The sequence below is a fragment of the Pseudarthrobacter sp. C4D7 genome, from assembly GCF_013359725.1.
GTDB lineage: Bacteria > Actinomycetota > Actinomycetes > Actinomycetales > Micrococcaceae > Arthrobacter.
In genome coordinates this window covers 1-55716 of sequence record NZ_JABFMW010000020.1, presented here as the reverse complement: position 1 = coordinate 55716, position 55716 = coordinate 1, and the positions used below count along the sequence as shown (strand labels likewise).

The following is a 55716-nucleotide window of genomic DNA, read 5'->3' as shown; positions in this document are numbered from 1 at the left end:
CTCCACCTCTGAACGGGGAACCTTTTCCAGCGCGTAGCCGGTCCGCGAGTCCACTGAGAGGGCGTCCCCTACCCTGAGTTTTTCGGACAGGAGGGCACCGGAGAGCCGCACCACGCGTTCCTCGTCTGCGCGGCCGACCACCAGGGCACGGTCACGTCCCAGCATTTCCTTCAGGGTGGCGAGCTCACCGGCCCGTTCGTAGCCCAATCCCGCCACGATCAGGAGCGCCTCGTTGAGCAGCACTTCCTGGCCCACGGCCAACTGGTTGATGTTCACCAGCGGACTGATGCCCACGCGCATCTTCCGGCCGGCGTTGAAGATGTCCACCGATTCCTCGGTGGCGGCCTGGCCGCTGCTGCCCGGAGCAGGCTGCCTTTTGGGGTTGATCTGGAGGATGGTGCCGAAGCTGTAGGGCGGCTGGCCTTCCTGGTCCAGGGCATTTTTCAGCCGGAGGATTTCCGCCTTCGCGGTTTCCAGCATGCTGACCAGCTTGGTGTTGTTCTGCGTTGCCGCAGCCAACTGGCGGTCGATGTGCCTGAGCTTGTCCCGAAGTATGTTGACCTGGCGGTCAGCAACCGAGAGGTCGTTGGCGGCAGACTGCTCTGCCGGTGTACGTCCGGAGTCCTGGTTTGGTGTCTCCATGATGTATCAGCCCCTTCCTGCGCTTCTCTTAAGACATTAGTCCCAAGAGGGCTGGTAGGGATGGAGACTCCCGAAATGTGGACTACTTCGTAACCTCGGGGTTTTCCACAACATTGGTCCCCGCGATGGCGTCGCGGGCTGCGCGCCGGAGCTTCTTGTCCGACACGGCGCGCTCCCCCACTGCGCCAGGGGTCCAGGCGTTGACGTCTTCTTCGTTGAACTCCGTCTTGGACGGGCGGCGCTTGACCGAGATGCCGGTGACGCCGTCCGCAAGCCGCCGGGTGACCAGCAGGAACCCGGTGTGGGCCACCATGCGGTGGTCCGGCCGTACGGCTAGTCCTTCCAGGTGCCACCCGCGGACCATCGACTCCCAGGCATCAGGTTCGGTGAAGCGGCCGTCCGCCCGGATAGCTTCCGCGGTGCGTGAAAGCTGGGTGACCGTGGCAACGTAGTTAATCCAGACGCCGCCGGGAGCCAGGACGGTGGCAACGGCATCGAGGCATTCCCAAGGTGCGAGCATGTCCAGGACCACGCGGTCCACGGAGCCTGGCTCCTCGGCCTTGACCACTTCCTCCTGGAAGTCGCCCAGGGAAATCTGCCAGGCGGGGTGCGGTCCGCCAAAGATGGTTTCAACGTTGCCGCGGGCGATGTCGGCGAACTCCTCGCGCCGCTCAAACGAGTGCAGGTAGCCGTTGTCCCCTACCGCGCGGAGCAGGGAGATGGAGAGTGCGCCTGAGCCCACGCCGGCTTCCACGACGCGTGCCCCGGGGAAAATGTCCGCCATGGTGACGATCTGGCCGGCATCTTTGGGATACACGACGGCGGCGCCGCGCGGCATGGACAGCACGAAGTCGGACAGAAGGGGCCGGAGGGTCTGGTACTGCTGGCCCACGTTGTTCACCACCACCGAGCCGTCGGCCTTGCCGATGATTTCGTCGTGGTTCAGGAAGCCGCGGTGGGTGTGGAAGGCGCCCCCGCGTTCCAGCGTAACGGTGTTCATACGGCCACGTTCGTCGGTCAACTGGACACGTTCGCCCTCACGGAAAGGGCCGCGGCGACGGGCAGCGCCCACCGGCTGCGAGCCGCTGGCGTCAGCACCGGCTTGCGCTGCTCCGTTGGCGTCGTTGACGGCAGTTTCGCTGCTCATGATTCTTCCTTACTCCTGTAATACCTGTTGCGCCGCGGCCTTCTGGCCCCCGGGGACACAGTGGCTTCCGCGGCAATGCACGACCGGCAGGTAACTCTACCGGTTCTGGCCCTGCGGGCGCCTATCGTTGCGCTGGCGCTTGCCGGTGATGGCTGAGAGGACGGCCTCCTGGGTCAACAGGCCGGTGACTGTTCCGTTGTGGTCAACCACCGCGTAGTGCCGCCCCTCCACCTGGGACAGGAACTGGAGCAACTCCTGTCCTTTGGACCACTCCGGAACATAGGCTCCGGAGGCCAGCGGGAATGAGATGGCGGTAACGGGTGTGGTGTCTGCGGAAGCACCTGGTACGGAGGCCAGGGCCCGGGGGTCGACCACGCCCTGCGGCCGGCCGTCCGGGCCGCAAACCACCACTGACTTTGTGCCCGCCGCGCCGAGGCGGAGCGCGTCCCCGACCGTGCCGGTGGAAGGGACCCCGGCCGCCGGCGTGGCCAGTGCTGCGGCGCTGACGAGTGGAAGCCGGCCCCGGAGTGTGCCCTGCTGGATGGAGGCCGAGGCTCCCATCCACAGGAAACCACCCACCAGGATGGTGATCATGAGGAGGCTGAAATCCGGCTGGTCACCGGCGAGGAAGGGCCGCAGGAGGAACCAGTAGGCAATGGCGAGGACGATGATCCGCCCGCCCCATCCCGCCGCGACGGTTCCTTTCGCCTGGCTGCCGGTGGCTTTCCAGACAATTGATTCAACCAGCCGTCCGCCGTCCAGCGGCAGGCCCGGCAGGACGTTGAAGACGCCGATCAGGAAGTTCGCCCACATGAAGATGTTGGTCAGGATTTCGGCAACGCTCCCCAGGCTGTTGTTTCCCAGGAGCAGCCAGGCGCCGCCGGCCAGGACGAAGTTGGCAGCGGGTCCGGCCAACGCAACGAGCACAGACCGGCCTGGCGAGGCCGTGAAGTTCTCAAACTGGGTGTGGCCGCCCCACAGGTTGAGGACGATCTTCTGGGTGGGCCAACCGTAGATCCTGGCCGTCAACGCGTGGGCGAGTTCGTGGACGAGGACCGAGATGAGGAGCAGAACGGCGTAGGCGAACGCCACGAAGTAGGCGCTGATGCCCAGCCTCGGGTTGTTTGTGGCCAATACCGGCCCGTAGACGATCACCGTGAACGCCGCGATGATGAACCACGAGTAGGCGAGCACTACGGGGACGCCGGCGATGCGCCCCAGCGGGATGCCTTCCCGGCGTGCCGTGTTGCCCTGGGCGGCGGCTGGTTCAGCCACGTGGACCACCTGGGAAACCGGCGGGGGCCGCCGTCGGAAGCAGGGCTGCCAGCTCTCCGATGCTTCGCCCGGAAAGCGTGTCCCAGAGCTCGTAGCTGTGGTGCTCAGGCAGCGGAACGATGTGAGGGACGGCAACGGTGGTGACGCCGGAAGCCACGGCCGCTGCGACGCCCGGTACGGAGTCCTCGAGCGCTACGCAGTGGTGGATCCCCAGGTCCGGGTCGCTCTCCTGCAGGAGTTCGACGGCGGTCAGGTACGCATCCGGATGCGGCTTTCCCTGGGTCACTGTGTCACCCGTGACCAGCACTTCGAAGTATGGCCGCGGAAGGCTGGCCACCACCTCGCGGGCCATCGGGCCTTCGGACATGGTGACCAGTGCGCAGCGGACCCCGGCCAGGTGCAGCTCCTCCAGGAGTTCACGGGCGCCTGGGCGCCACGGCACCTCCTGGCGGACACTGTTGATGACCTGGTCGGTCAGGGTATCGATGATGTCCCGGATTTCCAGTTCGACGCCGGCCTGCTGGAGGAGGCCCGCAGAAAATGTCAGCGACTGGCCCACCAACTGCATGGCCTGGTCGTGGCTCCACGTTCCCCCGTGCGCCTCCACCAACGCGTGCTCAGCCGCGATCCAGTACGGCTCCGTGTCCACGATGGTGCCGTCCATGTCCCAGAGGACGGCTTTGAGCGGGGAACTGGCGGCAGGATTCGGCATAACGCCAGTCTACGGGGCATGGCTGGGCGGAGGCTGTGGGCTACGCCCTTGGCGAATATGGCCGGGCCGGTGCCCGGCTGGACGGCATTTCCGGGGATTTGCGGCGCTTCATTCCCTGCACAGCCCAGCACCTTGGACGTAGGGTGAAGAAATGAATAGCTTCGAGGGTGACACCGCCGAACAGGGTGCCGGACCCGAGCGGGAACGGTTCCTGCAGCCAGTGGCCGACGGACAGCGGGTCACTGTGATGCTTGCCGCTTTTGAAGGCTGGAACGACGCCGGAGAAGCGGCGAGCGATTCGCTGCGGTACCTGAATAAATTGTGGGGCGGCAAGAAAGTGGCATCCATCGATGCCGACGAGTACTACGACTTCCAGTTCACGCGGCCAACGGTGCGCCGGAATGCTGCCGGTGAGCGCAAAATCAAATGGCCGTCCACCCGCATCTATAAGGCCAGTGCGCCCAACTCGAATGTCGATGTCATTTTTGTCCAGGGGACTGAACCGTCCTATAAATGGCGGGCCTACACCGCCGAGCTGCTGGTCCATGCCGAGGCGCTGAACGTTGACTATGTGGTGCTGGTGGGGGCGTTGCTTGCGGATGTTCCGCACAGCCGGCCGATCCCGGTGAGCACGTCCTCTGATGACGCTCCGCTCCGGGAGCGCATGAACCTGGAGGCATCCCAGTACGAAGGACCCGTTGGCATTGTGGGCGTCCTGTCAGAGGTGGCCCTCCTGGCGGGAATCCCCACCGTCTCCCTGTGGGCTGCCGTGCCTCATTATGTGGCCCAGGCGCCCTCCCCCAAGGCCCAGCTCGCCCTCCTGCACCGGATTGAGGAGCTGCTGCAGGTCCCGCTGGATACCCACGAGCTGGCCGAGGAGGCAGACGCATGGGAGCGGGGTGTTGACGAGCTCGCTACCGAGGACCCGGAGATTGCCGCCTATGTCCGGCAGCTGGAGGAGGCCAAGGACACAGCAGACCTTCCCGAGGCCAGCGGTGAGTCCATCGCCCGCGAATTTGAGCGGTACCTGAAGCGGCGGGGCCAGGACCGCCCCTGAGGCTGAGGGCTTAACGCGAAGGGATTAACGCGAAGGGCTTGGCCGGGATGAGTTCCGGCCAGGCCCTTCGCGTGTGTTCGTTAAGTGGGAACCACCTAGAGCCGGACGCCCAGGAGGGCCTCCACCGCGTCTTTGACCAGGACCCTGTCAGCAGGGCTGGCGGCAGCACCGCCGTCGTTCGCCGTCCTTGCCCAGCGCGATACAGCCGCAACCGCTGCAGGCGCATTCAGGTCCGCTGCCAGTGCTTCACGCATCTCTGTCAACAGCGCCGGGGCCGAGCCCTCGGGTGCGTGGCTGAGGGCGGTGCGCCATGCCGCGAGGTCTGCCTTGGCGGCGGCAAAACCTTCGTCCGTCCAGGACCAGTCGGACCGGTAGTGGTGGGCCAGGATGGCCAGCCGGATGGCCGCCGGATCTTCACCGGCTGCGCGGAGCTTGGAAACGAGCACCAGGTTGCCCTTGGATTTGCTCATTTTCTCTCCGTCCAGGCCCACCATGCCTGCGTGGGCGTAGTGCTTGGCCAACGGAACGCCTGCCAGGGAGTACGCGTGGCCGGCCCCCATTTCGTGGTGCGGAAAGATCAGGTCCGATCCACCACCCTGCACGGTGAAGGGCGCCGGAAGGTACTTCTGTGCGATCACGGTGCACTCGATATGCCAGCCGGGCCGTCCGGGCCCCAGGCTTCCACCGGGCCAGCTCGGCTCCCCCTCGCGTGCCACGCGCCACAGCAGCGGGTCCAAGGCCTGCCGCTTTCCTGCGCGACCGGGATCGCCGCCGCGCTCGGCGAAGAGTTCCAGCATGGCGCTTTCGCCAAGGTGGGAAACGGCTCCCAGCGACCAGGCGTCCGCAGCCGTTGACTGCTTGCCGGCCGCTTCGACGTCGTAATAGACATCCCCGTCAGGTTCGCCGTTCGTGCCGGCCACCCGGTACGCCAGCCCCATGCTGACCAGGCGTTCCACTTCAGGAACGATCAGGCTGATGGATTCGACGGCGCCCACGTAGTGGTCCGGCGCCAGGACATTCAGCGCCTCCATGTCGGTCTGGAAGAGTTCCACCTGCTCCGCGGCGAGGTCGCGCCAGTCCACGCCGGTGGCGGTGGCGCGTTCCAGCAGGGGATCGTCCACGTCCGTGACGTTCTGCACGTACGAGACGTCGGTGCCGGCGTCGCGCCAGGCGCGGTTCAGCAGGTCAAAGGCCACGTAGCTGGCCGCATGCCCCATGTGGGTTGCGTCGTAGGGAGTGATGCCGCAGACGTACATGGACGGCCTGGCCTCGGGCTCCAGCGCCACTTCGCGGCCCGCCGCGGTATCGAACAACCGGATGGCGGGCATGTTTCCGGGCAGGGCAGGTACAGGGCGGGAAGTCCAGGATTTCACATGCCAAGCCTAGTCCTAGGCGCTGATGACGCCGAAACCGAGGAGGAGGTACAGGGCGAGACCCAGGAAGATCCGGTACCAGACAAAGAGCCGGTAGCTGCGTGTCGAGACGAACTTCAGGAACCAGCCGATAATGACGTAGCCCACCACCAGGGCGATCACGGTGGCAAGGGCGGTTTCCGGGAGTCCGAACGGCCCCGAGATTCCCTCCTTGGTCACTACCTTGTAGAGCTGGTAAAGGCCGCTGCCAAAAACTGCGGGGATGGCCAGCAGGAAGGAATAGCGTGCGGCCGCCTCACGGGTGTAGCCCATCAGCAGGCCCGCGGTGATGGTCCCGCCGGAGCGGGATACGCCGGGAATGAGAGCCAGGGCCTGCGCCAGCCCGAACAGTATGCCGTGTTTATAGGTCAGGTGGGTCAGGTCCCGCTGTTGGGTGCCGATTGCGTCAGCCACCGCCAGGATGAGGCCGAAGACGATCAGCATGGTGGCCACAATCCACATGCTGCGGAGCACCGACTCGATCTGGTCCTGGAAAAGCAGCCCCAGCACGATGATGGGAAGGCTTCCGAGGATTACCAGCCAGCCCATCCGGGCATCAGGGTCCTGCCGGGACACCCGGCCGGTAAGGGAACCGGCCCATGCCTTGACGATGCGGACGATGTCCCGCCAGAAGAAAATCAGGACGGCAGTCTCGGTGCCAAGCTGGGTGATGGCCGTGAAGGCTGCCCCGGGGTCCTCTGCGTTGGGGAGGAGCTCCCCCACGATCCGCAGATGCGCGCTTGATGAAATCGGTAGAAATTCGGTCAGTCCCTGCACTAGGCCCAGCAGGGCCGCTTCAAACCAGTTCACGCTAAGACCCTACGGCATGGCGGCGGGGCTCCTGCCCGTAAGCTTGCTGCTATGCAGCAGCGTTACGTCGGCAACAGTGGATTGCGAGTCTCAGCCCTTTCCCTTGGCACCCGCTCCTGGGGTGGCGACACTGACGAGCAGGACGCCTCGGAGTTGCTGCGCACGTTTCTCGACGCCGGCGGCCGGCACGTGGACACATCGGCGTCGTATGCGGGCGGCGGCTCGGAGGCAATCCTCGGGTCACTGCTGGGCGATCTGGTGTCCCGTACGGAGATTTCCATCTCCACAAAGGCCGGGATGACGACGCCGGAGGGCCGGCGCGCGGTGGACACGTCACGCAATGCGATGCTCACGGGACTGGACGCCAGCCTTGCCAGGCTCGGCACCGACTACGTGGACCTGTGGTTCGCTGAAGCCTGGGACGGAAATGTTCCGCTCGATGAGACCTTGGCCGCATTGGAGTTCGCCGTCCGCACCGGCAGGGCCAGGTACGCGGGAGTCTCGAACTACAGGGGCTGGCAAACGTCAAAGGCTGCAGCCACCAGCGTTGTCCCCCTGGTGGCTGTCCAGGCTGAGTACTCGTTCCTTAACCGGACGGCAGAAGTTGAGCTGATGCCGGCAGCTGAGGATGCGGGCCTTGGCCTGATGGCGTGGGCTCCGCTGGGCCGCGGGGTTCTCACCGGGAAATACAGGGGCAGCATCCCCACCGGTTCACGGGGAGCGTCGGTGGGCGAAGCTGCGTACGTGGAGCCGTACCTGGCGGAGAAGCCATCTCGGATCGTGGATGCGGTGTGCATGGCTGCCAACGGGCTGGGCCGGACCCCGCAGGATGTCTCGCTGTCCTGGCTGCTGTCACAGCGCGGAGTTGCCTCCGCGGTGGTGGGCGCCCGGACGCCGGTGCAGTTGAAGGAAATCCTCGACGCCCAACTGGCGCCCCTGCCGCCGCAGATTGCACGCGCTCTGGAGGATGTTTCCGCGGTGTCCTAGGCGGTTTCCCTGGACCGTCCGCTGGGGCGGTTCAGGCCACCCTGCTATTCCTCGACGATCTCCAGGTCCTCGTCATCCACGTCGGCTTCTTCGTCCTCGTCATCTTCATCATCAAAGACCTGCAGGGGTGTCACTTCGTTGTACGCCTCGTAGAGGGCGTCCTCGTAGACTTCGAAAGCATCGGCAACTGCGAAAAACGCTGCCTCAACGGAGGGATCACCGTCCCCGCGGCGGTTGGATGCTGCTATAAGGTGTTCTTCCAAAGCGGTGGTCAGGGACGAAAGCGCGACACGCGGATCGATGCTCATGACTTCACGTTAGCCGGAAAAGGACGAAAATGGAGAGCAAATGAAGGAACAATTTCTCACCAGCTCGGTCCAGCGGGAACGGGATTATTTGCGGCAATACGAGTACCTCGTACTGACCGTGAGCCCTGATGATTCCCTGCCGGAGGCGCGGCGCCGGCTCGTTGAACACTCCGAGTACGGCAAGTGGGAGCTGGAACGCAGCAAGCTTTACGTGGGTGGCGGCAGGCGGTTCTGGCTGCGCCGGCGAGTGATGCAGGTCCAACGGACCGTTTGAGTAAGCAGGTCCAACGGACCGTCTAGTTCTCCAGCGGCCCCAGCCACGCATTGGCAACAGTGTTATGGGCTGACTCGTCGTCGGAGGGGTGGAACATTCCGGCCAGCACGTCCCGGTAAAGCCGTTCGAGTTCTGAGCCCCGGAAGTAGCTTGATCCCCCGCTGACCCGGATGGCCAGGTCCACCACCCGGCGCGCGGTCTCAGTGGCGTTGACTTTCAGGCCCACCAGTTTGGGGAACCACTGGGCTCCGTGGTCTGCCAGGGCGTCGACGTCGGCCGTGACGGACGTGAGCTGCGGGTACAGGACGTCCATGGCCATGGCGGCGTCTGCGACTTTCCAGCGGATGTCGGGGTCCTGCGCGTAGCTGCGCCCACCGTTCTTGAAGGACGTTCGCCGCTTCACGTTCTCCACCCCCAGGAACAGGGCGCGCTCGCCGAGGCCTGTGTAGACAGCGGCCAGGAGACTTTCGAAGCAGGCAAAAATCGCAAAGATCAACGGGTCGGCGTTGGGGCCGACCGGCAGCTTGCGGAAGATGCGGTCGGCGGGGGCCGTCGCGCCCTCCAGGACGGTGGTGGCCGACTGGCTGGCCCGCATGCCAAGGGTGTCCCAGTCGTCCAGGATCCGGTAGCCGGGAGTTTCCCGGGTGATGAACCCGTGAACCAACTCCCCGGCACCGTCGCGCGCATCCGGGTCCTTGCCGAAGATGCCCAGGCGGGTCCAGGCCGGCGAGAGGCTGGTGAAGATTTTGGTTCCGGTGAAGGAATAGCCGCCATCCTGGTGCGGCACGGCCATGGTGCGGGAGTCGAAAAGGACCGAATCGTTGCCGGCTTCCGAGTTGCCGAAGGCGAACACCTCACCTTGCGCGGCTTCCTTGAGGACGAAGGCCAGAGAATGGTCTCCACGGGCTGCCAGGACGTGCGCGACGCCGGTCCAGACCAGGTGCATGTTGACGGCCAAAGCAGTGGCAGAGGCGGCCGTTGCCAGCCTGCGCTGGCACCGCGCCGCCGCTTCGAGCCCGAGGCCCTTGCCGCCGTCGGCCGCTGGTACGAAAAGCTTCAGGTAGCCCGCGGCTGCCAAGTCCTCCAGGTCCTCGTGAAAGAAGGCGTTGTCCCGGTCGTATCCTGCGGCGCGGCTGCGGATGCGCTCCAGGAGCGCATCCGGCAACAGTTCCTCTGGGCTCATGGCCGGCTCCTCTCAGTAGTTGGTGAGCAGGGTGTTCAGCACCCGGGCGCCGAACTTGAGGGAGTCCGCCGGGACGCGTTCGTCCACACCGTGGAACATCCCGGTGAAGTCCAGCTCGTCCGGCAGCATGAGGGGCGCAAACCCGTAGCCGGTAATGCCGAGCCGGCTGAGCGACTTGTTGTCCGTGCCGCCGGAGAGCGTGTACGGCAGAACTTTGGCGCCGGGGTCCTCCTTGTGGAGCGCATCGATCATGGAGTCCACCAGGTTGCCGGCAAACGGGACCTCCAGCGAGACGTCGTTGTGGACGTAGCTGACATCCACGCCGCTGCCAGCCAGGTCGCGCACAATTTCGAGGACCTGCTGTTCCTGGCCCGGAAGTGTGCGGCAGTCCACCAGGGCCTCGGCGGACTCCGGGATGACGTTGTGCTTGTAGCCGCCCTTGAGCAGGGTGGGGTTGGTGGTGTTCTGCAGGGTGGCTCCCACGAACCGGGCCACCGTACCCAGCTGGTTGAGCAGGAGGTCGGGATTGTCGGGGTCGAACTCCACGCCGGTGAGTTCGGTCACGCCGTCAAGGAACTGGCGGGTGGTGGGCGTGAGCTCGATGGGCCATTTGTATTCGCCGATCCGGGTGACGGCGGCCGCCAGGCGTGTCACGGCATTGTCGGTGTTGATCTGTGAACCGTGGCCGGCGCGCCCGTGCGCTACGAGCCGGAGCCAGGAGATGCCTTTTTCCGCCGTCTGCAGCAGGTAGGTCCGCTGTCCGCCAATGGTGGCCGAGAAGCCGCCCACCTCGGAAATGGCTTCGGTGGCTCCCTCGAACAACTCAGGCCTGTTATCCACGGCATAACGGGCGCCGTAGACGCCGCCGGCCTCCTCGTCCGCGAAGAACGCAAAGACGATGTCCCGCTTGGGCTTCCTGCCCTCCCTGGCAAAATTCCTCAGCACGGAAAGGATCATGGCGTCCATGTCCTTCATGTCGACGGCGCCGCGACCCCAAATGAGGCCATCCTTCAGTTCAGCGCCGAAGGGGTCCACGGACCACTGGTCCCGGAGCGCTGGAACGACGTCGAGGTGGCCATGGACCACCAGCGCACTGGCCGAGGGGTCCTCCCCCGCCATGCGGGTGACAACGTTCGCGCGGCCGGGCGCTGACTCGAAGATCTCGGCGTCCAGTCCTACTTCCTCGATAAGCCCGGCAACGTACTCTGCCGCCGCCCGCTCGCCCGGCCCCGATCCGTCACCGTAGTTGGAAGTGTCAATCCGGATGAGGTCCTGGCAGATCCGGACAACTTCATCCTCGGGCAGGACATCAGGCATTGGTGGCTCCTTGGTAGGGAATGACTGGGTGGCGTTGGACTCAAACCACTCTCCTCAGCCTACCCATTCGCCCCGATTCGTTGTTCCCGGAAAGTCATGTTAGAGTTTTTCTCGCTGCTTCGGAGAGGCGCGAAACGCTGAAAGGCGGGACGGCTTCCCGAAATACCACCTGCGCGGGTGGCGGAATGGCAGACGCGCTAGCTTGAGGTGCTAGTCCTCGAAAGGGGGTGGGGGTTCAAGTCCCCCTCCGCGCACAATCGGAAGCCCCGGAACATCACTGATGTTCCGGGGCTTTTTTGTGTCACCAACCACGTGGGCTGCTTTCCTAGCGTGCGAACTATGTGCGGGGCCTCAAGCCGGCGAAGGCACATGGCAGTTCGCGTGGCCCGTATCGACGGACACCCCCCCCGCAAAAATGGTTCTATTACCGCGCCAACATACTTGGGCCTCGGCATCACTCAACAGAGTCTTTAGCGCATGCAGACGATCCACCATGGAAGGAGGCAGCTAGCTGATCAGGTGTAAGACTTGAGGAGGCTCGACCAGTGCGTCTGTGGCGTCCATGACTGATCCGGAGCCGACGTTATATTTCTCCTGAGCAGCGCGCTGACACTCCACGATTCGCATACAGAATCGAACCTCATCACGACCGTACACACTCGTTAAGATTTGCGTCGGATCAAGTACTCAAAGCCTGTTGCCCTGTCACTCAGATATGTGGGTCGAAGTTCAGCAGCCCAGAAAAGGACAAGATGCTCGATCGCCTGCGATACGGCGACGAGGTCGTGGATTTTGCAGCTGGACCGTCCGGGGGCAATACCAAAAGCCTATTGGCCCTTCGTGAGACTGCCAGCGCATTCCGGACGGCTGATATCCCCCTGGACCCGGGGTAGCCCTAGGACATAACACGTATCGGCGCTCGTGTCCGTACGTAGAAGTACTTACAGAAACACCTTCTCCATTTTCCTATTCTGGAAACAGCAGGCAGTCGAACCACCCGAAGTTCACGCACGGTCCTGTATTCGCTGACCACGAACCAGCCTATCCGTAGGCCACGCTTCTGGTCCGGTTGCGCGGGGGCGTTCCCGTCACCGCAGATGCACTTCCTTCTTGGAAGTCAACTCTAATCAGCCAGAAATCTTGAAGAGAGCATCATGAGAAGCAAAGCTTTGCCCATTGTGTCCGCCGTCACCTTTATGGCCGCCTCGCTTGTCGTAGCCCAGCCAGTCCAGGCAGCTGACCCAGTTATCCTGGATCCCGGACTGGGTTGCGGCTTCGAACTGCAGATCTACAGCTCTGGAGGCAACCTGCACACTAAGGAGTTCTACGACAGGGAGGGGCACTTGGTCCGGATGATCTCAGCCGGCAAGGGCGTCCTTCTGACCTACACAAACCTGGAGAACGGCAAGTCCATTTCCTTCAATACGAGCGGTTCAGTTTCCAATACGACTCGCAACCCGGACGGCACATACACCGCTAGAGCAAGTGGCCATAACGGGCTGATTTTCTTCCCCTCCGATATGCCGGCAGGCCCGAGTACTACTCAATACACCGGGACAGTTGTCTACAACATTGAAAAAGACGGGACGTGGACATTGGTGAGCACCTCTGGACCGGCAGTGAACGTTTGCGCCGCACTGACCTAGAAATGCAGATCGGAGAGACCCTAGCTGCCCTGCGCAGAGCATGGGCCGCTCCTCTGGACGCGATTAATGCCGCAACCATCTGTCCACTGGCTGGTCTTCGGTGTGGCGAGGACTGCCTACCCAATGTCTGCTTTGGGTAGGCAGTCCAGTGTCCTCGTGACACGTGCTCGCCTAAGATTCACGCGTGGAGCGTAATGATACGCAGTACCGTAAGTGGCTGGAGTTCATTGGAGATGTCCTCCACCAGCCGGCCCGCTCCCCGCACTTCGAGGAGCAACTTCTATCCCTTTTAACTGAGTCATTTTTCGGTGCCTGCTGTACCCGCAACCAGGTGCAACATCACTGGGACAATCGCATCATTAACTGCTGGCCGGCCGGATACATCCCGGAAAAACCGCCTGGAGACTTCGACTTCAGGAATCAGCCCCTCTTGCGCTGGCATGCGGTCACCCGGATAACGGACCCCCAATCCATTGGACGGGTTCCTGCCGCCATTGCCAACGCCGGCATCAAGCGGGAATGGGACGAGCTCGCGCGGCCCTGGAATGTAAACCACCAACTTTCCATTCCGTTGCAGCTTGGGAGTGAAGACCTGCACTCGTACTTGGTCCAACGACCGGACGACTTCAGCGAGCAAGAGTTCGATCTGGCCAGGTTGCTGCAACCAGTGCTCACGGGATTAACTCGGTACCTCGCTCTCGCGCTCATAAGTGCGGCGGCCTCCCGGCAAAATGCAGAGCAGGAATTGACGCTTCGTGAGATGGCAATTTTGACTCTGCTTAGCAAGGGACTCACGGCGGAAAGTCTGGCAAGACGACTGGGCATCTCATCACGCACAGCCGAAAAACACTTGGAACACATCTACCGCAAGTTGGATGTGCGCGATCGCCTTATGGCTGTCCAGCGGGCATATCAGTTCGGATTGCTGGAGCCTCCTGAGGACGCCGTGGGTGGCTGGCACGATTCAATGCGGTTAGAGTCCTGAACCACTGCCCCCAACTGCGTAGCATCCGGTTCATCGAGTCGGCGGCGGGTAGATGGCTTCGGTGAGCATAGACGCGGACCGGTCAGGGCGAACGCGGCCACCTTCAGGGCTGCAACGGACATGTTGGAACCCTGAAGCGGAGCCCTACCAAGGCCGGTAGCGGAGCGCTTCCCACGACTGTCACCCGCGACACCCATGTGGCCCTAGCTAGGCCGAGCGCTTACCGCCCAGCAGGGCCGGTCGTTCGGAAGCTTTGCTCACCGTCGAACCTCGTTAGAGTACCGTCGCCGGTTCGTGCTCGCTCAGGGCGAGTATCTTTCCATAGTGATTCTCCGTGGCTTCACCCAAGCCCCAAAACAGCGCCCAGTCAGATGAACCCGCCGCCACATCCGCCTGCAGACGCCTACGGGGTGCGGGGCCTGGCCAGGGGCGGATGGATATGCCTGTCTGTGGCGCGGAACAGGGTGGCCGGCGCTCCCCCACCGGCGGTGCGGGTCTTCTGCCCGGTGTCCTCAAGCTGGGGTGTCATTTTGCGCGTGAAGTTACCGGGTGCCATCGGCGAATTCCATACCGCCTCGTAGACGGTGCGCAGCTGTGTCAGGGTGAATTCCCCGGGCAGAAGCTGGGTGGCAACGGTGGTGTATTCCATCTTTCCTGCTAGCCGGTTCAGGCCGTCCAGCAGGATGACGGAGTGGTCAAAGGCCAACTGCCCTCCGGGTTTTCCAGCGAGGATCTCATGGGCCGGGTACCAGCCGGCGTCCGCTGCATCGCCCGCTCCGGCCAGCGCGGGCAGGGTGCTGCCGTTGGTGGCCAGCAGGACCAGATGGGCAGTGGAGACAACCCGCATACGGGGATCCCGAAGCGGGGCACTGTAGGTGGCAAGCTGCTCAATGTGGACCAGAAGGCCGCCAAGGTCCAGGCCGGTTTCCTCGGCCAGTTCACGGCGGGCGGCATCCTCGGCAGACTCCCGTGGCCCTACGAACCCTCCCGGAAGGGCGAGCCTGTCCCTGAACGGGTGGGTACCCCGGCGCACGAGGGCCACGTGAAGGACGCTGCCCGCGACGGCGAAAACCACCAGGTCAGCAGCCAGTGCAACCGGGGGGTAGTCCCCGGGGTTGTAGGACTCCAGGTAGTTTTCCTCCGTCTGCGGGCCGTTCATAAACTCGCTCCTTCCATGACAGTGCGGGTTGCCCAGGGCGGAGAGGTGAAGCCGTTGCGCTGGGAAAGGAGCAAGTCAATGATTTCAGTCGCGGTCTTCATGCGCCGATCATGGTCACCGGTGAGCAGGATCCAGGAGTGTCCCTCCTCCGTCAGGGTCTCCTTGAACCATTCAGTCATCTCGGCCCGGCGGTGTTCGCCTTCGCGCCAGCCGTCGTCTTCGAATTCCACCCCCTCATGGTCGGTGATGAGGTACAGGTCACGGCGCGGCAGGTTGTCCATGGCGCGGTAGGAGCCATAACTGCGCTCCCCCAGGTAGAACCGTTCCCACAGCGTGGTGGCCAGGGCGTCTGTGTCGGCAATGACCAGCGGGCAGGTGTCCGCGGCGGCGTTCTCCAGTTCGTTCTGGCGGGTGGCGATGACGCTGAAGTCCTGCGCTGTCCAGACCATGTCCGCCAGCTCGGCATTGGGGCGCCCGGCCCGGAGGGCATCGAATTTTTCGTAGGTGTAGTCCCGGCCGTACTCGGGCACATCCGCGATCCGGGGGAAACGGGGGCGGTAGTGCTCCATCAGGGCCTTGGTGAGAGTCGTGGTGCCGGTGGATTCGGCACCGACGATGATGATCCGGGTGGCGAGTGCCTGCCGGGCCGGGGCGATCACGTAGGGCCACGCTGCGGCCAGGTCGTCGCGGCAGAGCGTGCCGCTGACCGGGTAGGTAGCCCGGGTCAGGTCAACGAGCACGTGTTCCGCCCCGAAGTAGCCGGCGAGCTGGGCACCGTATTCCTCGGACGAGAAGACGGCGTCAATGGTCTTGATCCCCTGCGATTTCAGGGCCAGGCGCATCAGCTCGTTCTGCGCCTTCCAGATTTCCTCTGAGTTGTAGTCTTCGGGGCAGTCGTTCGGCATGGCGATCACCTGGACGTTGGTGTCCCTGAATTCGGCAGCCAGCCACGTGGCCCGCTCGGTGACGGTGATGGATTCGAACCGGGTGCCCAGAACGAGGACGGCGACCTTAGTGGACTGCGCGGCGGCAGCAGCTATCAGGTGGGCGTGGCCAGCGTGCGGCGGGTAGAACTTGCCGATGACCATGGACTGGGTGAACATGTCAGGCTCCTGCGGGGACGGTGGTGGCGGTGATGGTTTCGGTGGTGCGGGTGCGCTTCCAGTCGACGAGGCCGTAGATGCACAGGGCCAGGAAGCCGATGTAGAGGATGCCGGTCAGCGCCAGTCCGCGGCTGAAGTACAGCGGAATGGAGACGAGGTCGATGAGGATCCAGACGTACCAGTGCTGGAAGATTTTCCTGGCCTGGCCGTAGGTGGCCAGCAGGGATGCGGTCAGGACGAAGGCGTCAGGCCATGGCACCTGGGAGTTGGTGCCGTGGGTGAGGGCCAGGGCGACGGCGGCCGTGCCGGCCACGGTGGCGGCGATGCCCAGGAGGGCTTCCTTGCCGCCGGCGTCCCGTATGGGCAGGTCGTCCTTGGTGGCGGTGTCTGCGCTTCCGCGGACCCAGTTGATCCAGCCGTACACGGAGACGGCGGCGAAAATCACCTGTAGGGCAGTTTCGCCGTAGAGGCCGGCACCGAGGAACAGCATGATGAAGGCGATGTTGTTCAGGATGCCAACGGGCCAGTTCCACAGCTTCTGGCGGGCCACGCCGTAGACGCAGGCTGCGCCGGTGACGAACCCGATGACTTCGATCCAGCTCACAGGGGCACCGAGGAGGTTGGGAATTGCCGGGGAGTTAATCCAGTCGAGCAGCGTCGTCATCGCCATCGCCTTTCCTAATTATCAATCTGATAATTAAAAGCTACCAGGTAATTATCAGACTGACAACAACCTCGGCGGTGGGCACCGGAAACACCCCGTCGGATCCCCCTTCGGGCAGGGTGTCGCGCACCGGGCTTACCGCTCGGCGTCGGTATCCGGACTGCATGCTTACTCGGCAGTCAGGCCAAACGGGCCTTGACCATCTCGCTGACGGCCTTTCCATCGAAGCGTCCGCCGATCTTGGGGGTGACGGATTTCATCACCGCGCCCATGGAACGGACTGACAGCTCAGCGCCGTCAGCCTGCAGCCCGGCGATTACTCCGTCCACGATGGCTTCGGCCTCTTCACGGGTCAGGGCCGTGGGCAGATAGGCCTCGATGACCTTCGCTTCGGCAATTTCCGCCTGCGCGCGGTCATCGTGACCGGCAGCGGCATAGGTGGCAGCCGTTTCCCGACGCTTGGCAGCCTCTTTCTGCAGCAACGCGGTGACCTGGCGGTCGTCCAGCTCAACCGGAGCTTTCCCGGACTTCTCGCGCGTTTCAATCTCACCGAGGACGTTGCGCACAGTGGTGAGCGCGACCTTGTCCCCCGCCTTCATGTGGGCAATTACGTCGCCCTTCAACTGTTCCTTCAATGACATGCCGAGCCTCATTCTCTTGGGGGCTGGAAGCGGCCCGGGACAAGCCTATTCCCACGCGGCCGGACCGCAGCTGCGCCATCACGGGTTGTCCACCCCAGGAAACAGCCCGTGTGTGCGCAGCCATAGGCTAGTTTGGATTCCGCGACGGCCTGGTCCCCAGGCCCCGGAAGGAGCGCCAAGTGGACAGCACGGCACGCAAGTGGTTCCTGGGTCGAAACGAGCACGGAAATCCCGCCTCAAGCATCCATCGGGATGGCACGGACTCTGCTCCGTGGTCGGAAGGCAACCTCGTGACGCCCTTGGTGCATGGTGCAGCCTACTTTTCCAGGCTGCACGAAGAACTGTCCTCCCTGGAGGCTGGAGACCGGGTCTGGTTCACCGACTGGCGCGGTGACGGTGATGAGCAGTTGGAACCGGGTGGTACGACGATTGGCGGGCTGCTCGCGGAACTGGCCCGGTCCGGCGTCGAAGTACGCGGCCTTGTCTGGAGGTCACACGGCGAACGGGTGTCCGCCCCCATCAGCGGACGGTCAAACGAGCTCCTCAGCCGCCAAATTAACGACGCCGGCGGGGAGGCGCTGCTGGACCAGCGCGTCCGTCTTTTCGGTTCCCACCATCAGAAACTGGTAGTCATCCGACGTCGCGACGACCCCTCCCGCGACGTCGCTTTTGTAGGGGGAATCGACCTTTCACACAGCCGCCGCGACGATGCCCGCCATACGGGAGACCCGCAAGCGGTAAAGATGGATCCACGCTACGGGCAGCGGCCGCCGTGGCACGATGCCGCGCTTGAACTGCGCGGCCCTGCCGTAGCCGATGTGTTGGCCGTGTTCGCCGAACGGTGGAACGACCCCCACCCGCTGGACCGGAGAACACCCTACCGGATGCTGCTGCAGCGACTTGCCCGCATGCCGCGGCACCCCAAACCGTTGCCGGAAGCCGCGCCGCCTCCGCCACCGGCCGGCCCACACGCCGTCCAGCTGCTGCGAACCTATGGTGTGAAGCACCCTCCGTTCCCTTTCGCTCCCAACGGAGAACGGAGCATAGCCAGGGCGTACGCGAAGGCTTTCGCCCAGGCCCGCTCACTCATCTACATCGAGGACCAGTACCTGTGGTCAACCGAGGTGGCAGCCGGCATTGCAGACGCCCTCAAGCGCAACCCCAGCCTGCAAGTCATCATCGTGGTGCCCCGGTACCCGGACTCTGACGGTGCCCTTGGCGGACCCCCCAAGCGCCTGGGTCAACTGCGTGCCCTCAGCATGCTGCGCCGGGCCGCGCCGGACAGGGTGGGAGTGTTCGACCTGGAGAACACCGAGGGAACCCCCATCTACGTTCATGCCAAAATCTGCATCATCGACGACACCTGGTTCACCTGCGGGTCAGACAACTTCAACCGCCGCTCCTGGACAACCGACAGCGAACTCACCTGTGCGGTCATCGACACTTCGGCCGGCCACACACCCGGTGAGAGTTGGGGCGGGCCTGGCACCCACCCGCTGGCCAGGAAGCTTCGCCTCCAGCTCTGGGCCGAGCACCTGGGCCTTGACCACAACGACCCACGGCTCCAGGCGGACGGCGGCGAACTCCACCTTTGGAACAGCGCAGCCGATGCCTTGGACCATTGGCACCGCGCCGGCCGTTCGCAACCCCGTCCTGCTGGGCAGGTCCGCCACCATACGCCCCAGCCTGTACCTCAGATCCACCGGCTGTGGGCCGATCCCATCTACCGGTTCATTGTGGACCCGGATGGCCGGCCGCGCCCGCTTCGCGGCACGTCACGGTTCTAGGCAAGCAATAACGCGCGCCGCCGAATCAACCCTGCAGGAAATTTGGACACGGGCGGACCCGGGCGCCGCGCCCGCGGCGTCCTTTCGATAGGTTGGAGCGGTAACGGGATCCACAACCGGACGTGGGAGAAAACGTGAAAGCAATCGTGTACCAGGCAACAGGGCCCTCATCCGTGCTGACCCTGCAGGACAGGCCACTGACGGAGCCGGGGCCGGGTGAGGTCCGCGTCCGGGTGATGGTGTCCGGAGTGAACCCTACTGACTGGAAGTCACGGGCCGGGAGCGGAAGCAGCAAGCTGGACGCCCCAAAGGTTCCAAACCAGGACGGAGCCGGCGTCATCGATCAACTGGGTCCCGGAGTAACCGGCTTCGCGGTGGGCGACCGCGTCTGGCTGTGGGATGTTGCGTGGGGTGGCAATGAAGGCACCGCCCAGGAGTACGTGGTGGTGCCCAGCCACAAAGCCGTGGCCCTTCCCGATGCAGAGTCCTTCGACACCGGGGCCTCCCTGGGCATCCCTGCCCTGACGGCCCACCGGGCCCTGACATCGCACGAGGACGGACCGGTCCGGCTTTCCTCCGGCGCCCTCGCCGGTCGAATCGTCCTGGTCACTGGGGGCGCAGGCGCGGTCGGCCACGCGGCCATCCAGCTCGCACGGTGGGCCGGGGCCACCGTCATCACAACCGTCAGCGGGGACCGTAAAGCTGAACTGGCGCGCCGTGCCGGCGCTGAAACGGTCGTCAACTACCGCATTGACGACGTCGTTGAGGCCGTCCGTCAGGTGGCGCCGGACGGCGTCGACATCATTGTGGATGTCAACGCCCCCGCCAACATCGAAACGGACCTGAACGTCCTCAAACCGGGCGGAACCATCTCCATTTACGCGGCGAACCCCGGCGAGTCACTTACGGTTCCCATCCGCGAAAGCATGACCGGCAACGTCCGGTACCAGTTCATCCTCACCTATACAGTCACCGATGGGCAGAAGCAGCATGCGGTGGCCGCCGTTGCGGACGCCCTTGCCGACGGCGCACTCCGGGTCGGCGAAGAACACGGTCTGCCGTTGACGCGGTTTACGCTTGCCCGGACGCCGGATGCCCATGATGCAGTGGAGCAGCAAACGCCCGGAAAAGTGCTGATCGACGTTTCCGGGACGCCCTGAACCGTCATTGCGAAAGGCGGTCCCGGGCAGCGTGCTCGACCAGCACCGGTATGAACGCACGCACCCTGCCCGTATCCAGGAGGCTGTGTTCCTGCTGGACCACGTCTTCTATGTGTTCCCTGGACAGGCCGGGAAACTTTGCCGCAAGCCTGTCCACCACATCACCCAGCGCCCGCAACTCTTCGCTTACTCCCATCGGGAAAGTGTCTGGGATCGGGCCAACCCCGTCAAGGGGTTCTCCGGCGGCGAGCGCGGAGACAGCGTCACACGTGCGGAGGGAATGCGCGACGGCGAGCGCAAGGCTGTGCCAAGAGATATGGACCCGCGTCTCACCCGGTTGCACCCACCCGCGCAGCGCCGCCGTCAGTGCGGGTGCAGCCGCCGGGAACGCGGATGCCGGATCCGTCCCGGGGCATGTGGCCCCGCCGTCACTGGACGGTACTCAACCCGCCGTTTTTCCATCCGGATGTCACGCCGCTCCTGCCTTCGGGCTTTCCTTTCGGGCCGGTCGATGGCGGACAGAATGGTCAAGGTCACGGTCATCCAAAGGAACGCCGCCACCAACACCAAGGCGATTCCCAGCTCAGTGTTCATGCCCCTAATTTTAAGCGGACGGGAAGGAGCCGCGCCCCGCAGGAGCCACACGATTACCGCGTAAACCCACAGCCTTACAGCAACCCGAGTCCCCGGACGGCCGCCACAACATCGTGAGCCTGGACAGCAAGCAGGGCGGGATCCGGATCGGCCGCGAAGGTATCCCCGCGCCGGAGCCCTGCCCGGGTGAGGACGACATGCGGGCCCGGCGGCGGGCCCCAGATCTCCGGTGGCGCCGGCCCAAACAACACCACAGACGGGGTACCGTACGCCGAGGCCAGGTGTGCAGCGCCGGTATCGGCCGAGACCACGACGCGTGCGGCAGCAATCGTGGCAGCAAACTCCCCCAGGCCCAGCGCCCCGGCAAGCACGGCGGTTCCGGGCAGCCCGGCACGGCGGCCTACTTCCTCCGCCCGGGCCCGCTCGGAGGTGCCCCCGGTAAGGACCACACGGTGGCCGTGTTCGGTCAGGAACGCTGCCACGGCGGCGAACCGCTCCTCCGGCCAGAGCCTGCTCCCATAGGCCGCTCCCACGTGCAGGACTGTTGCTCCGGGGACGGGGCTGGGAACAGGCGGCGCGCCTAATTGCACGTCCAGTGGGTCCGCTTCTATCCCATGCCACTCCAGGAGCCTCACCCAGCGCTCGCGCTCGTGGAGTTCCGGACGCCAGGGTGGCCCATCCCGGCGTCTGGAGCGGTGGGCCAGGGTCCGGCGGGCCTGCAAGGCCTCAATCCGCCCTTGGCTCTCCGGGCCACTGCCGTGAAGGTTGACTGCCACGTCCACCACACCCGGTTCCATCGCCAGCGGCTCATCCAGGCCGTGCGTGGGCAGCAGTTCATAGCCGCCCACCAGGTCCAGGGCTTCGGACAGCCACTCCTGCGCGGCATATCGGAGTCGATGGCCGGGGAATGCGCGGCGTATCCCCTTCAACGCCGGCACGGCAACCAGCAGGTCACCAAGTTTCAAGGCGCGCAGGACCAGTAGCTCCGGCTTGCCGTCAGTGGGTTCCGGCGTTTGGACCTCCTCCACTGCCACCCGGCCGCTCATGCATCCTGCCCGGCGGAGGTGGTGGTGAGGCTGACCACGTCCCGCAGAACGTCGGCCACGTCTATCCCGGCAACCAGCGAGTCATTATGGGCACAGCGGGGTGCAGTCCAGCCCACCTGGGTGATGTCGATGCCGCAGGTGGGGCAGGCGGTAGCCCACGAGGCGTGGATGCGGTGGAGGCTGCGCCCCAGCGCCCCCGCATTGATGACGTTGCCCACCCAAAAAATGCCCACCGTGGGCACTCCAAGGGCCTGGGCCAGATGCCGGGGGCCGCTGTCATTCGCCACCACAACGTCAGCATCCACCAGCAGCGTTACAAGACCCTCGATATTCAGGCTGCCAGCCACGGACTTTACTGCCGGCGAAGCTGCGCGTGCGGCGATCCCTGCTGCCAGGTCCTGTTCGCTGCGGTCACCGATGATGACGACGCGCGAGCCGTCAGCTGCGCAGGCGGCAGCAACATCCGCGAACTTGGCCGCGGGCCAACGACGGCGGGTATCCGTGGCCCCGGGGTGGACAACCACCAGCGGCTGGTGGCTGGTGCCGGCTTTCGAGGCTGCAGCCCCGGGAGCGGGCGAAAGCCGGGCCTCGAGATCGATGGGACGAGCACCCGCCAGTCCGGCCACCTCCAGGGCACGAAGAGGCTCGTGCTGGTAGTAGAGATACGGCACGGTGCGTTCAAGCCGTGCTGCATCGGCCGTCCGGGTCCCCGCCGTATGACGGGCACCCAACCGCAGAAGGAAGGGGTTCGAGTATCGTCCGCCGCCATGGAGCTGGACGGCCACATCAAAGTTGCGTGCCCGCATGCTGGCAAAGAAGCGGTCCAGTTCAGCGGCTTCTTCTTTCCCGGGCCGGACGCCTTCCGCGAACGGCAGGACAACCACGTCATCCACGGGGCTTTGCACCGCCGCGAGGAGCGCTTTGTGGATCGGCGTGCCCAACAGGGTGATGGTTGACCCCGGGTAGGCGGCCTTCAGTGCGGCCATCGCCGGAAGCGCAAAGATGAGGTCCCCCAGTCCGCCCCCGCGGAGGACAGCGATCCGGGATACAGCATCGAACTTCTCCAGCACGGGACCCACACCCATCCCGATCTGTCCTGCGCCGCCAAAGTCCGCCGCGAGTAGGTCCATCAGCTGTCCCTTCCGTCCTGGTGGGGAACAACGCGGGCCGTCCCCTTGGCTGTATCAGCAGCCGCGCAGCGGTGGGAAACCTGCTGTCGCTCCTTTTGGATCCCTACCCAACCTGCAGCAGATCTACGCTTCCTGTTGGGGAATACCGGCTTGATGCTGTACGTTTCATACCCGACAGCCAATCAAAGAAAAGAGAAGCACCCAAAGTGGCAACCGATTACGATGAACTGCGGTCCGACGTCAAGGAATCGCAGGACAACTCCCTCGAGCAGCTCCAGTCAGCGAATGCTCCCGACGCCCGCAGTGTTGTGCAGGAGTTGGACGAAGCTGACGGGCTTGACGGCGCCGGGGTCCCTGGCGGCGAATTCGTCGCTGAGGAGCTCGTAGTCCAGGTCATCCCGCAGGCAGAGGATGAATTCACCTGCTACTCCTGCTTCCTGGTCCGCCACCGGTCCCAGATTGCCCGGCAAAAGGACGGCCACAGCTACTGCACCGAGTGCGAAGGCTAGCCAAGCAGCTTTCCGAGGGGCAGGCCCGCTCTGTCCCGTCCGAAAGGCACGCCGTACCAGGCGTGCCTTTCGGCTTTAAGCCGACCGGTTCCATCTCTGCCGCCGGTGTTCGGCGTGCACCCAGCCCAGACGCGTAGCGTTGGGCGGTACGCACGACGCCGGCCCGGCACCCAGGAGGCAACATTGGACAGCCCTGCCAGCTTATGGACCACCTTCAGTGCGGCGTTCACCCAAACAAGCGTGCCCACCATCACGTGGGTGGAACTGCTGTTGTCGCTGGCAGCCGCCGTCGGGCTGTCCGTTCCCCGGCGAAGCTGGCGCTACTTCGGCCTCCTCGCCACGGCCACCCACGAGCTTGGCCATGCCTTTGCTGCCCTGACCACCGGGCAGCGGCTCTCCGGCATCCGGCTTCGGCTGGACCATTCCGGAACCACCACCACTTACAGCAGGAGCAGGCTGGCAGCCGCCTGGTCCTGTTTCTGGGGGTACCCGGTGCCTGCCCTGGCGGGAGCCGCCTTTGTCTGGTCCGGCCTGAATGGTTGGGGACCGGCAGCCATGGCTGTCAGCACGCTGGTCCTGGCCGCTTCGCTCCTGTTCCTCCGCAACCTCGCCGGATTCCTCATCACCGGTGCCGCACTCGGCGGAACGGCTGGGCTCACGTTCCTTGCACCGGCTTCCTTTACGGGACACGCCGCCGTCATTTTCGGCCTCGCACTTCTCGTTGCCTCTGTCCGCGACCTGCTCAAGCTCACCGATGTTCACCTCCGCCGCCGGGACCGCCTCAGCAGCTCCGACGCATATCTTCTGTACCGCGCCACCTCCATTCCTTCAGTCATCTGGATTGCCTTGTTCACACTCATCGTGGCCGGATCATGGGTGGTGGCTTCGCGGCCCATCGTGACAATCCTGCTGTGAGGCGCCCTGGCTGCAACGGCGGCCAGCATAGGCTTGGGTCATGAGCCAGGAAACGGAAAGCACCAGCGCAGCGACTGACCAGACCAACGGGCACAGTACCCGCGGAGCCTATGTGACAGGTGGGGCCGAATTCACCCGGGACACCAACTACATCGAGGACCGCATCACCAGGGATGCCGCACCCGGCAGCAACGGTGAACCGGGCTGGCCGGTGGAAGCCGGGCGCTACCGCCTGATCGCCGCACGGGCCTGCCCCTGGGCAAACCGCACCGTCATAGTCCGCAGGCTGCTGGGGCTTGAGGACGCCATCTCCCTCGGCCAGCCCGGACCCACACACGACGCGCGCTCCTGGACCTTCGACCTGGATCCGGACGGAAAGGACCCGGTCCTGGGCATAGAGCGGATCCAGGAGGCCTACTTCAAACGCTTCCCGGGGTACCCACGCGGGATCACCGTACCGGCCATTGTGGACGTGCCCAGCGGCGAAGTGGTGACCAACAACTTCCCGCAGATCACGCTTGACTTCTCTACCGAGTGGACAGCGTTTCACCGGCCGGGCGCCCCGCAGCTGTATCCCGCCCACCTCCGCGCTGAAATCGACCAGGTCAACAAACGGGTGTTCACGGAGGTCAACAACGGCGTCTACCGCTGCGGCTTCGCTGGGTCCCAGGAGGCCTACGATTCAGCGTACGAACGGTTGTGGACCGCCCTGGACTGGCTTGAAGAGCGCCTTTCGCAGCAGCGCTATCTGGTGGGTGACACCATCACCGAAGCGGACGTGCGTTTGTTCACCACGCTGGCACGGTTCGATCCCGTCTACCACGGACACTTCAAATGCAACCGGCAAAAGCTGAGCGAAATGCCCAACCTGTGGGGTTACGCGCGGGACCTCTTCCAGACCCCGGGCTTCGGCGACACCATCGACTTCGTGCAGATCAAGCGGCACTACTACGTGGTACACGAGGACATCAACCCCACCGGCATTGTGCCCGTCGGGCCTGACCTGGCGGGATGGATGTCGGAGCACGGCCGGGAATCCCTGGGAGGCCGCCCGTTCGGGGATGGCACTCCCCCGGGACCTGTCCGTCCGGGCGAGGAAGTCGCCCCGGGACACGGAGCCAACGCCTAACGGTCAACCGCAGGCTGGAAATCGCTTTCCTCCTAGACTGGGAACCATGCAGACTTCTTTGGGTTTCGTCGCGCCGGGGTATGAGGACGTCCTGACACTGTTTGAGTCCTTCCTTGCGGAGGACTCCCGTTACAGCGCACAACTTGCCGCCTACCGGAACGGGATGCCGGTGGTGCACCTGACGGGCGGTCCTGACATGGCGCCGGACACGCTGACCGGCGCCTACTCCTGTTCAAAGGGCGTCGCCGCACTGGTCATTGCCCTGCTGGTCCAGGACGGTGTCCTTGACCTGGACCAGACCGTGGCGCATTACTGGCCGGAATTTGCCGTACACGGCAAAGACCGGTTGCTGGTCCGGGAGGCGCTGTCCCACCAGGCGGGGCTGATGGGCATTGAGGGCGGCTTTGGCCTGGACGAATTCACCACGTCCCGGGCCGCCGCCCGGCTCGCCGCTGCCGCTCCATCCTGGGAGCCCGGCCGCCAGTTCGGCTACCACGCGCTCACCATCGGCATCCTGATGGAGGAGCTGTGCCGGCGGAGCACCGGCGAAACCCTGCAGGACATCTATGACCCGAGGATCCGGACGCCGCAGGATGTGGATTTCTACCTGGGGCTGCCCGAAAGCCAGGACAACAGGTACCGGGATGTCCTGTACGACGCCGCCCCGGCGGACACCTGGATCGATCCGCTCAGCCTCGATGGCATGAACAGCAACGCCCCGGTCAGCACCATCATGGAACTGCCCAATATCCGCTCCGTGCGCGCAGCGGGAATGTCAGCGGCCGGCGGTGTGGGCTCCGCTGATGGACTGGCACGGCTGTACGCGGCAGCCACCACGGGCGTCCAAGGCAGTGACCCGTTCCTCACAGACGGGACCGTCAACGCCATGTCGAGGGAACAGGTTTGGGGCCTGGACCGCTCCTCCGGCCTGGACAATGCCTTCGCCGTCGTTTTCATGAAGCCCCATCCCTCGCGGAACTTCGGCAGCCACCGTGCGTTCGGCCACGAGGGCGCAAACGCAGCCCTCGGCTTTGCCGATCCGTCCTACGGCCTGGGCTTCGGTTACATCCCGCGGCGCGCGGAAGAGGGCCGAACTCCGGGCAGGGCACACCGCCTGGCCGCCGCTGTGAGGCGCTCAACAGCAGGTTTGTCCTGACCCACCTGCGGCCCTACTGTTATCCGGATGGGCAATACTCAGGCACGGCCGGATGCACGGTGGGCTCGGGGGACCCAACTTCTTAAACAATCGGTGGCGGGGCTTTCCGCTGCCTTCGCGGAACAGCGGCTGCAGCTGGCGGGGAAAGCGGCCATCGCAGCAGGACTGGCCTTCGCCATCGCGCCGTTCATGCCGGGCGCCGCCTCGCACTACGCGTACTACGCGCCGCTGGGGGCACTGGTGGCGATGTACCACAATGTCGCAGGGTCAGTGAAACAGGGGGCGCAGGCGCTGGCCGGCCTGGCCGTCGGAATCGGGCTTGCCTTTATCCTGGTCAGCATTACCCATCCGTCGCCACTGACCGTCGCCCTGTTCATGGGCATCGGCGTGCTGCTGGGCGGCCTGCCGGGCATCGGATCCGGCAGTGACTGGATTCCGACGGCGGCCCTGCTGGTTCTGTTGGTCGGGGGCAGCAATGCCGAAGATTTCTCCTACGGATACCTGGTACAAATGGCTGCCGGCGTGGCGGTGGGTATCGCGGTGAATTTCCTGATTTTTCCGCCGTTGCACCTTAACGCCGCGGCGGCGAGCATGGCCGACCTGCGCCAGGCCCTTGGCCGGCAGCTCACGGACATGGGCGCAGCCCTAAAGGAAAAGTGGCCTCCTGAACACGAGGACTGGTCACGACGGTCAGATGAATTGGCTGAGGCTGCGCGGTCGGTGCGTCATTTGGTGAAGGAAGCGGACGCAAGCCGCAGGGCAAACCCCCGCCGTAAGCTGCACCCGCGTGACATGGACCAGGACTACCGCGAACTGCAGAACCTGGAACGCGTTACGTTCCACATCCAGGACATGACGGATGTCCTTTCGGATGTTATTTACGAGGACGATGCACCCTACGCCATTCCTCTGCAGGACAACGGCCCGCTGGCGGACGCCGTCACCGCAACCGGAAAGCTGCTGTCGGTCCATACCGAGGGTGACAGCCAGGAATGGACCGACGCCTTCAATGCTGCCAAGGCGGCGGTGGAAGCCTGCATGGCCGCCACCGCCGGCCGGCCGGCTGCGGAAGGTACCGTCGCTGCATCAGAATCGGTCCTGCTCAGCCTTCACCGGATCCTCCGGGCGGTCCGGCCCCAGGATCAGGCCGGCACCGGCCCCAGGGCCGCGTGACACGTCCGCCCCCGGGCCAGAGCCAGGTCACACCCCTGGCCGGCGCGAACCCTGGCCGGGCTAGAGGGCGGACACCGTCCCGCTGAAGTGGCGACGCCCCGAACGCGGGCTCCAGGCAACAAAACTGGAGTGCTTCCAGGCCCCTGACCCGCTCTGTTCCGTCCCGATCTCCAAGGCGACGCGCGAGGGCAGGAACACCGGAGCCTCGAACGCCACGTCCCACCGGAACGAGTCGCCCCGGGCGGGTCCGACGTCCGCGAGCGCCCGCGAGGCTAGGTACATGCCGTGCGCAATCGACCGCCGCATGCCCAGGGCCTTGGCCGAGAGAACACTCAGGTGGATCGGGTTGAAGTCTCCCGAGACTGCTGCGTACGCACGGCCGGTGTCCACGCCCAGGTGCCACAGCGCTGTTGGGTCCGGTGCCGTGAAATCAGCTTTGGGCGGCACCGCCGTCGGTTTGTCGATGCCGGGCAGGAACACTCCCTTGGCGAGGTAGGTGGACACCCCGCGCCAATGGACGTCGCTGGAACCGGCACGCCGGACTTCCGCCACAACGTTCACCTGGGTCCCGGCCCGGTGTCCGCGAAGGTTCTCCACCCGTGCGGTCACGTCAAGCACATCGGTGAACACCAGCGGGGATTTCTGTTCCACGCTGTTGCCCAGGTGGATCATTCCCAGCAAGGGCAGCGGGAAGTCATCGCGGTTCATCACGCTCATGGCCAACGGGAACGCGATGGCGTGGATGAAACCGGCAGGGAGTACGTCACTGGCCGTTTCGCCGATGAGGTGCTGGTAGGCCGTAAGGTTCTCGACCCCCACGGTAACGCCCCGGACTTCGTGGCTCTCCGCCGGGAGGACGGAGGAGTCGTGCGCGCCCAGAAGCCTGCGCCGCGCCGCCTGCGCGGCGGCATTGACGTAGAGCTTGGACAACGACGGCATTTCGGCCAGGACCACCGGTTGTTGGGCCGTCATGCCCCCACCAGGTTCTGCCCGCACACCCGCAGCACCTCCCCGTTGATACCGCCGGCGGCATCACTGGCCAGGAACGCGATGGTTTCTGCGACATCGGCCGGCAGGCCGCCCTGCTGCAGGGAGTTCAGCCGCCGTGCCACCTCGCGGACAGCGAACGGGATGCGCGCGGTCATCTCGGTTTCGATGAAGCCTGGAGCCACCGCGTTGATGGTGCCGCCGAGCGGTGCCATCAACGGGGCCGTGGCACGCACCATTCCCATGACCCCACCCTTGGATGCGGCGTAATTGGTTTGTCCGCGGTTCCCGGCGATGCCGCTCGTGGAGGCAACCGAGACAATACGCGGGGACACCCTGAAATGTTCGGATGCCAGCAGGGCCTCGTTGATACGGAGCTGGGCGGCGATGTTGATGTTGATGACCGAGTTCCACCGGGCCGGGTCCATGTTGGCCAGCAGTTTGTCCCTCGTCACCCCGGCATTGTGCACCACGATGTCCAGGCGGCCATGCCGCTGGACGGCATGGTCGATGATGCGCTGGCCGGCGTGGGCCCCGGTGATGTCCACCTGAAGCGTTGTTCCCCGGACCTCGTTGGCTACTGCCGCCAGCTGGTCACCCGCTGCGGGTATGTCCACCAGGATCAGGGTGGCGCCGTCTCGGTGGAGCGTCCGGGCAATCTGGGCGCCGATGCCGCGGGCCGCGCCCGTAACGACGGCCACCTTGCCTGCCAGCGGCTGTTCCGGGTCGGCGGGAAGGCTGCCGTCCTCCGAGGAGACCGTCAGGAATTGTCCGTCCACGAACGCGGACCGGCCGGAGAGGAAGAACCTCACGGCACCCAATGTACTGGGACTGATGGCCGTGGTGTCTCCGGCAAGGACCACGCCGTTGCCGGTGGCACCTGCACGCAGTTCCTTGGCGAGGGAGCGCAGGAGGCCGTCCACTCCCTGCCGCGCTGCTGCGGCTTCGGGTGTGGATGCTTCCGACGCCGGGCGCGAGAGCGTGATGACGCGGCCGCCGGCCCGCAGGTCCCGGAGGGAACCTGCCGCCGCGAGGACCGGCTTTTCCAGGTCGGTGGGGTGCCCAACCTCATCCAGGACCATGATGATGGCACCCAGCTTTTCGGCAGGGACCGCGTGGCGCCGGACGTCAAGGTTCCAGGACAGCAGTTCGGCAGCGAGCTTGTCCGCGCCCGGAGTATCCCCCAGGACGACGACGGGGCCGGTGACCAGAGGCTGTCCCGGCTGGTAGCGGCGGAGGACGGCAGGTTGGGGCAGGCCGAGCTTCCTGGCCAGGTTGCGGCCCGGGCCGCTGTTGACGAGTTGTGTGTACGTATCTGCCACGGAAGCCTCCTACAGCGATTCCAGGATTGCGACGACGCCCTGGCCGCCGGCCGCGCATACGGACACCAGGCCCCGCGCTGGACGCCCGGTGGAGGCGGCCTTGGCGTGGAGCATCTTGGCCAGGGTGCCGACGATGCGTCCGCCGGTGGCTGCGAAGGGGTGGCCCGCCGCGAGCGAGGATCCGTTGACGTTGAGGCGGGAACGGTCGATGCTGCCCAACGCGCTGTCCAGCCCGAGGCGGGTGCGGCAGAACTCGTCGTCCTCCCATGCCGCCAGCGTGCTGAGGACGGTGGCAGCGAAGGCTTCGTGGATCTCGAAGTAGTCAAAGTCGGCCAGGGTGAGGTTTTGCCGGGCGAGGAGCCTGGGGACAGCGAAGACGGGAGCCATCAGCAGCCCGTCCTTGCCGTGGACGAAATCAACGGCGGCAGCTTCGGCGTCGACGACGGCTGCGAGTTTGGGCAGGTCGCGGGCATCGGCCCACTCATCCGATGCCAGGAGCACCGTGGAAGCGCCGTCCGTCAGCGGGGTGGAATTGCCCGCGGTCATGGTGGCATCCGCACCAAGGCTGCGGCCGAAGACGGGCTTCAGCGACGCGAGCTTCTCCAGCGACGTGTCAGCCCGCATGTTGGCATCGCGGGTCAGTCCCCGGTACGGGGTCATCAGGTCATCAAAGAATCCGGCATCGTAGGCTGCAGCAAGATTGCGGTGGCTGTTCAGTGCCAGTTCGTCCTGCGCTTCCCGGGTGATCTTCCACTGTGCCGTGGTCAGTGCCTGGTGTTCGCCCATGGTCAGCCCGGTACGTGGCTCTGCTGTGCCGGGGGCAACCGGGGCCAGGTCCTTGGGCCGGAGCCGGCTGAGGATCTGCAGGCGCTGCGGCAGTGTTTTGGCCCGGTGAAGGTCCAGGATGGCGTCGCGGAGCCCCTCGCTGACCACCACCGGCGCGTCGGACGCCGAGTCCACGCCGCCGGCAATGGCGGAATCGATCTGTCCGAGCTTGATCTTGTTTGCGAGGCCAACCACGGTTTCAAGGCCCGTGGCGCACGCCTGCTGGAGATCGTAGACGGGGGTTTCAGCAGACAGCGCCGATCCCAGGACCGCCTCCCTGGTGAGGTTGAAGTCACGGGAGTGCTTGAGGACGGCACCCGCTGCCACCTGCCCGATCCGTTCGTCCTGAAGTCCGAACCGGGCGATCAGGCCGTCCAGTGCGGCCGTCAGCATGTCCTGGTTGGAGGACTTTGCATAGGCTCCGCCCGCCCGGGCAAACGGAATCCGGTTGCCGCCGACGATCACCGCCCTGCGGGGCACCGGGACGGCAGGCCGGGCTGATCCGCCGGCGGAAATGGACTGTCCTTCTGTGGACATAGGAGCGCTCCTCTGGTCACGGGTGGTTACCGATACCCAGCGTACCTGATACGCTGGGTATCGTGAACCTTCAGGACACGCACTCCCCGCTGACCATCGAACTGCCCCCGCAGGCCAGCCCCGACGGCCGCTCGTCACGCTGGCAAAGCCACCGGGAGGAGCGGCGCAGGGAACTGATCAAGCAGGCCCGGCGGGCCGTGCACGCGCTGGGCAGCGATGCCTCCATGGAAGAGATCGCCACTGCCGCCGGAACATCGAAATCTGTCTTCTACCGGTATTTCGGGGATAAGGCCGGGCTGCAGCAGGCGGTGGGCGAAGTAGTCCTCAGCCAGATGCAGAACCGCATCCAGGAGGCCGCCCAAAGTGCCTTGACGCCACGGGAAGGCCTGCTGGCCATGGTCTCGGCCTACCTCCAGATGGCCGGCACCAGCCCCAACGTCTACACCTTCGTCACCAGTTACGCTCCCGGTGATGCCGCAGCTCCGCACCCCGCCGCGGCCGGTGGGCCGCTGGGCCCCTTTTTTGACGCCATCGCTGACATGATCACCACCCCGATGCGCGCGCATCTGGGGGACGTGACGGAAACCGTCATCGGGTACTGGCCCAAGGCAGCCATCGGACTGGTCCGGAACGCCGGCGAACAATGGCTCAGCACCCCGGACTCCCCCACAAAACCTGACCAGGATGCCATGGCGCACTACATCACGGCCTGGCTGTGCGTGGGCATCGTCCCTGAACTCACCCCCGCTTCACCAACCACCAAGTTATCCGCCAAAGAAGGACTGTGACATGACTGACGTAGTGGAACGCCCCGCGCACAAAGGGCTCCGCCCCGCCGCAACCCCTGCCGCCAAACCCGTGGACCACGGCACCACCCCCGCCGTCGACGTCGAGGCACTGGGCAGGCAGCTCCTGGGCAAGTGGGCCGATGTCCGGCTCCAGGCGCGGGACCTGGCCGCCCGGCCCGAACTGCACAAGATCGAAGGCCTGACGCACACGGAACACCGCGCCCGCGTCTTCGGCCAGCTCAAGTACCTGGTGGACAACGAGGCCGTGCACCGCGCGTTCCCGTCGGAGCTGGGCGGCTCTGACGACCACGGCGGCAATATTGCCGGTTTTGAGGAACTGGTGGTGGCTGACCCGTCGCTGCAGATCAAGGCCGGAGTCCAGTGGGGCCTCTTCGGCTCCGCCGTCATGCATCTGGGAACCGCCGAGCACCACAACAAGTGGTTGCCGGGCATCATGAGCCTGGAGATTCCGGGCTGCTTCGCCATGACGGAGACCGGCCACGGCTCGGACGTTGCCAGCATCGCCACCACCGCAACCTACGAACCCGGCACCGAAGAATTCGTCATCAACACGCCGTTCCGCGCCGCCTGGAAGGATTACATCGGCAACGCCGCCAATGACGGCCTCGGCGCTGTGGTCTTCGCCCAGCTGGTTACCCGGGGCGTGAACCACGGCGTCCACGCCTTCTACGTGGACCTCCGGGATCCGAAGAGCAAGGAATTCCTCCCCGGAATCGGCGGGGAGGACGACGGCGTCAAGGGCGGCCTGAACGGCATCGACAACGGCCGGCTGCACTTCGACAACGTCCGCATTCCCCGGACCAACCTCCTGAACCGGTACGGCAACGTCGACGCGGACGGGACCTACACGTCGCCGATCGCCAGCCCCGGCCGGCGCTTCTTCACCATGCTGGGCACCCTGGTCCAGGGCCGCGTGTCCCTGGACGGCGCGGCCGTGGCTGCCTCCAAGGTGGCCCTGAAGGCCGCCATCCAGTACGCCACCGAACGCCGCCAGTTCAACGCCTCCTCGCACACCGAGGAAGAAGTCCTGCTGGACTACCAGCGGCACCAGCGCCGCCTGTTCACCCGCCTGGCCGCCACCTACGCGGCCAGCTTTGCGCACGAGCAGCTGCTGCAGAAATTCGACGACGTGTTCTCCGGCGCCCACGACACCGACGCAGACCGCCAGGACCTGGAGACCCTCGCCGCTGCCCTGAAGCCCCTCAGCACCTGGCACGCCCTGGACACCCTGCAGGAATGCCGTGAAGCCTGCGGTGGTGCCGGCTTCCTGATTGAGAACCGGTTCGCTTCGCTGCGCGCCGACCTGGACGTGTACGTCACCTTCGAAGGCGACAACACCGTACTGCTCCAGCTGGTGGCCAAGCGCCTGCTGGCCGACTACGCCAAGGAATTCAGGAACGTGGACTTCGGCGTGCTGGCCCGGTACGTGGTGAACCAGGCAGCCGGCGTCGCCGTCCACCGCACGGGCCTGCGCCAGGTGGCCCAGTTCATGGCCGACACTGGTTCGGTCCAGAAGGCCGCCATCGCACTCCGCGACGAGGAAGGCCAACGCGCCCTCCTGACCGACCGGGTCCAGACCATGGTGGCTGAAGCGGGTGCCGCCTTGAAGGGCAGCAAGCGCCTCTCGCAGGAAAAGGGTGCGGCCCTGTTCAACCGGCACCAGAACGAGCTCATCGATGCCGCACAGGCACACGCTGAGCTCCTGCAGTGGGAAGCGTTCACCGACGCACTGCAGCATGTTGAAGATCCCGGAACCAGGACGGTCCTTACCTGGCTGCGGGATCTCTTCGGCCTGTCCCTGATCGAAAAGAACCTCTCTTGGTACCTCATGAACGGCCGCCTTTCCATGCAGCGTGCGCGCACAGTGGGCGGCTACATCAACCGTCTGCTGGAGAAAATCCGCCCCCATGCCCTGGACCTTGTGGAGGCCTTCGGGTACGGCGAAGACCACGTCCGTGCGGCCATCGCCACGGGCGCCGAAAAGAGCCGCCAGGACGAGGCCCGGGCGCACTTCCGCAGCGAGCGGGCCAGCGGGCAGGCCCCGGTGGACGAAAAGGTCCTTATTGCCAGGACGGCGGGCCGGAAGGCCTAGCCTGGCTGGTCCCGCAGACCATCCAACCAACGACGGCGCCGCTCCCCTTCAAAGGGGAGCGGCGCCGTCGTAGGTTCTTCTGCCGGGACGCTTAGGCGCCGGCCGGCAACACCGAGCGGTAGACCTCGAGGGTGGTCTCCGTGATCGAATCCCACGAGAAATGCTTTTCGGCGCGCTCGCGGCCTGCCTGCCCCATGGCGCGGGCGCGGGCGGGATCGGATACCACCTCGGTCAGGGCGGCGGCGAATTCCGCCACGAACTTTTCCGGGTCCAGGGGCGTTCCGGTGCCGTCGGTGACCTGTTCCAGCTCCACCAGCAGGCCGGTTTCACCGTGCTGGACCACCTCGGGGATGCCGCCGGTGGCACTGGCCACCACGGCGGCGCCGCAGGCCATGGCTTCGAGGTTCACGATGCCCAGCGGCTCGTAGATGGAGGGGCAGGCGAAAGCCGTGGCGTGGCTGAGGACCTGGATCAGCTCATGGCGCGGCAGCATCCGTTCAATCAGCACCACGCCGGTGCGCTGCTTCTGCAGCTCCTCGATCAGGGCAGCCGTTTCCGCGGCCAGTTCCGGCGTGTCCGCCGCACCCAGGCACAGGACCAGCTGGACATCCGCCGGAAGTTTTGCTGCCGCCCGCAGGAGGTAGGGAACGCCCTTCTGGCGTGTGTTTCTTCCCACAAAGACGACGTTCGGTTTGGCGGGGTCGATGCCCAGCGCCCGGACGGCGTCGTCGTTTTCATCACGCTGCCAAAGATCCACGTCGATGCCGTTGTGGACCACCCGGACCTTGCCCGGGTCAACGTTGGGGTAGCTGCGCAGGATGTCCTGGCGCATGCCTTCCGACACCGCGATGATCGCCGCCGCGGCCTCGTAGGCAGTCTTTTCCACCCAGGACGAGAGGGCGTAGCCGCCACCCAGCTGCTCGGCCTTCCACGGCCGGAGCGGCTCAAGGCTGTGGGCGCTGAGAACGTGCGGAATCCCGTGCAGCAGCGAGGCGAGGTGGCCTGCCATGTTGGCGTACCAGGTGTGCGAATGGACCAGGTCGGCCCCCTGCACATCCGGCACAATGCGCAGGTCGACGCCGAGCGTCTGCACCGCCGCGTTGGCCCCGCCGAGGTCCTCGGGAACCTGGTAGGAGGTCACGGTTGCGCCATGGTAATCAGCATCGCGGGGAGCACCAAAAGCACGAACCTGCAGGTCAACGTGCTTACTCAGCACCCTGCTCAACTCGGCTACATGCACCCCGGCGCCACCGTAGATCTCCGGCGGGAACTCTTTAGTCACAATGTCTATTCGCACAAGACCCAAGGTAGTCGTTCACGCATAACTGTTCTAGTGTGAAGGAGTCCGGGCCTACCGGACTGTCTTGGGGAGTTACGAAGGCGTACAGGAGCGACCATTATGCCGTTGACCAAAAAAGTCCTGGCCATTGTCCTCGCAGGTGGCGAGGGAAACAGACTGATGCCATTGACGGCAGACCGGGCCAAGCCCGCCGTGCCCTTTGCCGGCAGCTACCGCCTTATCGATTTTGCGATTTCCAATCTGGTGAATTCGCGTTACCTGCAGATTGTGGTCCTCACCCAATACAAGTCCCATAGCCTCGACCGGCATATCTCCGAAGCTTGGCGGATGTCCACCCAGCTCGGCAACTACGTCGCCTCCGTCCCCGCACAGCAGCGCGTCGGCAAAAGCTGGTTCCTGGGCAGCGCCAACGCCATCTACCAGTCCCTGAACCTGATCCATGACGCCAACCCCGACATCGTCGTCGTGGTCGGCGCCGACCACGTGTACCGCATGGACTTCGCCCAGATGGTGGACCAGCACGTCCGCAGCGGAGCCAAGGCCACCGTGGCGGCCGTCCGGCAGCCGCTGCACATGGCCGACCAGTTCGGTGTCATCGAAGTGGACCAGAACGACGCCCAAAAGATCGCCGCCTTCGTGGAAAAGCCCTCCAGCACCCCAGGGCTTGCCGCCGATCCCTCACAGTTCCTGGCTTCCATGGGCAACTACGTGTTCGACGCCGATGCACTGGTGGCCGCGCTGCACGTTGACGCCGAACGGCTGGACACCAAGCACGACATGGGCGGGGACATCATCCCCTACTTCGTCAACCGGGGCGAGGCCGGGGTCTACGACTTCACCCTCAACGACATCCCGGGTTCCACCGAGCGCGACCGCACCTACTGGCGGGACGTCGGCACCATCGATTCCTTCTACGACGCCCACATGGACCTCATCTCCCCGCTGCCGGTGTTCAACCTCTACAACTCCGAGTGGCCCATCTACACTCGCCAGAGCATCTCGCCGCCCGCCAAGTTCGTGCGCGGCAAGAACAACACCGTGGGCACGGCGCTGGACTCCATTGTGGCCAACGGCGTGGTGATTTCCGGCGGCGTGGTGGAAGGCTCCGTCCTGTCCAATGACGTCTACGTTGCCACCAGCGGCCGGGTCATCGACTCAGTCCTGATGGACAAGGTGCAGGTGGGCGAGGGAGCCGTCATCAACCGTGCCATCCTGGACAAGAATGTCAAGGTCCCGGCCGGTGCCGCCATCGGACTGGACCCGGACCTGGACAGGGCGCGCGGGTTCAAGGTCACCGAGTCCGGCATCACCGTCCTGGCCAAGGGCCAGGAGGTTCCGGAACCGGGCGAGGAGGAACGGAAGCTTGCCGCCAGCCACCTGAGCGTCCTGCCCAACGCCATCAAGGCAGCCGCGGAGCAGTACTCAGCCATGCGCGAGGCCGCAGACAAGGTGGCCGGCACGCACGCCGCCGCGGCGGCGGAGGCCGCACCCGCAGCCCGGCTGGGCTGATCCGCAGGATACCTTCCCGCGCCACATGCAGGCCGGGGCACCACCCATGGTGCCCCGGCCTGTGCCGTACGCTGTAAAATTTTCCCAATGAGCTCCCCCGATCTGACCCCTGAGGACATCCAGGCCTGCCTCAAGGTCCTGAACACCATCCACGAATACGACGAGGAGCACCCGGACTACGTCTCCGTACGCCGCGCCACCGGGAAAATGTTCAAGGCCGTCAAGCGCCACCGCAGGGTCACCAAGCGTGATTCGATCGCGGAGGCCGACCGAGCCGTTATTGCCCAGACGGCCACCGCCGCCCCTGACCGGATCGATGATGAAACCCGCGGCAACAAACTGGAGACCTCCGCCACCGGGAAGATCGCCGGCCACCTCCTCAGGTCCCGCCCCTGCTACATCTGCAAGCAGCACTACACGCAGGTGGACGCCTTCTACCACCAGCTGTGCCCCGAATGCGCCGCCTTCAGCCACAGCAAGCGCGATGCCCGGACCGATCTCACCGGGCGGCGGGCGCTGCTCACCGGCGGGCGGGCCAAGATCGGCATGTACATCGCCCTGCGGCTGCTCCGCGACGGGGCGCACACCACCATCACCGCCCGGTTCCCCAAGGACGCCGCACGGCGCTTCGCGGCCATGGAAGACAGCGGCGACTGGCTGCACCGGCTTCGGATTGTGGGCATCGACCTCCGCGATCCCGCCCAGGTGATGGCCCTGACCGATTCGCTCGACCAGGCCGGCCCACTGGACATCATCATCAACAACGCGGCCCAGACGGTGCGCCGGTCCGGCAACGCCTACAAGCCCCTGGTGGACGCCGAGGACGAGCCGCTGCCGGCAGCACTGGAGGAGGCCAACGGCGGCCCTGAGCTGCTGACATTCGGCCACGCCCATGACAAGCACCCGCTGGCCCTGGCCGGAAGCGTGACCGACCACCCGGTCCTGGCCGGCGACGCCATCACCTCCCTGGCTCTGTCCACCGGATCTGCGTCCCTGGAGCGCATCGCGTCCGGAACCGCCATCGACGCCGGCGGCCTGGTCCCGGACCTTGCCACCATCAACAGCTGGACGCAGGTGCTGGACGAGGTGGACCCGCTGGAGATGCTTGAGGTCCAGCTCTGCAACGTCACGGCACCGTTCCTGCTGGTCAGCCGGCTGCGGGGTGCCATGAAGCGGTCCACGGCCCGGCGCAAGTACATTGTCAACGTCTCCGCCATGGAGGGACAGTTCTCCCGCGCCTACAAGGGCCCCGGGCACCCCCACACCAACATGGCCAAGGCCGCGCTGAACATGATGACGCGCACCAGTGCCAAGGAGATGCTGGATACGGACGGGATCCTGATGACTGCCGTGGATACCGGCTGGATCACGGACGAGCGCCCGCACTTCACCAAGGTCCGGCTCATGGAGGAAGGCTTCCATGCACCCCTGGACCTGGTGGACGGCGCGGCCCGGGTCTACGATCCGATTGTCATGGGCGAGAACGGCGAGGACCAGTACGGTGTCTTCCTCAAGGATTACAAGCCCAGCCCCTGGTGATGCGGGTATGCTCACGGCATGAGCAACGAGCCATCCACCCAAGTGCAGAATCTCGAACACTACGAATGCTGGGCCCTGCTGCGGACTGTGTCCGTGGGCAGGCTGGCGGTCCTCGTTGACGGCAGGCCGGACATCTTCCCGGTCAACTTCACCGTGGACGGCGGCACGCTGGTTTTCCGCACCAGCCAGGGAACCAAACTGTCAGCGGCCTCCGGGGACGCCCCTGTGGCGGTTGAGGCTGATGGTGTGGACCCCGGGACGGGCCTGGCCTGGAGCGTAGTGATCAAGGGCACCGCGGGCCTGGTCAAGAGCACTGAGGACGTGCTGGAGACGTCCCGGCTGTACCTCTTCCCCTGGCAGGCCGGGCGGAAAGACGCGTTTGTGCGCATCACCCCGGAGAGCGTCACAGGCCGCCGCTTCAAGGTCACCGATCCGATGACGTGGTGGACCCAGATCAGCAGTTCAGCCAAGTCGGCGTCGGAATAGGCCGACGGCGGGTTCCCCGGCGACGGAGGCCGGGGAACCTGCTGCGTCAGGCGAGCTGGGTGATCTCCACGCTGACCTTCAGCGCCGAGCCGCCGCCGCCGGACAGGATACCTTTCAGCGGGGGCACATCGCGGTAGTCGCGGCCCCGGGCCACCGTGACGTGGAAGTCCCCGGCGGGTTTGTGGTTGGTGGGGTCCCAGCTGCGCCAGTCCCCGTCCCACCACTCCAGCCAGGCATGTGACTGCCCTGCCACGGTTTCCCCGATCCCGGCGCTGGAGCGGGGATGCAGGTAACCGGAGACGTAGCGGGCCGGAATGCCGCAGCTGCGCAGGGCACCGATGGCCAGGTGCGCCAGGTCCTGGCACACGCCCTTCCGCTGGCCCCAGGCTTCCTCCGCGTTGGTGGTGACGGCGGTGGACCCTGACATGTAGGTCATCTCCCCGCGCATCCAGGCGAAGACCGCCATGGCAGCCTCGTGCGGGTTCTTCCCTGCCACGACGCCGGGGATGATGCCCAGCACTTCGTCGCCCGGGCCGCTGAGCCGGGACTGCGGCAGCCAGTCGCTGAACGCGTCCAGGATCTCCGGGGATGCCAGCTCATCCCAACCCACGATGTCCGCCTCCGCGGGAATCTTTTCGGCCCGGTGCACCTCGACGGTGATGTTGGAAACCACCTCAAGGTTCTCGTGCGGCATCTGCATGTCAAAGGCCGTGACCCTGGTCCCCCAGTAGTCGCGGTAAGTGCTGACAGCCGCCTGCGACGGGGACACCTTCACCACGGACTCCAGCACTACCTGCTGCGAATCCGTCAGCGGCGTCATCCTGGCCTCGTTGTAGGACAGCGTCACCCGCTTGTTGTACTTGTAGGCCGTCCTGTGGACGATGCTCAACCGGGTCATGACACTTCTCCCACCCAGGCAAGTTCGTCCGCCTGATTGAAGTACTTACGGGAAATGGCGTCCGAGGCCTGGGACACTGCTTTCTGCACCCGCTCCATGTGCTCGGGCAGTTCGGACATGAGGTCGTCGGTCCGGTGGAATTCAAGGAAGGTCCGGGCCTGGCCCACAATGCGGCGGGCGTCGTTGATGAACCCCACCCGCTGCGCGGACGGGTCAAGTTTGGCCAGGCACTCGTCGGCGTCCCGCAGCGCGTAGACGATGGAGCGGGGGAACAGCCGGTCCAGCAGCAGGAATTCAGCAGCGTGCTGGTCTCCAAACGCGGCACGGCGGGTGCGGAGGAAGGATTCGTAGGCGCCGGCGCAGCGGAGCATGTTCACCCAGGACATGCCCGCGGACAGGACGTCCCGCGTGGAGAGCATCCGCGCCGTCATGTCCGCACGCTCCAGGGAGCGGCCCAGGACCAGGAAGAGCCAGCTCTCGTCATGGCTCACCGTGGTGTCGGCCAGGCCACTGACCATGGCCGTGCGTTCCAGGGTCCAGTTGCAGAACCGGTACGTGCCCACCACATCCTTGCGGTGCTGGCTGAGCCCGTAGTAGGTGGTGTTCAGGCTCTCCCACAGCCCCGAGGACACGGTTTCGCGTGCACGGCGGGCGTTCTCCCGGGCAGCTCCCAGGGAACCGGCAATGGACGTGGCGCTGGTCTTGTCGTACGCCAGCGCATGGAGGAGTTCCGGCAGCCCGAAGTCCTCGCTCTGCGGCTTGGCGCCCATGACGGCCAGCAGTTCCTGGGCCACGCTCTTCCGCTCCTCCATGGGGAGGTGGTTGAGGCGTTCCAGGTGGACATCCAAAATGCGGGCGGTACCGTCTGCCCGCTCCACGTAGCGGCCGATCCAAAAAAGGGACTCGGCAATTCGGCTAAGCATTCGCGGCTACCTCCTGCGTGCCCGGAACGTTGTCAAGGAATGGTGCGAGGGCGGCCACGGCCCCGTGTGCCGGGCTCACTGCTGCTCCGACTGGCGGTCGCGCCAATTGCTTTCCACCGGCCACACCGAGACGCGTTCACGGACCGTGACGGACTGGCGGGGAACGGTTTCCACGGGCATTTGCGGTGAATCGGCCAGGACCCAGGTGTCCTTGGATCCTCCGCCCTGGCTGGAGTTCACGATCAGCGACCCCTCCTTCAGCGCCACGCGGGTCAGGCCGCCCGGGAGCACCCAGACGTCGTCTCCGTCGTTCACGGCGAAAGGCCGCAGGTCGACGTGGCGGGGACCAAACTTGTCGCCGCCCAGGGTGGGAACGGTGGAGAGCTGGAGCACCGGCTGGGCGATCCAGCCGCGGGGATCGGCGATGATCCGCTGGCGGAGGGCGTCCAGTTCGTCCCTGGAGGCATCAGGGCCGATGACCAGGCCCTTGCCGCCGGAGCCGTCCACCGGCTTGACCACCAGTTCCGCCAGGTTGTCCAGGGTGTACTCCCGGGCTTCCTTTTCCTCGAGGCGGTAGGTGTCCACGTTGGCGATGATGGGCTCCTCGCTGAGGTAGTAGCGGATCAGGTCAGGCACGTAACTGTAAACCAGTTTGTCGTCCGCCACGCCATTGCCCACCGCGTTGGCGATGGTGACGCCGCCGGCACGGGCGGCGTTGACCAGGCCGGGGCATCCCAGCATGGAGTCGGACCGGAACTGCAGCGGGTCCAGGAAGTCGTCGTCGATCCGCTTGTAGATGACGTCCACCCGCTGTTCGCCGGCCGTCGTGCGCATGTACACGCGGTTTCCCCGGCAGATGAGGTCGCGGCCTTCCACCAGTTCCACGCCCATGAGGCCGGCGAGGAGGGTGTGCTCGAAGTAGGCGCTGTTGAAGACGCCAGGGGTCAGGACGACGACGGTAGGATCATCCACGCCGGCGGGAGCGGTCTTGCGCAGGGCCGAGAGCAGCCGGCGCGGGTACTCCTCCACGGGGCGGATGAGCTGCTGGCCGAACGCCTCCGGCAGGCCCTTGGCCATGGCGCGGCGGTTCTCCAGCACGTAGCTGACTCCGGACGGGACGCGGACGTTGTCCTCCAGCACCCGGAAGGTGCCCGCGGCGTCGCGGACCACGTCGATGCCCGAGATGTGCACCCGCACGCCGCCGGCCGGTTCAAAGCCGTGGACCTGCCGGTGGAAGTGGGCGCTGGTGGTCACGAGCTGGCGGGGAATCACGCCGTCGGAGACCACCGTCATCTTGTCGTAGACGTCGTTCAGGAAGGCTTCCAGGGCCCGGACGCGCTGGGCCACGCCGCGTTCCAGGACATCCCATTCCGCCGCGGGAATGACGCGGGGCACGATGTCGAGGGGGAAGGGCCGTTCCTCGCCCGCGTAGTCGAAGGTTACGCCGCGGTCCAGGAACGTGCGTGCCATGGAATCGGCACGCGCACTCACGTCCGCAAGGGAGAGTTTGCGGAGCGCCTCCGCCACCTGCCCGTACGAGTCCCTGGCCTGTTGCCCGGGGGCAAACATCTCATCGTACGCTCCGGTGCGGCCGGCAGCCTCGGAGTAATCCTGGAATAGGTCTGACATGTCCAATAGCCAACCATCTTTTTGTTTCGAGTTCATTACTGCCATCCATTCTGGCGTGTTGTTGCCGGCAGTCCGGTTCGTACTTTACTGGCCTTGTCGGGCACAGTAGGTGAGTGCCAAGCAACAGAAGCCTCCCCCTGCCGGGAAACGGCAGTTTCCGGGCCACAATGACACGGCTGGTTCCGGGGCTGCTGACGGCGGCGGCCGCCGTAGCGGTGGCGTTCGTGGTGCACGGCCTGCTTCCGGCGCTGCCTGCGATGACCGTGGCTGTGGTGCTGGGCGTCCTGGCCGCCAACCTGCCGGGAGCCGGCACCTGGACGGGCGGACCGGCCCGGGCGGGCCTGGACTTCGCGGGCAAGCACCTGATGCGCGGCGGGATCGTGTTCCTGGGGCTGAAGGTCAGCGTCATGGATGTCCTTGACCTGGGGTGGGTTTCCCTGCTTCTGATCGTTGCCGTCGTGGCGGCCAGTTTTGCCGGTACCTATGCCATTTCCCGCCTGTTCCGCCTTCCCCCGTTAACGTCGCTGCTGGTGGCCACCGGGTTCGCCATCTGCGGCGCGTCCGCCATCGGCGCCATGGCCGCAGTCCGCCGCATCCGGCACGCGGATACCGTCCTACCGGTGGCGCTGGTGACGCTCTGCGGCACGCTGGCCATCGGTGTACTGCCCCTTCTCTCGCATCCCCTGCGCCTCTCAGCGGAAGTCTTCGGCGCCTGGACCGGAGCCTCGGTGCATGACGTGGGGCAGGTGGTGGCCACGGCGCAAACCGCCGGGACCGCTGCCCTGGCGATCGCCGTCGTCGTCAAACTCACCCGCGTGCTGCTGCTGGCGCCTGTGGTTGCCCTGGCCGGCGTCCACCACAGGAACGGGGCACGGGCCCTGGACGCCGCTGGGGGCACCTCTTCGACGATGCCTCCGGTGGTTCCGCTGTTCGTACTGGGCTTCGTGGCCATGGTGGCCCTCCGCTCCACCGGCTGGCTGGCCCCGGCCTGGCTGGATACCGGGGCCCTGCTGCAGGACGTCCTGCTGGGTGCCGCCCTGTTCGGGCTGGGCTCGGCTGTGCGGATCGGCACGCTGCTCCACACGGGAGGGCGGGCGCTTCTGGCGGCGCTGGCATCCTGGCTGCTGATTGCCGTGCTGGGCCTGGCAGCCGCCTTCCAGATCGCAGGCTGAGCGGACGCAGCGGGCGCGTGATTAGATAGCCGGGTGTCACATGAGAATCTGCAGCGCCGCGAAGCCGCCGAACGTTCAGCCCTGATCAACACAACCAGCTACGACGTCTCGCTCGATGTCCGGCAGGCAGCAGATCCGGCGGTTCCGGGCTACACCAGCCGAAGTGTCATCACCTTTACCGCCCGCCCCGGCGCCGGCACCTTCCTGGACTTCATCGGCAGCAGCGTCCACAGCGTGCTCCTCAATGGCAGGAGCCTTCCGGTGGCGGATGTGGTGGACGGTGCGCGCATCCGGCTGGACAACCTGCAGGCCGAGAACCAGGTGACCGTGACCGGCACGGCGCTGTACAGCCGCTCCGGGGAGGGCATGCACCGGTTCGTGGACCCCGCGGACGGCCAGTGCTACCTCTACACCCAGTACGAGCCCGCTGACGCGCGCCGGGTCTTCGCCAACTTCGAACAGCCCGACCTGAAGGCAACGTACACCTTCCACGTGACGGCTCCGGCCGAGTGGAAGGTGGCCTCCAACGGTGCCCAAGTCAACCGCACCCTGTTGACCAGCGACCCGGCCACGGCCTGCTGGGACTTCGCCACCACGCTGCCCATGTCCACGTACATCACCAGCATCCTGGCCGGGCCCTACTTCAAGGCTGAGGACCGCTGGCAGGCAACGCTTGAGGACGGCACCGGCCTGGACGTCCCGCTGGCCCTCTACTGCCGTGCCTCGATGGCTGACTCCTTCGACACGGAAAACCTTTTTGCGCTCACGAAGAAGGGCCTGGACTTCTTCAACCGCCTCTTCGACTACCCCTACCCGTGGGGCAAATACGACCAGGCGTTCGTTCCCGAGTACAACCTGGGCGCCATGGAAAACCCCGGCCTGGTCACGTTCACGGAAAGCTACGTGTTCACCTCGCGTGCCACCGACGCCCAGTACCAGGCGCGCGCCAACACCCTGATGCACGAGATGGCGCACATGTGGTTCGGCGACCTGGTCACCATGCAGTGGTGGGACGATCTCTGGCTGAAGGAGTCCTTTGCCGACTACATGGGCACCCTGGGCGTGGACCGTGCCACGGACTGGGACACCGCCTGGGTCAACTTCGCCAACAAGCGCAAGGCCTGGGCCTACGTCCAGGACCAGCTCCCCACCACGCACCCCATCGTCGCCGACATCCCGGACCTTGAAGCGGCCAAGCAGAATTTCGACGGCATCACGTATGCCAAGGGCGCCTCGGTCCTCAAGCAGCTGGTGGCCTACGTGGGCTTTGACGCCTTCATTGCGGGGTCCCGGGAGTACTTCCGGAAACATGCCTTCGGCAACACGTCGCTGGCCGACCTCCTGGCGGCCCTTGACGCCGCCTCGGGCCGCGACCTGTCCGGCTGGGCCCGGCAGTGGCTGCAGACATCGGGCATTTCCACCCTGTCCCTGGACATCGCACCCCACGGCACGTCAGCGGACGACGACGGCGGGCTGGGGCAGGTGGCGATCGTTCAGGAGGCGGTGGACCCGGTCACCGGACGGAAAGAGCTGCGTCCGCACCGCCTCCGCGTCGGTTCGTACGGCTTCGACACCGGGGGTGCCCTGGTGCGGACCGGAACCATCGAAATTGATGTGGCCGGCGCCCGGACGGAACTCCCGCAGCTTGCTGGAACGCCGCGGCCAGCGCTCCTGCTGGTCAACGATGATGACCTGACCTACGCCAAGGTGCGGCTGGACCCGGGGTCCGAGGCCACCGTGCGGACCTCGCTGGACCGCCTCGCCGACCCTATGGCCCGGGCCCTGTGCTGGACCGCCCTATGGAACTCGGCGCGGGACGGCGAAAGCCCCGCATCCTTGTACGTTGACGCCGTGACCGCGTTCGCCGCGGCCGAGACGGGCATCGGAGTTCTCCTGAACGTTCTCGACAACGCCACCACCGCCGTCGAAGGCTACACACCCGCCCGCACCCGCAGCAGCCTGCGAACGTCGTTCCTCGCAGCTGCCGCTGCCCGCCTGGACCAGGCCGCCCCGGGTTCGGACCAGCAGCTCGCCTGGGCCCGCACCGTTGGGACGCTGAGCCGGCATGACGACGCCCTGCTCCCCCGGCTCCGTGGGCTGCTGGACGGAACATCTGCCGTGGAGGGACTGACGGTGGACGCTGAACTGCGCTGGCATCTGTGGCACGCGCTGGCGGCCCATGGCCAAGCATCGGCAGCAGAACTGGATGCCGAACTGGCCCGGGACACCACCGCCTCGGGCCGGGCCGGGCATGCAACGGCCATGGCCTCGCGGCCGGACGCCGACGTGAAGGCTGCCGCCTGGGATGCGGCGGTTCATGGCACCGGGCTGTCCAACCAGCTCCTGACCGCCACCATCAGCGGGTTCACCACCGCGCCGCCGGTGCTGCTGGAACCCTACGTGGAGCCCTATTTCGGCTGCCTGCGGACCGTGTGGGACTCGCGGAGCATCGAGATCGCCAGCCGGATTGTCCGGGGCCTCTACCCCGCAGCCCAGGACCTCGCAGACGGCGGGGAGCCCAAAGCCCACCCCGTCGTCCGGCGGACCGATGCCTGGCTGGACGCCAACCAGGACGCGCCGCACGCGCTGCGCAGGATCATCGTGGAGCAGCGCAGCCACCTGCTGCGCGCACTCACGGCACAGGCCGCCGTCGTTCCCCACCGGCCCTAACCTCGCTGCGCTCGGCTAGGGTACCCTGCCGGCGTGGGCCCACTCATCGGTTGCTGAGTAACTGCCGTTTTCACCGCCCAAAACGACAATAACTCAGCAATCGATGGGTCTAGGGGACGCGGTGGAGCCATTCCGGGGTGCCGAATTTTGCAGCCACCCGCTCTTCGGCAGCTGCCAGCTCGTGTCCGGCCAGTGTTGACGGCGTGGCGCCGTAGCGCTCGCTGAAGACCTCGATCATGGCTTCGATGATGGCCGTGCGGGCCAAGCCGGTCTGGCGGCGCAGCGGATCCACGCGCTTCTTGGCGCTGCGGGTGCCCTTGTCCGAAAGCTTCTCCTTGCCGATCCGGAGGACCTCCACCATCTTGTCGGCGTCGATGTCGTAGCTCATGGTGACGTGGTGCAGCATGCCGCCGTTGGCCAGGCGCTTCTGTGCGGCGCCGCCGATTTTGCCCTGGTCCGTGGCGATGTCATTCAGCGGGATGTAGAACGCGTTGATGCCCAGCCGTTCCAGCGCCGCCATGACCCAGGCGTCAAGGAACGGGTAGGAGTCTGCGAAGCTCAGTCCGTCTACCAGGGTCTGGGGCAGGTAGAGCGAGTACGTAATGCAGTTGCCGGCTTCCATGAACATCGCTCCGCCGCCGCTGATGCGGCGCACCACGTTGATGCCGTGCCGGGCCACGCCCCCGGGATCCACCTCGTTCTGCACCGACTGGAAGCTGCCGATAACCACCGACGGCTCCTCCCAGTCCCAGAAGCGGAGAGTGGGAGTGCGCTCCCCCGCACCTACGGCCTCGGTGAGTACCTCGTCCAGGGCGACGTTGATCTCCGTGGGGAGGACGGTGGGCGCGATGACGTTCCACGCGTGGTCGCCCCAGGAGGTGGCCTTGGCCAGCGCACGGCGGACGGTCACGGCCACGGCGTCGGCCGAGAAGCCGAACAGGACCGCTCCGGCGGGCAGGGCGGCTGTGACGGCGGCAGCGAGGTCTGCGGCGGGCGTGGTGTCCGGGAGCCCGGTCAGCGCCCGGTTGATGTCTTCCAGGGCCTCGTCGGGTTCCAGGAAGAAGTCGCCGCTGAGCGACACGTCCGCCAAGGCGCCGTCCACCACGGCGAGGTCCACCACCACCAGCTTGCCGCCGGGGACTTTGTACTCACCGTGCAGGCGCTGGTTGCTGTCGGCGTTATGGGTGGGAATTCCGGGCTCGGTCATGCTTCCCATCCTGCCCCAGAAAACAGGTGCGCGGTTAACGCAGAAGGCCCGCACCGTTTCCGGTGCGGGCCTTCTGCAAACAAGCTTGGCGAAGGAATTACTTCTTGCCGCCGAAGCCCTTGAAGCGAGCGTTGAAGCGCTCGACGCGGCCTGCAGAGTCCATGATGCGCTGCTTGCCCGTGTAGAACGGGTGGGACTCGGAAGAGATCTCGACGTCGATGACCGGGTAGGTGTTGCCGTCTTCCCACTCGATGGTCTTCGAGGAAGACACGGTGGAGCGGGTCAGGAACTTGGTGCCGGAGGCCAGGTCGTTGAAGACAACAGCTTCGTACTTCGGGTGTGTATCAGACTTCATAATTGGACCTTTGTTCGCGCAGCTGGATTTTGCCAGCTGCCAGGTATGAATGGGATGGCTGGACTCTGTCGCATCAGCCGAAGCTGAAAAAGCAGGACAACCAGCTATCCATCATAGCCGATGCCGGCAGGCCTGACGAACGGCCCAGGCGGCAGTGCGGGGTGCCGCCGCAGGTCAGTCCCGGACGCGCAGTTCCCAGAAGGCGACGGCCGAGGCGGCGGCCACGTTGAGCGAATCGACGCCGTTGCGCATGGGAATCTTGACGGCAAGGTCGACGGCGGCGAGGGTCTCCGTGCTCATGCCCGCGCCTTCGGTGCCCAGCACCAGGGCGAGCTTGTCCACGTTGCGGGAGGCGACGGCGTCGACGTCCTCTGCGTCCGGTGTCAGTTCCAGTGCCGCGACCGTGAAACCGTGGTCCTTCAGGACCCGGAGGTCGCCCGGCCAGTTCTCCAGCCGGGCCCACGGCACCTGGAAGACCGTGCCCATGCTGACCCGGACGCTGCGGCGGTACAGCGGATCCCCGCAGCGGGGCGACACCAGGACGGCGTCGATATCCAGCGCAGCTGCGGAGCGGAAAATGGCGCCCACATTGGTGTGGTCCACAATGTCTTCCAGCACAGCCACGCGGCGCGCCCCGGCCAGCAGGTCCGCCAGGGGCACCGGTGCAGGGCGCTGCATGGCCGCCATGGCGCCCCGGTGCAGGTGGAACCCGGTAATTTCTTCGAGCAGGGCAGCCGGGCCAATGAACGCCGGAACGTCAGGGTACGCCTGGAAGACGTCCTCAAGGTCCGCTTTCCACTTCTCCGCAAGGAAGAACGAGCGCGGCTGGTGGCCGGCCGCCAGGGCCCGGCGCAGGACGCGCGATGATTCGGCGATGTACATTCCCTCGGCGGGCTCACGGAGCTTGCGCAGGTGCACGTCGGTCAGGGTGGTGTAGTCGCTGACGCGCGGGTCATCGGCGGATTCGAGGTAGTGGAAGGTCACCGGGTGATTATTTCAGCAGGTTGGCGATCATGACGCCGAGGGCCACGATGCCCAGGCTGAAGATCACGGCGCGCAGGACCCGCGGGGAGAGCTTCCGGCCCACCTTCGAGCCCAGGAGGCCGCCGATGGTGGAGCTGATGGCGATCAGCAGCACCACCAGCCAGTTGATGCGGTCGAAGGCGAACAGGAGGTAGGAGATGGCTGCCACCATGTTCACGCCGAGGACCAGGATGTTCTTCATGGCGTTCGCGTTCTGGATGGTGCCCGTGAGGAATATGCCGAGGATGCCCACCAGCAGGATTCCCTGCGCCGCAACAAAGTAGCCACCGTACACCCCGGCCAGGTAGACCAGGAGCACCAGGAGGAACCCGTGGCGTTTGTCCCGGACTGCGTGCTCGGGGTTTGCCTCGCGGTTGCGCACCCAGTCCTGGAGCCGTGGCTGGAACACCACCATGAGCAGGGCCAGGACCAGAAGGACCGGGGCAACGTAGTGGAAGACCTTCTCCGGGAGGTGCAGCAGGAGCCAGGCGCCGGTGACGCCGCCCAGGACCGAGGCGGGAAGGAGACGCATCACCTGGCGTCCACGGCCTGCCAGCTCCCGGCGGTAGCCGAAGGCCCCGGCGCCCGTGCCGAAGACCAGGCCCATGGCGTTGCTCATGGAGGCGGTCACCGGAGCCACTCCCAAGGCGATGAGTACCGGGAAGGTGACCAGGGTTCCGGAGCCTACCACCGCGTTGATGGTGCCGGCCCACAGGCCAGCGATGAACACAATGATGCTGCTGAAGATTTCCACGGTAGTAGCGCGGGCCTCTCTAGCGGCGTGCTGTGGCGGTGTAGCGTCCAGCGTTCTCGGAGACAGCCAGTGGCAGTCCGAAGGTGGTGCTCAGGTGTTCCTCGGTCAACACCTCGGTGATGGGACCGGCTGCCACCACGCCGCCATCGCGCAGCAGCATGGCGTGCGTAAAGCCGGGCGGGACTTCTTCGAGGTGGTGCGTGACCAGGACCATGGCCGGGGCAGCCTCGTCGCGGGCCAGCTCACCGAGCTTGTGGACCAGTTCCTCGCGGCCGCCCAGGTCCAGTCCGGCTCCCGGCTCGTCCAGGAGCAGGAGTTCGGGGTCGGTCATGAGGGCGCGGGCGATCTGGACGCGCTTGCGCTCGCCCTCGGATAGTGTTGCGAACGTCCTGTTCAGCAGCGGGCCCATGCCCCAGTCATTCAGAAGGCGGAAGGCGCGCCGTTCGTCGTCGCGCTCGTAGCCCTCGCGCCACCGGCCGGTAACGCCGTACGCGGCGGTAACCACGACATTGAGGACGTTTTCGTGTTCGGGGATCTGGGTGGCAAGGGCCGCGGAAGACAGGCCGATGCGGGGCCGCAGTTCAAAGACGTCAACCCGGCCCAGGACTTCGTCGAGGATGCCGGCCGTGCCGCTGCTGGGGTGGAGGCGCGCTGCCGCGATCTGGAGAAGGGTCGTTTTGCCGGCGCCGTTGGGCCCCAGGATGACCCAGCGTTCGCCCTCGTTGACCTGCCAGTCAACCTTGTCCAGCAGGGTCTTCTTACCTCGGACAACGCTGACGGAGTCCAGTTCCAGAACATCACTCATAGGAGTAGACACTAGGACAAAACGGAAGATGACTGATAACCGGTGTGAAGGCTCCCTAAGCGTTGCGGTGCGGCGTCCGCAACGAATTCAGGCCACTCCACCCGCGCTGGCTAAGATTGCAGGCATGACTTCGAACGTGACTGCGGTCAGCTATGGCCTGAATATCACCTCCGCCGGGCTGGAGCAGCTGCGTTCCGTCCTTGCGGCCAATGGTGCCAAGGTGCTGTCCGAATCCTCTGCCGGTGACGGCCGGTACCAGGTGCAGGTCCTTGACCTGGCCCTTCCCGATGCCACCGCTGCCGGGCTGGCTGCCCTCCGCCGTGCCGTCGCGGACAACGCTCCTGCCGGCTTTGACACGGCCCTGGTGCCTGCCGGCCTCCGCTCTGCGGAGCGAAAGCTGCTGATCATGGATGTGGACTCTACCCTGATCCAGCAGGAGGTCATCGAACTCCTGGCCGCGTACGCCGGCAAACGCGAGGAGGTGGCAGCCGTCACGGAAGCTGCCATGCGCGGCGAACTCGACTTTGCCCAGAGCCTCCACGCCCGGGTGGCCGTGCTCGCGGGGCTGCCCGCCGACGTCGTCCATTCCGTCCGCGGGGAAGTGAAGCTCAGCGAAGGTGCCGATCAGCTCGTGGCCGCCTTCAAGGCCGCCGGCCACACCGTGGCCGTAGTGTCAGGCGGCTTCAACCAGATCCTTGAGCCACTTGCCGCGGACCTGGGCCTTGACTACTGGCAGGCCAACGAACTGGAGATTGTCGACGGCGCCCTGACCGGCAAGGTATTGGGTGCCGTCGTGGACAGGGCCGCCAAGGAGAAGTACCTCCGGGAGTGGGCTGCCGCCGAGGGCATTCCACTGGAGCACACCATCGCCGTGGGCGACGGCGCCAACGACCTCGACATGCTGGGTGCAGCCGGGATCGGGGTGGCGTTCAACGCCAAGCCCGCCGTCCGCGCCGTGGCCGATGCCGCCCTGAACATGCCCTACCTGGATGCCGTCCGCCACATCGCAGGGGTCTAAGGGTTACGGGTACACACAACAATGCCCGGTGCAAACGCACCGGGCATTGTTGTGTGCTGGCTGCGGGCTACTGGCCGCTCTTGCCGAAGTAGTCTGCTCCGCCGGCGTACTCGGTATGGCCTGACTCGACGTCGGCCGTTGCCATCCCGGCGACAACCTGCGCAAACTCCTCCACGGAATACAGCTTGCCGGCTTCGGCGCGGCGGGCCTCGATGGCTCCCGGGGTGGAGCGGTCCAGCAGCGTGGCGGTGACGGTGCCTTCGATCATGTCGCCGGAGACCACCACGAGGCTGATGCCCTTGTCCGCCAGGTTGGGAATGAGGTCCCGCAGGGCGTCCTCGCCGGCGCGCTTGCTGCGGGCCACCGGCTCATACGCCGGCATGGTGGGGACGGTGTTGATGAAGTGGGCCTGGTGGCTGGTGACGAAAACCACCCGTGAGCCTTCCTTCATCAGGGGCACGGCGGCGTTGAGCATGTTCACCTGGGCATCGCGGTTCAGCTTAAGCGCGTAGTCCTCACCCATCCCGGTTTCCATGCCGCCGGAGGCGTTCAGGACCAGGATGTCCAGCGAGCCGAAGTTCTCCATCGCAGCGCTGGCCAGGGCCTGCACACCCTCCTGGGTGGTCAGGTCTGCGCCGACGGCCACGGCACGGCCGCCGTCGGCTTCAATGCCCTGCACCACTTTGTTGGCGCGGGGCGCCTTCTGGCGGTAGTTGACCACGACGGCGGCGCCCTCCGACGCCAGGATCTTGGCCACGTCGGCGCCAATGCCCCGCGATGATCCGGTGACGATCGCCGTCTTATTGTCCAGCAGTCCCATGCAAGCTTCCTTTGTTCGAAACATCTAAATCATTGTGGTCTGCAGTCCATCATGCCAGCGGGCGGGGCCAATATCCGTTGTCCGACTTCGACAAATAAGGACGCCGGGGCTAGTTTCCTGCGGGGGTGGCGCCGCAGCGTCAGTGGCCCATGCCCAGGCCGCCGTCCACGGGGATGACGGCACCGGAGATGTAGGCGGCCTCGTCACTGGCGATCCAACGGACCACGTTGGCCACCTCGGACGCTTCGGCAAAGCGGCCGGCAGGAATGCTGGCCAGGTAATCCTTCTGGGTGGCCTCTGGCAGTTCGGCGGTCATGTCGGTGTTAATGAAGCCGGGCGCCACCACGTTGGCGGTGATGCCGCGGGACCCGAGTTCGCGGGTAAGGGAACGCGCGATGCCCACCAGGCCCGCCTTGGAGGCGGAGTAGTTGATCTGGCCAGGAGCGCCGTACAGGCCGGAAACCGAGGAGATGAGGACCACGCGACCCTTGCGCAGCCGGATCATGCCTTTGGACGCCCGCTTGATCACCCGGAAGGCACCGGTCAGGTTGGTGTCGATGACGGAAGTGAAGTCGTCCTCGCTCATGCGCAGCAGCAGGGTGTCCTTGGTGATGCCGGCGTTAGCCACCAGGACCTCCACCGGGCCGTGGGCGGCTTCCACTTCCTTGAAGGCCGCATCCACCGAAGCCTCATCGGTGACATCGGCCTTGACGCCGAGGATGCCTTCCGGAAGCTGGGTTTCGCTCCGGTACGTCACCGCTACTTTGTCGCCGTTGGCGAGGAACGCCTGCGCGATGGCCAGCCCGATTCCGCGGTTGCCGCCGGTAACCAGGACGCTGCGGGGTGCGGAAACTGCTTCAGTCATGGAGGTGCTCCGGAATTCTGCGGCACGCTGCGCCGCGGTAGGGGGTGTGCTTTGGCTGGAACCGATCTTAGCGGCAGCCCCGGCGCGGGTTTGGGCAGCACTGCCGATGGTGCGAGAATTAAGGGAAGCCTTTGGAGCGTGATCATCCACCGTGACCCTTGAAAACCATGCGGAACGTCCGGGGCCCGGAGAACCGGGCCGGTTCTCCGGCGATGCCGAGGTCCACAGCATTACGGACGCCGCCGCAGCGCATTCCGAGGAAATGCGCCAGCGGATGATCAAGTACGCCGTGGCCATGGGCATCCGCATGGTCTGCCTGGTTCTGATTTTTGTGGTGGATGGCTGGTTCAAGATCATTCCGATAGCCGGCGCGGTCTTTTTGCCCTGGTTCGCCGTGGTGATCGCCAACGGCAGCGACAAGGCGGAAGCACCCAGTGACCTGCTGCTGGACTCCGCCCCGTTGGGCGAGCTGGAAAGTCCCGCCCCTCCGGTGGCGGAGGAGGAACCGGGAAGCGCCGTCCTGCAGGGAGAACTGGTGACGGACGAGGACCCGGAGCATGGGGAGGAGCGGCAAGCATCATGAGTATTTTCGACTTTGCGGCAGGATCGGACGTGGCGTCCGAGGCCGCTGCCGTCTGTTCCCGGAAGGCGTGCAGGTCCCAGGCGTCCTGGCAGCTGCTCTGGAACAACCCCAAAATCCACGCGCCCGAGCGGCGCAAAACGTGGCTGGCGTGCGCGGACCACCGGGAATGGCTGGAGGACTACCTGCAAACGCGCGGCCTGTGGAAGGAAACCCGCCCCCTGGATGCCGTTGGAGGCACCCCCCAGGAGCAGGACATCTGAATGTACCGTTTCCTCTTTTCCAGCAAGTGGCTGGGCTATCTCCTGTTGGCTGCCATCTTCGCCGCCGCGTGTGTCTTCCTGGGCCGCTGGCAGATGGACCGGCGCGCAGAGACCTTGGCGGAGATCAACCGGGTGGTCAGCAACTACTCGGCCACGCCCATTCCCTTTGCGCAGGCACGTGGCCAGTTCAGCCAACTTGATCCGGCCAAAGAGTGGACCCAGGTTGAGCTGAAGGGCTCCTACGATGCCGCCGGCCAGCGGATTGTCCGCAACCGTCCGCTCAACGGGCAGCCCGGATACGAGGTAGTGGTCCCCTTCCGCCTTGCCACCGGGGAAACGGTGGTCATCGACCGCGGCTGGCTGCCTATCGGCAACAAGAATCCCGGCAGTCCTGACTCAGTCCCCGCCCCGCCCAGCGGTGAGGTGACCGCCGTCGTCCGTTTGAAGCACGGCGAGCCCGAACTGCAGCGTGGGGCACCCCAGGGGCAGCTGGCCTCCATCGACCTTCCCACCTACTCCGCGCAGTTGGGTTATCCGATTTTCACGGGCGCCTACGGCCAACTGGCCTCGGAGACGCCCGCTCCGGCAGAGACGCCGGTCCCCTTCCCCAAACCGTCCACAGACGAGGGGACACACCTGTCCTACTCCCTGCAGTGGTTCGCGTTCGGGGTGCTGATGTTTGTTGGTTTCGGCTACGCGGCCCGGCAGCAGGCACGCAACGCGGCAATCGACGCCGAGGACCAGGACGACTCGGAACTGGACGGAACGGTCCACTCCGCCGTCCCTGCAGCCCGGCGACAGCCCGCGCCCCCGCGCAAGCGCAAGAAGGCGACAGCGGAGGAAGAAGAAGACGCCCTCCTGGACGCGCAGGGCTACTAGGTCGTGGAGAAGCACGACGGCGGTCCGGTCGCCTTGGTACGCGCCGCACTGGTCGAGGCCGGAGTCGGCGACACCGTGCGGACTTTTTCCGCGGGGGTGCCCACGGCAGCCGCCGCGGCCCAGGCGTTGGAATGCGATCTTGCCGCCATCACCAACAGCCTCATTTTCGACGTCGGCGGCGAACCCCTGCTAATCCTCGCCAGCGGTGCGGCCCGTGTTGATACGGCGCTGGTTGCGGCCCGGCTGGCGACCGGCAGAATTCGCCGGGCCTCCCCCGCATTCGTCCTGGACCACACCGGACAGAAGGTCAGCGGGGTCGCCCCGGTGGGCCACCCGAAGAGGATCAGGACACTTTTGGATGAAACCCTGCAGGCCCACGGGCTTCTTTGGGCCGGGGCAGGTGACCACAACTCGATGTTCAGCATCACCTACCAGGACCTGCTCCGAATTACCGGGGCCCTGGAACTGACGGTGCGCTAGTTGTAATTCCCACTGAGGTTGTGAACGCGGCTGATGGGGGTTGTGCCG

At 65.6% G+C, this 55716-nt stretch carries 55 protein-coding genes and 1 tRNA gene (1 of these 56 only partly in view); 25 read left to right on the top strand and 31 right to left on the bottom strand.

All coding sequences use genetic code 11. The features are described from left to right. From arc to HNO81_RS14185, 4 genes are all read right to left on the bottom strand, one after another. On the bottom strand, positions 1-642 hold the beginning of the coding sequence (arc, locus tag HNO81_RS14200; protein ID WP_175318753.1) for a proteasome ATPase. It extends 1110 nt beyond the left edge of the window; only the first 642 of its 1752 coding nucleotides appear in the window; the start codon lies at positions 640-642; the stop codon falls past the left edge of the window. 82 nt (positions 643-724) lie between these two features. After that, positions 725-1789, bottom strand: coding sequence for a tRNA (adenine-N1)-methyltransferase (locus HNO81_RS14195; RefSeq protein WP_175318752.1), 1065 nt, complete (start codon positions 1787-1789; stop codon positions 725-727). Positions 1790-1885: 96 nt separating this feature from the next. Further along, entirely contained in the window at positions 1886-3064 is a 1179-nt protein-coding gene (locus tag HNO81_RS14190) for a site-2 protease family protein (RefSeq protein WP_175318751.1), read from the bottom strand. Further along, a complete protein-coding gene (locus HNO81_RS14185) occupies positions 3057-3728 on the bottom strand; it encodes an HAD-IA family hydrolase (RefSeq protein ID WP_254703489.1) in 672 nt (223 codons plus the stop codon). Before HNO81_RS14185 ends, HNO81_RS14190 begins: the two co-directional genes overlap by 8 nt. 199 nt (positions 3729-3927) lie before the next feature. Here HNO81_RS14185 and HNO81_RS14180 point away from each other — a divergent pair, with 199 nt between their 5' ends. Further along, complete coding sequence (locus HNO81_RS14180; RefSeq protein WP_175318749.1) at positions 3928-4833, top strand: PAC2 family protein; 906 nt, start codon at positions 3928-3930, stop codon at positions 4831-4833. Between the two features lie 95 nt (positions 4834-4928). Here HNO81_RS14180 and mshC read toward each other — a convergent pair whose 3' ends face one another. Both mshC and HNO81_RS14170 read right to left on the bottom strand, forming a co-directional pair. Beyond that, positions 4929-6206 carry a cysteine--1-D-myo-inosityl 2-amino-2-deoxy-alpha-D-glucopyranoside ligase gene (mshC, locus tag HNO81_RS14175; protein ID WP_175318748.1) on the bottom strand — a complete coding sequence of 426 codons (1278 nt, stop codon included), beginning with the start codon at positions 6204-6206 and terminating at the stop codon, positions 4929-4931. Positions 6207-6221: 15 nt separating this feature from the next. Beyond that, positions 6222-7055, bottom strand: a complete 834-nt coding sequence (locus HNO81_RS14170; protein WP_175318747.1) for an undecaprenyl-diphosphate phosphatase — start codon at positions 7053-7055, stop codon at positions 6222-6224. A gap of 51 nt (positions 7056-7106) precedes the next feature. Between HNO81_RS14170 and HNO81_RS14165 the strand changes: the two genes are divergently transcribed. Beyond that, positions 7107-8042, top strand: coding sequence for an aldo/keto reductase (locus HNO81_RS14165; RefSeq protein ID WP_175318746.1), 936 nt, complete (start codon positions 7107-7109; stop codon positions 8040-8042). Positions 8043-8086: 44 nt separating this feature from the next. Here HNO81_RS14165 and HNO81_RS14160 read toward each other — a convergent pair whose 3' ends face one another. Beyond that, positions 8087-8350: a hypothetical protein gene (locus HNO81_RS14160; RefSeq protein WP_175318745.1), complete on the bottom strand. Its 264-nt coding sequence runs from the start codon at positions 8348-8350 to the stop codon at positions 8087-8089. 40 nt (positions 8351-8390) lie between these two features. On the opposite strand from HNO81_RS14160, the gene HNO81_RS14155 reads away from it, so the two are divergent. Beyond that, positions 8391-8624, top strand: a complete 234-nt coding sequence (locus tag HNO81_RS14155; RefSeq protein ID WP_018771130.1) for a DUF5703 family protein — start codon at positions 8391-8393, stop codon at positions 8622-8624. A 22-nt stretch (positions 8625-8646) separates the two neighbouring features. On the opposite strand, the gene HNO81_RS14150 is transcribed toward HNO81_RS14155, so the two are convergent. Both HNO81_RS14150 and HNO81_RS14145 read right to left on the bottom strand, forming a co-directional pair. Beyond that, positions 8647-9807, bottom strand: a complete 1161-nt coding sequence (locus HNO81_RS14150) for an acyl-CoA dehydrogenase family protein (protein ID WP_175318744.1) — start codon at positions 9805-9807, stop codon at positions 8647-8649. A 12-nt stretch (positions 9808-9819) separates the two neighbouring features. Further along, on the bottom strand, positions 9820-11124 hold the full coding sequence (locus tag HNO81_RS14145; RefSeq protein WP_175318743.1) for a M20/M25/M40 family metallo-hydrolase: 1305 nt from the start codon (positions 11122-11124) through the stop codon (positions 9820-9822). A 171-nt stretch (positions 11125-11295) separates the two neighbouring features. Between HNO81_RS14145 and HNO81_RS14140 the strand changes: the two genes are divergently transcribed. The 3 genes from HNO81_RS14140 (at position 11296) to HNO81_RS20455 (ending at position 13755) form a co-directional block, all read left to right on the top strand. After that, positions 11296-11378 (top strand) — tRNA-Leu (locus HNO81_RS14140). A gap of 900 nt (positions 11379-12278) precedes the next feature. Beyond that, positions 12279-12770, top strand: a complete 492-nt coding sequence (locus HNO81_RS14135) for a hypothetical protein (RefSeq protein ID WP_175318742.1) — start codon at positions 12279-12281, stop codon at positions 12768-12770. A 184-nt stretch (positions 12771-12954) separates the two neighbouring features. After that, positions 12955-13755, top strand: a complete 801-nt coding sequence (locus tag HNO81_RS20455) for a helix-turn-helix transcriptional regulator (protein ID WP_217509438.1) — start codon at positions 12955-12957, stop codon at positions 13753-13755. Positions 13756-14158: 403 nt separating this feature from the next. On the opposite strand, the gene HNO81_RS14125 is transcribed toward HNO81_RS20455, so the two are convergent. The 4 genes from HNO81_RS14125 to HNO81_RS14110 all read right to left on the bottom strand — a co-directional run bounded on the left by HNO81_RS14125 (position 14159) and on the right by HNO81_RS14110 (position 17322). After that, positions 14159-14914 (bottom strand): NUDIX domain-containing protein, encoded by a 756-nt coding sequence (locus HNO81_RS14125; protein WP_175318741.1) that lies wholly within the window; start codon positions 14912-14914, stop codon positions 14159-14161. Beyond that, a complete protein-coding gene (locus HNO81_RS14120) occupies positions 14911-16017 on the bottom strand; it encodes an AAA family ATPase (RefSeq protein WP_175318740.1) in 1107 nt (368 codons plus the stop codon). Before HNO81_RS14120 ends, HNO81_RS14125 begins: the two co-directional genes overlap by 4 nt. A gap of 1 nt (position 16018) precedes the next feature. Then, on the bottom strand, positions 16019-16681 hold the full coding sequence (gene pnuC / locus HNO81_RS14115; protein ID WP_175318739.1) for a nicotinamide riboside transporter PnuC: 663 nt from the start codon (positions 16679-16681) through the stop codon (positions 16019-16021). Positions 16682-16860: 179 nt separating this feature from the next. Continuing rightward, positions 16861-17322 (bottom strand): GatB/YqeY domain-containing protein, encoded by a 462-nt coding sequence (locus HNO81_RS14110; RefSeq protein WP_175318738.1) that lies wholly within the window; start codon positions 17320-17322, stop codon positions 16861-16863. 179 nt (positions 17323-17501) lie between these two features. Between HNO81_RS14110 and HNO81_RS14105 the strand changes: the two genes are divergently transcribed. Together HNO81_RS14105 and HNO81_RS14100 are read left to right on the top strand one after the other, a co-directional pair. Further along, positions 17502-19109, top strand: coding sequence for a phospholipase D-like domain-containing protein (locus HNO81_RS14105; RefSeq protein WP_175318737.1), 1608 nt, complete (start codon positions 17502-17504; stop codon positions 19107-19109). 134 nt (positions 19110-19243) lie between these two features. Then, on the top strand, positions 19244-20269 hold the full coding sequence (locus tag HNO81_RS14100; RefSeq protein ID WP_175318736.1) for an NADPH:quinone reductase: 1026 nt from the start codon (positions 19244-19246) through the stop codon (positions 20267-20269). 4 nt (positions 20270-20273) lie between these two features. On the opposite strand, the gene HNO81_RS14095 is transcribed toward HNO81_RS14100, so the two are convergent. From HNO81_RS14095 to HNO81_RS14080, 4 genes are all read right to left on the bottom strand, one after another. After that, positions 20274-20465 carry a three-helix bundle dimerization domain-containing protein gene (locus HNO81_RS14095; RefSeq protein WP_175318735.1) on the bottom strand — a complete coding sequence of 64 codons (192 nt, stop codon included), beginning with the start codon at positions 20463-20465 and terminating at the stop codon, positions 20274-20276. A 167-nt stretch (positions 20466-20632) separates the two neighbouring features. Next, positions 20633-20863: a hypothetical protein gene (locus HNO81_RS14090; RefSeq protein ID WP_175318734.1), complete on the bottom strand. Its 231-nt coding sequence runs from the start codon at positions 20861-20863 to the stop codon at positions 20633-20635. 74 nt (positions 20864-20937) lie between these two features. After that, positions 20938-21909 (bottom strand): glycosyltransferase family 9 protein, encoded by a 972-nt coding sequence (locus HNO81_RS14085; RefSeq protein ID WP_175318733.1) that lies wholly within the window; start codon positions 21907-21909, stop codon positions 20938-20940. Further along, positions 21906-23039: a glycosyltransferase family 9 protein gene (locus tag HNO81_RS14080; protein ID WP_175318732.1), complete on the bottom strand. Its 1134-nt coding sequence runs from the start codon at positions 23037-23039 to the stop codon at positions 21906-21908. The genes HNO81_RS14085 and HNO81_RS14080 overlap by 4 nt, the downstream gene beginning before the upstream one ends. Before the next feature lie 206 nt (positions 23040-23245). Between HNO81_RS14080 and HNO81_RS14075 the strand changes: the two genes are divergently transcribed. The 5 genes from HNO81_RS14075 to HNO81_RS14055 all read left to right on the top strand — a co-directional run bounded on the left by HNO81_RS14075 (position 23246) and on the right by HNO81_RS14055 (position 27921). Next, on the top strand, positions 23246-23548 hold the full coding sequence (locus HNO81_RS14075; protein ID WP_018761323.1) for a DUF4193 domain-containing protein: 303 nt from the start codon (positions 23246-23248) through the stop codon (positions 23546-23548). A gap of 183 nt (positions 23549-23731) precedes the next feature. Continuing rightward, a complete protein-coding gene (locus tag HNO81_RS14070) occupies positions 23732-24463 on the top strand; it encodes a M50 family metallopeptidase (protein WP_175318731.1) in 732 nt (243 codons plus the stop codon). A 40-nt stretch (positions 24464-24503) separates the two neighbouring features. After that, positions 24504-25592: a glutathione S-transferase family protein gene (locus HNO81_RS14065; RefSeq protein WP_175318730.1), complete on the top strand. Its 1089-nt coding sequence runs from the start codon at positions 24504-24506 to the stop codon at positions 25590-25592. Positions 25593-25638: 46 nt separating this feature from the next. Further along, positions 25639-26748, top strand: a complete 1110-nt coding sequence (locus HNO81_RS14060; protein WP_175318729.1) for a serine hydrolase domain-containing protein — start codon at positions 25639-25641, stop codon at positions 26746-26748. 93 nt (positions 26749-26841) lie between these two features. After that, positions 26842-27921 carry an FUSC family protein gene (locus tag HNO81_RS14055; protein WP_175318728.1) on the top strand — a complete coding sequence of 360 codons (1080 nt, stop codon included), beginning with the start codon at positions 26842-26844 and terminating at the stop codon, positions 27919-27921. A 60-nt stretch (positions 27922-27981) separates the two neighbouring features. Here the strand turns inward: HNO81_RS14055 and HNO81_RS14050 are convergent, their stop codons facing one another. Genes HNO81_RS14050 through HNO81_RS14040 form a run of 3 tightly spaced genes read right to left on the bottom strand, consistent with a single transcriptional unit; the run spans position 27982 to position 31592 of the window. Continuing rightward, positions 27982-28893 (bottom strand): MaoC/PaaZ C-terminal domain-containing protein, encoded by a 912-nt coding sequence (locus tag HNO81_RS14050; RefSeq protein ID WP_175318727.1) that lies wholly within the window; start codon positions 28891-28893, stop codon positions 27982-27984. Further along, the gene (locus HNO81_RS14045; RefSeq protein WP_175318726.1) at positions 28890-30230 is read right to left on the bottom strand and encodes a 3-oxoacyl-ACP reductase; all 1341 of its coding nucleotides are present in this window, start codon (positions 30228-30230) and stop codon (positions 28890-28892) included. The genes HNO81_RS14050 and HNO81_RS14045 overlap by 4 nt, the downstream gene beginning before the upstream one ends. Before the next feature lie 9 nt (positions 30231-30239). Further along, positions 30240-31592, bottom strand: coding sequence for an acetyl-CoA C-acetyltransferase (locus tag HNO81_RS14040; protein ID WP_175318725.1), 1353 nt, complete (start codon positions 31590-31592; stop codon positions 30240-30242). Between the two features lie 62 nt (positions 31593-31654). Between HNO81_RS14040 and HNO81_RS14035 the strand changes: the two genes are divergently transcribed. Together HNO81_RS14035 and HNO81_RS14030 are read left to right on the top strand one after the other, a co-directional pair. Beyond that, positions 31655-32380: a TetR/AcrR family transcriptional regulator gene (locus tag HNO81_RS14035; RefSeq protein WP_175318724.1), complete on the top strand. Its 726-nt coding sequence runs from the start codon at positions 31655-31657 to the stop codon at positions 32378-32380. A 1-nt stretch (position 32381) separates the two neighbouring features. After that, complete coding sequence (locus HNO81_RS14030) at positions 32382-34493, top strand: acyl-CoA dehydrogenase (protein WP_175318723.1); 2112 nt, start codon at positions 32382-32384, stop codon at positions 34491-34493. 91 nt (positions 34494-34584) lie between these two features. Here the strand turns inward: HNO81_RS14030 and glgA are convergent, their stop codons facing one another. Further along, positions 34585-35790, bottom strand: a complete 1206-nt coding sequence (gene glgA, locus HNO81_RS14025; protein WP_371818266.1) for a glycogen synthase — start codon at positions 35788-35790, stop codon at positions 34585-34587. Positions 35791-35892: 102 nt separating this feature from the next. Between glgA and glgC the strand changes: the two genes are divergently transcribed. The 3 genes from glgC (at position 35893) to HNO81_RS14010 (ending at position 39327) form a co-directional block, all read left to right on the top strand. Continuing rightward, a complete protein-coding gene (gene glgC / locus HNO81_RS14020) occupies positions 35893-37302 on the top strand; it encodes a glucose-1-phosphate adenylyltransferase (protein ID WP_175318721.1) in 1410 nt (469 codons plus the stop codon). An 87-nt stretch (positions 37303-37389) separates the two neighbouring features. Next, complete coding sequence (locus tag HNO81_RS14015) at positions 37390-38841, top strand: SDR family NAD(P)-dependent oxidoreductase (protein ID WP_175318720.1); 1452 nt, start codon at positions 37390-37392, stop codon at positions 38839-38841. Between the two features lie 18 nt (positions 38842-38859). Beyond that, the gene (locus HNO81_RS14010) at positions 38860-39327 is read left to right on the top strand and encodes a pyridoxamine 5'-phosphate oxidase family protein (RefSeq protein ID WP_175318719.1); all 468 of its coding nucleotides are present in this window, start codon (positions 38860-38862) and stop codon (positions 39325-39327) included. Positions 39328-39373: 46 nt separating this feature from the next. Here the strand turns inward: HNO81_RS14010 and HNO81_RS14005 are convergent, their stop codons facing one another. The 3 genes from HNO81_RS14005 to HNO81_RS13995 form a co-directional block, all read right to left on the bottom strand. Continuing rightward, complete coding sequence (locus HNO81_RS14005) at positions 39374-40225, bottom strand: transglutaminase family protein (protein WP_175318718.1); 852 nt, start codon at positions 40223-40225, stop codon at positions 39374-39376. Then, positions 40222-41148, bottom strand: coding sequence for an alpha-E domain-containing protein (locus HNO81_RS14000; RefSeq protein ID WP_141160461.1), 927 nt, complete (start codon positions 41146-41148; stop codon positions 40222-40224). Before HNO81_RS14000 ends, HNO81_RS14005 begins: the two co-directional genes overlap by 4 nt. A 75-nt stretch (positions 41149-41223) precedes the next feature. Beyond that, positions 41224-42777, bottom strand: a complete 1554-nt coding sequence (locus tag HNO81_RS13995) for a circularly permuted type 2 ATP-grasp protein (RefSeq protein WP_175318717.1) — start codon at positions 42775-42777, stop codon at positions 41224-41226. Positions 42778-42944: 167 nt separating this feature from the next. Between HNO81_RS13995 and HNO81_RS13990 the strand changes: the two genes are divergently transcribed. Together HNO81_RS13990 and pepN are read left to right on the top strand one after the other, a co-directional pair. Then, on the top strand, positions 42945-43949 hold the full coding sequence (locus HNO81_RS13990; protein WP_175318716.1) for a YeiH family protein: 1005 nt from the start codon (positions 42945-42947) through the stop codon (positions 43947-43949). A 33-nt stretch (positions 43950-43982) separates the two neighbouring features. Beyond that, positions 43983-46619 carry an aminopeptidase N gene (gene pepN / locus HNO81_RS13985; protein ID WP_175318715.1) on the top strand — a complete coding sequence of 879 codons (2637 nt, stop codon included), beginning with the start codon at positions 43983-43985 and terminating at the stop codon, positions 46617-46619. Between the two features lie 109 nt (positions 46620-46728). Here pepN and HNO81_RS13980 read toward each other — a convergent pair whose 3' ends face one another. The 5 genes from HNO81_RS13980 to HNO81_RS13960 all read right to left on the bottom strand — a co-directional run bounded on the left by HNO81_RS13980 (position 46729) and on the right by HNO81_RS13960 (position 50763). Continuing rightward, entirely contained in the window at positions 46729-47826 is a 1098-nt protein-coding gene (locus tag HNO81_RS13980) for a biotin/lipoate A/B protein ligase family protein (protein WP_175318714.1), read from the bottom strand. Positions 47827-47923: 97 nt separating this feature from the next. Next, a complete protein-coding gene (locus HNO81_RS13975; protein ID WP_018761303.1) occupies positions 47924-48181 on the bottom strand; it encodes a type B 50S ribosomal protein L31 in 258 nt (85 codons plus the stop codon). A 174-nt stretch (positions 48182-48355) separates the two neighbouring features. Continuing rightward, positions 48356-49165, bottom strand: coding sequence for an RNA methyltransferase (locus HNO81_RS13970; RefSeq protein WP_175318713.1), 810 nt, complete (start codon positions 49163-49165; stop codon positions 48356-48358). Positions 49166-49172: 7 nt separating this feature from the next. Continuing rightward, positions 49173-49958, bottom strand: coding sequence for a sulfite exporter TauE/SafE family protein (locus HNO81_RS13965; protein ID WP_175318712.1), 786 nt, complete (start codon positions 49956-49958; stop codon positions 49173-49175). A gap of 19 nt (positions 49959-49977) precedes the next feature. After that, positions 49978-50763 (bottom strand): ABC transporter ATP-binding protein, encoded by a 786-nt coding sequence (locus tag HNO81_RS13960; protein ID WP_175318711.1) that lies wholly within the window; start codon positions 50761-50763, stop codon positions 49978-49980. A gap of 124 nt (positions 50764-50887) precedes the next feature. Between HNO81_RS13960 and serB the strand changes: the two genes are divergently transcribed. Beyond that, positions 50888-51781 (top strand): phosphoserine phosphatase SerB, encoded by an 894-nt coding sequence (gene serB, locus HNO81_RS13955; protein WP_175318710.1) that lies wholly within the window; start codon positions 50888-50890, stop codon positions 51779-51781. 67 nt (positions 51782-51848) lie between these two features. On the opposite strand, the gene HNO81_RS13950 is transcribed toward serB, so the two are convergent. Together HNO81_RS13950 and HNO81_RS13945 are read right to left on the bottom strand one after the other, a co-directional pair. After that, the gene (locus tag HNO81_RS13950) at positions 51849-52601 is read right to left on the bottom strand and encodes an SDR family oxidoreductase (protein WP_175318709.1); all 753 of its coding nucleotides are present in this window, start codon (positions 52599-52601) and stop codon (positions 51849-51851) included. Between the two features lie 139 nt (positions 52602-52740). Further along, positions 52741-53466 (bottom strand): beta-ketoacyl-ACP reductase, encoded by a 726-nt coding sequence (locus HNO81_RS13945; protein ID WP_175318708.1) that lies wholly within the window; start codon positions 53464-53466, stop codon positions 52741-52743. Between the two features lie 151 nt (positions 53467-53617). On the opposite strand from HNO81_RS13945, the gene HNO81_RS13940 reads away from it, so the two are divergent. The 4 genes from HNO81_RS13940 to HNO81_RS13925 are packed head-to-tail and all read left to right on the top strand — an operon-like array spanning position 53618 to position 55668. Further along, the gene (locus HNO81_RS13940) at positions 53618-54049 is read left to right on the top strand and encodes a DUF3099 domain-containing protein (RefSeq protein ID WP_175318707.1); all 432 of its coding nucleotides are present in this window, start codon (positions 53618-53620) and stop codon (positions 54047-54049) included. Continuing rightward, positions 54046-54309, top strand: coding sequence for a hypothetical protein (locus HNO81_RS13935; RefSeq protein WP_175318706.1), 264 nt, complete (start codon positions 54046-54048; stop codon positions 54307-54309). Before HNO81_RS13940 ends, HNO81_RS13935 begins: the two co-directional genes overlap by 4 nt. Continuing rightward, positions 54310-55188: an SURF1 family protein gene (locus tag HNO81_RS13930; RefSeq protein WP_175318705.1), complete on the top strand. Its 879-nt coding sequence runs from the start codon at positions 54310-54312 to the stop codon at positions 55186-55188. A gap of 3 nt (positions 55189-55191) precedes the next feature. Further along, positions 55192-55668: a YbaK/EbsC family protein gene (locus HNO81_RS13925; RefSeq protein WP_175318704.1), complete on the top strand. Its 477-nt coding sequence runs from the start codon at positions 55192-55194 to the stop codon at positions 55666-55668. The last annotated feature ends 48 nt before the right edge of the window (positions 55669-55716 follow it).

What these genes read in the sequence shown, in the direction of transcription:
- pnuC (WP_175318739.1), bottom strand. Translation starts at nt 16,681, where the DNA reads ATGACGACGCTGCTCGACTGGATTAACTCCCCGGCAATTCCCAACCTC.
- HNO81_RS14010 (WP_175318719.1), top strand. Translation starts at nt 38,860, where the DNA reads ATGAGCAACGAGCCATCCACCCAAGTGCAGAATCTCGAACACTACGAA.
- HNO81_RS14180 (WP_175318749.1), top strand. Translation starts at nt 3,928, where the DNA reads ATGAATAGCTTCGAGGGTGACACCGCCGAACAGGGTGCCGGACCCGAG.
- HNO81_RS14005 (WP_175318718.1), bottom strand. Translation starts at nt 40,225, where the DNA reads ATGACCCGGTTGAGCATCGTCCACAGGACGGCCTACAAGTACAACAAG.
- HNO81_RS14195 (WP_175318752.1), bottom strand. Translation starts at nt 1,789, where the DNA reads ATGAGCAGCGAAACTGCCGTCAACGACGCCAACGGAGCAGCGCAAGCC.
- HNO81_RS13980 (WP_175318714.1), bottom strand. Translation starts at nt 47,826, where the DNA reads ATGACCGAGCCCGGAATTCCCACCCATAACGCCGACAGCAACCAGCGC.
- HNO81_RS14065 (WP_175318730.1), top strand. Translation starts at nt 24,504, where the DNA reads ATGAGCCAGGAAACGGAAAGCACCAGCGCAGCGACTGACCAGACCAAC.
- HNO81_RS13995 (WP_175318717.1), bottom strand. Translation starts at nt 42,777, where the DNA reads ATGTCAGACCTATTCCAGGATTACTCCGAGGCTGCCGGCCGCACCGGA.
- HNO81_RS14095 (WP_175318735.1), bottom strand. Translation starts at nt 20,465, where the DNA reads ATGGGAGTAAGCGAAGAGTTGCGGGCGCTGGGTGATGTGGTGGACAGG.
- HNO81_RS14040 (WP_175318725.1), bottom strand. Translation starts at nt 31,592, where the DNA reads ATGTCCACAGAAGGACAGTCCATTTCCGCCGGCGGATCAGCCCGGCCT.
- HNO81_RS14090 (WP_175318734.1), bottom strand. Translation starts at nt 20,863, where the DNA reads ATGAACACTGAGCTGGGAATCGCCTTGGTGTTGGTGGCGGCGTTCCTT.
- HNO81_RS13975 (WP_018761303.1), bottom strand. Translation starts at nt 48,181, where the DNA reads ATGAAGTCTGATACACACCCGAAGTACGAAGCTGTTGTCTTCAACGAC.
- glgC (WP_175318721.1), top strand. Translation starts at nt 35,893, where the DNA reads ATGCCGTTGACCAAAAAAGTCCTGGCCATTGTCCTCGCAGGTGGCGAG.
- HNO81_RS14150 (WP_175318744.1), bottom strand. Translation starts at nt 9,807, where the DNA reads ATGAGCCCAGAGGAACTGTTGCCGGATGCGCTCCTGGAGCGCATCCGC.
- HNO81_RS14030 (WP_175318723.1), top strand. Translation starts at nt 32,382, where the DNA reads ATGACTGACGTAGTGGAACGCCCCGCGCACAAAGGGCTCCGCCCCGCC.
- HNO81_RS14060 (WP_175318729.1), top strand. Translation starts at nt 25,639, where the DNA reads ATGCAGACTTCTTTGGGTTTCGTCGCGCCGGGGTATGAGGACGTCCTG.
- HNO81_RS14015 (WP_175318720.1), top strand. Translation starts at nt 37,390, where the DNA reads ATGAGCTCCCCCGATCTGACCCCTGAGGACATCCAGGCCTGCCTCAAG.
- HNO81_RS13945 (WP_175318708.1), bottom strand. Translation starts at nt 53,466, where the DNA reads ATGACTGAAGCAGTTTCCGCACCCCGCAGCGTCCTGGTTACCGGCGGC.
- HNO81_RS13990 (WP_175318716.1), top strand. Translation starts at nt 42,945, where the DNA reads ATGACACGGCTGGTTCCGGGGCTGCTGACGGCGGCGGCCGCCGTAGCG.
- HNO81_RS14080 (WP_175318732.1), bottom strand. Translation starts at nt 23,039, where the DNA reads ATGGACCTACTCGCGGCGGACTTTGGCGGCGCAGGACAGATCGGGATG.
- serB (WP_175318710.1), top strand. Translation starts at nt 50,888, where the DNA reads ATGACTTCGAACGTGACTGCGGTCAGCTATGGCCTGAATATCACCTCC.
- HNO81_RS14135 (WP_175318742.1), top strand. Translation starts at nt 12,279, where the DNA reads ATGAGAAGCAAAGCTTTGCCCATTGTGTCCGCCGTCACCTTTATGGCC.
- HNO81_RS14110 (WP_175318738.1), bottom strand. Translation starts at nt 17,322, where the DNA reads ATGTCATTGAAGGAACAGTTGAAGGGCGACGTAATTGCCCACATGAAG.
- HNO81_RS14050 (WP_175318727.1), bottom strand. Translation starts at nt 28,893, where the DNA reads ATGACGGCCCAACAACCGGTGGTCCTGGCCGAAATGCCGTCGTTGTCC.
- HNO81_RS13935 (WP_175318706.1), top strand. Translation starts at nt 54,046, where the DNA reads ATGAGTATTTTCGACTTTGCGGCAGGATCGGACGTGGCGTCCGAGGCC.
- HNO81_RS14160 (WP_175318745.1), bottom strand. Translation starts at nt 8,350, where the DNA reads ATGAGCATCGATCCGCGTGTCGCGCTTTCGTCCCTGACCACCGCTTTG.
- HNO81_RS13950 (WP_175318709.1), bottom strand. Translation starts at nt 52,601, where the DNA reads ATGGGACTGCTGGACAATAAGACGGCGATCGTCACCGGATCATCGCGG.
- HNO81_RS14085 (WP_175318733.1), bottom strand. Translation starts at nt 21,909, where the DNA reads ATGAGCGGCCGGGTGGCAGTGGAGGAGGTCCAAACGCCGGAACCCACT.
- HNO81_RS14125 (WP_175318741.1), bottom strand. Translation starts at nt 14,914, where the DNA reads ATGAACGGCCCGCAGACGGAGGAAAACTACCTGGAGTCCTACAACCCC.
- HNO81_RS14120 (WP_175318740.1), bottom strand. Translation starts at nt 16,017, where the DNA reads ATGTTCACCCAGTCCATGGTCATCGGCAAGTTCTACCCGCCGCACGCT.
- HNO81_RS14000 (WP_141160461.1), bottom strand. Translation starts at nt 41,148, where the DNA reads ATGCTTAGCCGAATTGCCGAGTCCCTTTTTTGGATCGGCCGCTACGTG.
- HNO81_RS14185 (WP_254703489.1), bottom strand. Translation starts at nt 3,728, where the DNA reads ATGGACGGCACCATCGTGGACACGGAGCCGTACTGGATCGCGGCTGAG.
- HNO81_RS13960 (WP_175318711.1), bottom strand. Translation starts at nt 50,763, where the DNA reads ATGAGTGATGTTCTGGAACTGGACTCCGTCAGCGTTGTCCGAGGTAAG.
- HNO81_RS14165 (WP_175318746.1), top strand. Translation starts at nt 7,107, where the DNA reads ATGCAGCAGCGTTACGTCGGCAACAGTGGATTGCGAGTCTCAGCCCTT.
- HNO81_RS14155 (WP_018771130.1), top strand. Translation starts at nt 8,391, where the DNA reads ATGAAGGAACAATTTCTCACCAGCTCGGTCCAGCGGGAACGGGATTAT.
- HNO81_RS14145 (WP_175318743.1), bottom strand. Translation starts at nt 11,124, where the DNA reads ATGCCTGATGTCCTGCCCGAGGATGAAGTTGTCCGGATCTGCCAGGAC.
- HNO81_RS13930 (WP_175318705.1), top strand. Translation starts at nt 54,310, where the DNA reads ATGTACCGTTTCCTCTTTTCCAGCAAGTGGCTGGGCTATCTCCTGTTG.